This window comes from Vibrio sp. 14G-20 (assembly GCF_026241515.1).
GTDB lineage: Bacteria > Pseudomonadota > Gammaproteobacteria > Enterobacterales > Vibrionaceae > Vibrio.
On the sequence record NZ_JAPHPW010000003.1, the window covers coordinates 230,686 to 283,449 of the forward strand.

The 52,764-nt window shown below is 44.0% G+C and carries 43 protein-coding genes, 1 rRNA gene and 1 other annotated feature (1 of these 45 only partly in view); of the genes, 27 read left to right on the forward strand and 17 right to left on the reverse strand.

Translation table 11 applies throughout. The annotated features are described in order from the left end of the window. From lysS to OQJ75_RS04145, 4 genes are all read left to right on the forward strand, one after another. Positions 1-771, forward strand: partial view of a lysine--tRNA ligase gene (gene lysS, locus OQJ75_RS04130; RefSeq protein WP_017110548.1) — the 3' portion only. It extends 762 nt beyond the left edge of the window; 771 of the gene's 1,533 nt are visible here — the last part of the coding sequence; its start codon lies beyond the left edge, outside the window; the stop codon is at positions 769-771. Between the two features lie 273 nt (positions 772-1,044). Continuing rightward, positions 1,045-2,379, forward strand: coding sequence for a cyclic-di-GMP-binding transcriptional regulator VpsR (vpsR, locus tag OQJ75_RS04135; RefSeq protein ID WP_265971138.1), 1,335 nt, complete (start codon positions 1,045-1,047; stop codon positions 2,377-2,379). A 586-nt stretch (positions 2,380-2,965) separates the two neighbouring features. Next, positions 2,966-3,217, forward strand: coding sequence for a hypothetical protein (locus OQJ75_RS04140; protein ID WP_004735015.1), 252 nt, complete (start codon positions 2,966-2,968; stop codon positions 3,215-3,217). A gap of 192 nt (positions 3,218-3,409) precedes the next feature. Beyond that, positions 3,410-3,721, forward strand: coding sequence for a DUF6482 family protein (locus OQJ75_RS04145; protein ID WP_004735016.1), 312 nt, complete (start codon positions 3,410-3,412; stop codon positions 3,719-3,721). An 88-nt stretch (positions 3,722-3,809) separates the two neighbouring features. Here the strand turns inward: OQJ75_RS04145 and mutH are convergent, their stop codons facing one another. Then, on the reverse strand, positions 3,810-4,475 hold the full coding sequence (mutH, locus tag OQJ75_RS04150) for a DNA mismatch repair endonuclease MutH (protein ID WP_048606845.1): 666 nt from the start codon (positions 4,473-4,475) through the stop codon (positions 3,810-3,812). 616 nt (positions 4,476-5,091) lie between these two features. Between mutH and rppH the strand changes: the two genes are divergently transcribed. Genes rppH through OQJ75_RS04175 form a run of 5 tightly spaced genes read left to right on the forward strand, consistent with a single transcriptional unit; the run spans position 5,092 to position 10,402 of the window. Then, the gene (rppH, locus tag OQJ75_RS04155) at positions 5,092-5,610 is read left to right on the forward strand and encodes an RNA pyrophosphohydrolase (protein ID WP_017059335.1); all 519 of its coding nucleotides are present in this window, start codon (positions 5,092-5,094) and stop codon (positions 5,608-5,610) included. 2 nt (positions 5,611-5,612) lie between these two features. Further along, complete coding sequence (gene ptsP / locus OQJ75_RS04160; protein ID WP_265971146.1) at positions 5,613-7,862, forward strand: phosphoenolpyruvate--protein phosphotransferase; 2,250 nt, start codon at positions 5,613-5,615, stop codon at positions 7,860-7,862. An 8-nt stretch (positions 7,863-7,870) separates the two neighbouring features. Further along, positions 7,871-8,662 carry a sulfite exporter TauE/SafE family protein gene (locus OQJ75_RS04165; RefSeq protein ID WP_265971148.1) on the forward strand — a complete coding sequence of 264 codons (792 nt, stop codon included), beginning with the start codon at positions 7,871-7,873 and terminating at the stop codon, positions 8,660-8,662. 57 nt (positions 8,663-8,719) lie between these two features. Continuing rightward, the gene (gene lgt, locus OQJ75_RS04170) at positions 8,720-9,541 is read left to right on the forward strand and encodes a prolipoprotein diacylglyceryl transferase (RefSeq protein ID WP_010434825.1); all 822 of its coding nucleotides are present in this window, start codon (positions 8,720-8,722) and stop codon (positions 9,539-9,541) included. Between the two features lie 9 nt (positions 9,542-9,550). Next, the gene (locus tag OQJ75_RS04175; RefSeq protein WP_017056122.1) at positions 9,551-10,402 is read left to right on the forward strand and encodes a thymidylate synthase; all 852 of its coding nucleotides are present in this window, start codon (positions 9,551-9,553) and stop codon (positions 10,400-10,402) included. 580 nt (positions 10,403-10,982) lie between these two features. Here the strand turns inward: OQJ75_RS04175 and OQJ75_RS04180 are convergent. Continuing rightward, positions 10,983-12,128, reverse strand: coding sequence for a Na/Pi symporter (locus OQJ75_RS04180; RefSeq protein ID WP_265971153.1), 1,146 nt, complete (start codon positions 12,126-12,128; stop codon positions 10,983-10,985). A 389-nt stretch (positions 12,129-12,517) separates the two neighbouring features. On the opposite strand from OQJ75_RS04180, the gene nhaR reads away from it, so the two are divergent. Then, positions 12,518-13,408, forward strand: coding sequence for a transcriptional activator NhaR (gene nhaR, locus OQJ75_RS04185; protein WP_248374055.1), 891 nt, complete (start codon positions 12,518-12,520; stop codon positions 13,406-13,408). A 100-nt stretch (positions 13,409-13,508) separates the two neighbouring features. Continuing rightward, positions 13,509-13,802 carry an ArsR/SmtB family transcription factor gene (locus tag OQJ75_RS04190; protein WP_004735028.1) on the forward strand — a complete coding sequence of 98 codons (294 nt, stop codon included), beginning with the start codon at positions 13,509-13,511 and terminating at the stop codon, positions 13,800-13,802. Positions 13,803-14,070: 268 nt separating this feature from the next. Here OQJ75_RS04190 and rpsT read toward each other — a convergent pair whose 3' ends face one another. Further along, positions 14,071-14,331, reverse strand: a complete 261-nt coding sequence (gene rpsT, locus OQJ75_RS04195) for a 30S ribosomal protein S20 (RefSeq protein ID WP_004739529.1) — start codon at positions 14,329-14,331, stop codon at positions 14,071-14,073. Positions 14,332-14,582: 251 nt separating this feature from the next. Between rpsT and murJ the strand changes: the two genes are divergently transcribed. The 6 genes from murJ to ispH all read left to right on the forward strand — a co-directional run bounded on the left by murJ (position 14,583) and on the right by ispH (position 22,493). Further along, on the forward strand, positions 14,583-16,145 hold the full coding sequence (murJ, locus tag OQJ75_RS04200; protein ID WP_323054450.1) for a murein biosynthesis integral membrane protein MurJ: 1,563 nt from the start codon (positions 14,583-14,585) through the stop codon (positions 16,143-16,145). Positions 16,146-16,215: 70 nt separating this feature from the next. Next, positions 16,216-17,151, forward strand: coding sequence for a bifunctional riboflavin kinase/FAD synthetase (gene ribF / locus OQJ75_RS04205; protein WP_265971162.1), 936 nt, complete (start codon positions 16,216-16,218; stop codon positions 17,149-17,151). Positions 17,152-17,214: 63 nt separating this feature from the next. Next, entirely contained in the window at positions 17,215-20,073 is a 2,859-nt protein-coding gene (gene ileS, locus OQJ75_RS04210) for an isoleucine--tRNA ligase (protein WP_265971163.1), read from the forward strand. Between the two features lie 161 nt (positions 20,074-20,234). Then, entirely contained in the window at positions 20,235-20,735 is a 501-nt protein-coding gene (gene lspA, locus OQJ75_RS04215; protein WP_004735054.1) for a signal peptidase II, read from the forward strand. Between the two features lie 194 nt (positions 20,736-20,929). Then, positions 20,930-21,361 carry an FKBP-type peptidyl-prolyl cis-trans isomerase gene (gene fkpB, locus OQJ75_RS04220; RefSeq protein ID WP_012603277.1) on the forward strand — a complete coding sequence of 144 codons (432 nt, stop codon included), beginning with the start codon at positions 20,930-20,932 and terminating at the stop codon, positions 21,359-21,361. A 175-nt stretch (positions 21,362-21,536) separates the two neighbouring features. After that, a complete protein-coding gene (gene ispH / locus OQJ75_RS04225; protein WP_265971167.1) occupies positions 21,537-22,493 on the forward strand; it encodes a 4-hydroxy-3-methylbut-2-enyl diphosphate reductase in 957 nt (318 codons plus the stop codon). Positions 22,494-22,650: 157 nt separating this feature from the next. Here ispH and btsR read toward each other — a convergent pair whose 3' ends face one another. The 3 genes from btsR to OQJ75_RS04240 all read right to left on the reverse strand — a co-directional run bounded on the left by btsR (position 22,651) and on the right by OQJ75_RS04240 (position 26,944). Beyond that, the gene (gene btsR / locus OQJ75_RS04230; protein WP_265971169.1) at positions 22,651-23,382 is read right to left on the reverse strand and encodes a two-component system response regulator BtsR; all 732 of its coding nucleotides are present in this window, start codon (positions 23,380-23,382) and stop codon (positions 22,651-22,653) included. 117 nt (positions 23,383-23,499) lie between these two features. Beyond that, the gene (locus OQJ75_RS04235) at positions 23,500-25,170 is read right to left on the reverse strand and encodes a sensor histidine kinase (protein WP_265971170.1); all 1,671 of its coding nucleotides are present in this window, start codon (positions 25,168-25,170) and stop codon (positions 23,500-23,502) included. Positions 25,171-25,450: 280 nt separating this feature from the next. Further along, entirely contained in the window at positions 25,451-26,944 is a 1,494-nt protein-coding gene (locus OQJ75_RS04240; RefSeq protein ID WP_265971171.1) for a carbon starvation protein A, read from the reverse strand. Between the two features lie 332 nt (positions 26,945-27,276). Here OQJ75_RS04240 and OQJ75_RS04245 point away from each other — a divergent pair, with 332 nt between their 5' ends. Further along, positions 27,277-27,627 carry a DUF2799 domain-containing protein gene (locus tag OQJ75_RS04245; protein ID WP_017098352.1) on the forward strand — a complete coding sequence of 117 codons (351 nt, stop codon included), beginning with the start codon at positions 27,277-27,279 and terminating at the stop codon, positions 27,625-27,627. A gap of 102 nt (positions 27,628-27,729) precedes the next feature. Here the strand turns inward: OQJ75_RS04245 and murQ are convergent, their stop codons facing one another. Together murQ and OQJ75_RS04255 are read right to left on the reverse strand one after the other, a co-directional pair. After that, entirely contained in the window at positions 27,730-28,650 is a 921-nt protein-coding gene (gene murQ, locus OQJ75_RS04250) for an N-acetylmuramic acid 6-phosphate etherase (protein WP_265971175.1), read from the reverse strand. 45 nt (positions 28,651-28,695) lie between these two features. Further along, positions 28,696-29,811 carry an anhydro-N-acetylmuramic acid kinase gene (locus tag OQJ75_RS04255; protein WP_265971176.1) on the reverse strand — a complete coding sequence of 372 codons (1,116 nt, stop codon included), beginning with the start codon at positions 29,809-29,811 and terminating at the stop codon, positions 28,696-28,698. Positions 29,812-29,932: 121 nt separating this feature from the next. Here OQJ75_RS04255 and nagZ point away from each other — a divergent pair, with 121 nt between their 5' ends. The 3 genes from nagZ to tyrA all read left to right on the forward strand — a co-directional run bounded on the left by nagZ (position 29,933) and on the right by tyrA (position 33,488). After that, entirely contained in the window at positions 29,933-30,922 is a 990-nt protein-coding gene (gene nagZ / locus OQJ75_RS04260; RefSeq protein ID WP_265971177.1) for a beta-N-acetylhexosaminidase, read from the forward strand. A 246-nt stretch (positions 30,923-31,168) separates the two neighbouring features. Continuing rightward, on the forward strand, positions 31,169-32,242 hold the full coding sequence (locus OQJ75_RS04265) for a 3-deoxy-7-phosphoheptulonate synthase (protein WP_017059354.1): 1,074 nt from the start codon (positions 31,169-31,171) through the stop codon (positions 32,240-32,242). 118 nt (positions 32,243-32,360) lie between these two features. Beyond that, a complete protein-coding gene (gene tyrA, locus OQJ75_RS04270) occupies positions 32,361-33,488 on the forward strand; it encodes a bifunctional chorismate mutase/prephenate dehydrogenase (protein WP_017056144.1) in 1,128 nt (375 codons plus the stop codon). A 143-nt stretch (positions 33,489-33,631) separates the two neighbouring features. Here tyrA and OQJ75_RS04275 read toward each other — a convergent pair whose 3' ends face one another. The 3 genes from OQJ75_RS04275 to ettA form a co-directional block, all read right to left on the reverse strand. After that, positions 33,632-34,642, reverse strand: coding sequence for a M23 family metallopeptidase (locus OQJ75_RS04275; RefSeq protein WP_265971178.1), 1,011 nt, complete (start codon positions 34,640-34,642; stop codon positions 33,632-33,634). A 50-nt stretch (positions 34,643-34,692) separates the two neighbouring features. After that, entirely contained in the window at positions 34,693-35,061 is a 369-nt protein-coding gene (locus tag OQJ75_RS04280; RefSeq protein WP_265971179.1) for a PilZ domain-containing protein, read from the reverse strand. A 90-nt stretch (positions 35,062-35,151) separates the two neighbouring features. Further along, the gene (ettA, locus tag OQJ75_RS04285; RefSeq protein ID WP_009848459.1) at positions 35,152-36,819 is read right to left on the reverse strand and encodes an energy-dependent translational throttle protein EttA; all 1,668 of its coding nucleotides are present in this window, start codon (positions 36,817-36,819) and stop codon (positions 35,152-35,154) included. A 263-nt stretch (positions 36,820-37,082) separates the two neighbouring features. Here ettA and OQJ75_RS04290 point away from each other — a divergent pair, with 263 nt between their 5' ends. Then, on the forward strand, positions 37,083-39,032 hold the full coding sequence (locus OQJ75_RS04290) for a transglycosylase SLT domain-containing protein (RefSeq protein WP_265971184.1): 1,950 nt from the start codon (positions 37,083-37,085) through the stop codon (positions 39,030-39,032). Between the two features lie 172 nt (positions 39,033-39,204). Then, positions 39,205-39,498 carry a trp operon repressor gene (trpR, locus tag OQJ75_RS04295; RefSeq protein WP_048615039.1) on the forward strand — a complete coding sequence of 98 codons (294 nt, stop codon included), beginning with the start codon at positions 39,205-39,207 and terminating at the stop codon, positions 39,496-39,498. A 118-nt stretch (positions 39,499-39,616) separates the two neighbouring features. Here the strand turns inward: trpR and yjjX are convergent, their stop codons facing one another. The 6 genes from yjjX to OQJ75_RS04325 form a co-directional block, all read right to left on the reverse strand. Next, positions 39,617-40,138, reverse strand: coding sequence for an inosine/xanthosine triphosphatase (gene yjjX, locus OQJ75_RS04300; RefSeq protein WP_248395758.1), 522 nt, complete (start codon positions 40,136-40,138; stop codon positions 39,617-39,619). Further along, positions 40,101-42,479: a putative bifunctional diguanylate cyclase/phosphodiesterase gene (locus OQJ75_RS04305; protein ID WP_265971186.1), complete on the reverse strand. Its 2,379-nt coding sequence runs from the start codon at positions 42,477-42,479 to the stop codon at positions 40,101-40,103. The genes yjjX and OQJ75_RS04305 overlap by 38 nt, the downstream gene beginning before the upstream one ends. 342 nt (positions 42,480-42,821) lie before the next feature. Continuing rightward, positions 42,822-43,997: a prephenate dehydratase gene (gene pheA, locus OQJ75_RS04310; RefSeq protein WP_248374068.1), complete on the reverse strand. Its 1,176-nt coding sequence runs from the start codon at positions 43,995-43,997 to the stop codon at positions 42,822-42,824. A gap of 12 nt (positions 43,998-44,009) precedes the next feature. Next, positions 44,010-44,131: a sequence feature (Phe leader region), on the reverse strand. Positions 44,132-44,241: 110 nt separating this feature from the next. Beyond that, positions 44,242-44,577: a ribosome hibernation-promoting factor, HPF/YfiA family gene (gene hpf, locus OQJ75_RS04315; RefSeq protein ID WP_004735034.1), complete on the reverse strand. Its 336-nt coding sequence runs from the start codon at positions 44,575-44,577 to the stop codon at positions 44,242-44,244. A gap of 446 nt (positions 44,578-45,023) precedes the next feature. Beyond that, positions 45,024-46,448, reverse strand: a complete 1,425-nt coding sequence (locus tag OQJ75_RS04320; RefSeq protein ID WP_323054451.1) for a lytic transglycosylase F — start codon at positions 46,446-46,448, stop codon at positions 45,024-45,026. 139 nt (positions 46,449-46,587) lie between these two features. Beyond that, positions 46,588-47,316, reverse strand: coding sequence for an outer membrane protein assembly factor BamD (locus OQJ75_RS04325; RefSeq protein ID WP_248374069.1), 729 nt, complete (start codon positions 47,314-47,316; stop codon positions 46,588-46,590). A 137-nt stretch (positions 47,317-47,453) separates the two neighbouring features. Between OQJ75_RS04325 and rluD the strand changes: the two genes are divergently transcribed. The 4 genes from rluD to OQJ75_RS04345 form a co-directional block, all read left to right on the forward strand. Beyond that, positions 47,454-48,428, forward strand: coding sequence for a 23S rRNA pseudouridine(1911/1915/1917) synthase RluD (rluD, locus tag OQJ75_RS04330; RefSeq protein ID WP_009848467.1), 975 nt, complete (start codon positions 47,454-47,456; stop codon positions 48,426-48,428). A 2-nt stretch (positions 48,429-48,430) separates the two neighbouring features. Next, the gene (gene pgeF / locus OQJ75_RS04335) at positions 48,431-49,171 is read left to right on the forward strand and encodes a peptidoglycan editing factor PgeF (RefSeq protein WP_265971191.1); all 741 of its coding nucleotides are present in this window, start codon (positions 48,431-48,433) and stop codon (positions 49,169-49,171) included. 142 nt (positions 49,172-49,313) lie between these two features. After that, positions 49,314-51,887: an ATP-dependent chaperone ClpB gene (gene clpB / locus OQJ75_RS04340; protein WP_248374070.1), complete on the forward strand. Its 2,574-nt coding sequence runs from the start codon at positions 49,314-49,316 to the stop codon at positions 51,885-51,887. 599 nt (positions 51,888-52,486) lie between these two features. Beyond that, positions 52,487-52,764 (forward strand): 16S ribosomal RNA (locus tag OQJ75_RS04345); the annotation flags it as partial.

Sequence of the window (52,764 nt, forward strand, 5' to 3'; positions counted from 1 at the left end):
TTCGAGATTAACCGTAACTTCCGTAACGAAGGTCTGTCTCCACGTCACAACCCTGAATTCACAATGATGGAATTCTACCAAGCGTACTCTGACTACAAAGATCTAATGGATCTAACGGAAGAGATGCTAAGCACAGCCGCTATGGACGTTCTTGGTTCTACTTCTATGCCTTACGGCGACGAAACGGTTGAGTTCGGTGGCACTTACGCTCGCATGAGCATGTTCGATGCAATCAAACACTACACACCTGAAAATGCAAACATCCAAGCTCTGACTGAAGACGATCTTCAGAACAGAGAATTGATGGTTAAAATTGCAGAAGAAGTGGGTCTGTACGTTGAGAAGTTCTGGACATGTGGTCAGCTTCTTGAAGAGATCTTTGGTGAAACGGCTGAGCCTCAGCTAATTCAACCAACGTTTATCACGGGTTACCCAGCGGACATTTCTCCACTGGCTCGTCGTAGCGACAGCAACCCATTCTTCACAGACCGCTTTGAGTTCTTCATCGGTGGCCGTGAAGTAGCGAACGGTTTCTCTGAGCTTAACGATGCACAAGACCAAGATGAGCGTTTCAAAGCACAAGTTAACGCGAAAGACGCGGGTGATGACGAAGCTATGTACTACGATGCAGACTACATTACTGCACTAGAGCACGGCCTACCGCCAACAGCAGGTCAAGGTATTGGTATCGATCGCCTAGCGATGCTATTTACTAACACGCACACAATTCGTGACGTGATCTTGTTCCCGGCAATGCGTCCTCAAGCGTAATTTTCGCTGACAGGCTGTAATAGCCGATTCAATTTAAAAGCCACCTTCGGGTGGCTTTTTCTGTTTCTAAGTGTCCAAAACCTTGCCTGTACCGCACTCTTGATTCGAAAAATCATTATTTCTGACATAGTCTTACTATTGAGACAAAAAATCTAAGATAGTCTCACTACTATACGTCTCTGCGCTGAATACGATCTCGCGGCATTTTTATCGAACGATGAAGCAGTGACTCGTATTAGCCTGATTTAAATAAAAATAGAATAAGGAAGAAGGATGGGAACTCAATTTAAGATGGATTCCTTACCAGGTTCTCTTATCGTCGTTGGTGGTGCGTACGAACCCTGGTTATCTGTATTAGAACAAGTGGGTTGGCAGTGTACCCAGTGTGCAGATTTACGAAAAGCCGATGCATTGATTGCCGACATAGGCCCATGCATTGGTATTGTGGACCTTAGCCATGATGAGTTCAGCCTCAACGGTATTGCTAACCTTGTGAGCAATAACAAACAGGTGAGATGGCTCGCCTTTATTCGTGAATCGCAATTAAGCTCTGATACGATCTGCCAGTTTATCGTTAACTTCTGTATCGACTTTTTCACGGCACCCATTCCAGATGCACAGCTACTGAGTACCATAGGTCACCAGCTTGGCATGCTTAAGCTTGAGCAGAAAGTATGGCCAAACTACGGCATTAACAACAATATGGGCTTGCTGGGCGACTCGGTGGCAGTAAAGCGCCTAAGAGACCAAGTAAAGCGCATTGGGCCGACTGATGTCAGTATCTTAATTTATGGCGAGAGCGGGGCTGGTAAAGAGACTATCGCACGATCTATTCACCAAAACTCGTCGCGAGCACAGAAACCATTTTTAACGGTCAATTGCCGAGCTTTGTCTGAGATGAGAATTGAGTCTGAAGTGTTTGGCATTTCAGCTCTATCTGATGTTGCCCCCTGTATGTTGGAAGAGGCGGACGGTGGCACGATATTACTCAATGATGTGTTGGCGATGCCCCGCAATCAACAGTTGAATCTGTTGCGCTTCTTGCAAGAAGGGAAGGTCGAGACGGAGGCTGGATCAAAATCGGTGGATGTTCGCATTCTAGCCGCTAACTCTTCTGATATTGAAAAGGCATTGATTGAGGGGGACTTCAATGAAGAGCTTTACCACTATATCAATGTTCTGCGAATCCAGGTTCCGAGCTTAAAAGAGCGGGTTAGTGATATCTCAGTGTTGGCCAATCATTTCTTACGTCAATACTCGAAAGAGTTTAATGCTCAGGCTAAGAGTTTTTCAGACGATGCTATTCGTTCGATGAATCGCTATCACTGGCCAGGCAATGTCCGTGAGCTGATGAATCAGATTAAGCGTGTTGTTCTGATGTCGGATGCGGTGATCATCGAAGATCACCAACTTGATTTACCAAAACAGAATGATGAACGCCGCAGCTTAAAAAGCATTCGTGAACGTTCAGAGCGCGATGCATTGCTGATTGTATTGGAGTCTTATGGTGGACAGGTTTCATTGGCGGCTAAGGAGCTTGGCGTATCACGAGCAACGATGTACCGTTTGCTGAATAAACACAGTCTTATTTCTGAGGGTGTTGTGTAGAACTCTCTTCTAAGTCATTCAATCTGTTAGTGTAAATTTAAGAGCCACGCATCATGCGTGGCTTTTTTGTTGCTCATCGCTGTGTCTATGTTCGAATAATCGAGAGATGAACTCTCAGTCACTAAGAGAGATATGCTGTGATTTTATATAATTATAGTGAATATGTTATATATAAAGTAATATGCAACTGATATTTTAGGTGAATGCATTGTTTTGAAAATGTTAACCAATTATCGGTTGAATAATATACTCACTTGGTTAGACTTTAACCGTGAAAGTAACGATTTAACAAAGACTTGTCTGCTTTTACTACCCTATTTCTTTTTGGATTTTTTAGTTAGCTTGGAGGCGCAAATGAAACATTTCGATTTTATACAGCATATTTGCGCGTCGTTTGATCCGTGTACTGACATTGCGACTGTTATGTCACAAACATCAGCCATGGCCGATCGAAACACCCAAGATAAACCTAACTAATAGATCCGTACCCTTATTTGGCTGCGGAAAAATAGCAGCTAAGTGAGAAGCCCTCATACTATCTAACACGCTATTTTTCCTCAGTTGATTCAACAACTGGAGAGTTATTATGCGTCACTCAGTATATTTAAAATTAGCAACAGTCCTTATCCGTGCCGATCTTCGTCGTGAAGAGCGAGAATGGCAAAGAAAAGTTCGTCGTAGTTCATATGATCTACCATGGAACAATACCCACTTATTAAGAGATATTGGCCTTGAAGCCGATGGTCGACCAATTGGTTTTTCTGAACCTGAAGTCGTCACGATTGAGCGTCGAGTACGTCACCTTCGTCGTGTCTTAAGTGCGCGAATACCGACGTAATCTGCGGGGTTGATAGCACCTTTCAACCCCTAAGATAATTAACAGTGATAGTTATGGCGTCGAAAGTGCAAACTTTTGAACTAGAACTGGCCAAAAAAGAGAAGCGCCTGCTTCTCTTTTTTGCTTTTTTAAGCCGTTATCTAGTAAAGGAAAAGAGTTCTACTAAGCTTTATAGAGCAAGGGAGGCCAGCTATGCAAAAGCATCAATTAGACATGTGGTTACATGGAGAGCACAAAGACTCTTATCAAACACCCAAAGTGTACGTTATTGGCTGTTCTGATATTTCAGAATATCTATTGGCGGTGGAGTACAAACACAAGCTAGAACCGGTAAAGCAAGACGGTGAGCCGCTTCACTTTGGATCCTTGGATCAAGTGAAAGAGGAGTTACTCCGGCTCGGCTTTGAAAAGGCGTATCTTCGCTTACACAACGCCTATGATGAGTTTGGTAATGAGCCAAGCCAAAGCTACTGTGATATTGAACTGGCGCTTAAACCTCATTAAGAGGCGTTTGTAGCGAGAGATTGATTCTAATTACAGACTGTTTTGTAACGCACTGATAGTTTTGGCTATCGAGTCTAGATTAAACGATCTATGCGTAATGTGTTGTCAGTAATTTATGGGTGAATTGAGTTCGCAGATAAAAACCACGTGGTTTAGTTTTGATAGGTTTTCCACTTGCACCGTAAGCTTCAGTTAACACGCGACTGTTGGCTGCTTTTGGACGTAAATGCAGTGCTTCACCGTGTCTTGCTGTTATCTGTTCAACATTGCCTAAAACGATCAACTCCATCAGCTCTTCCCAATCTCTTTTCAAGAGTTCGTCTTCAGCTTGGCTAGGTGTCCATAATAATGGGGATCCTACATGCCTCTCAGCTAGCGGGATCTCTCTTTCTCCCTCGACAGGGATCCACAACACCTTAGACAGCTTGTTTCGAACGTGGCTGGTTTCCCAAGTTATGCCTTGCACGCCCATCAACGGCGCAACACACACAAAGGTGGTCTCAAGTGGCTTGCCAGAATAGCCAATCGGAATGCTTTTTAGCTCGATCCCGAGCTTGGCAAAATCTTGCTCTGGCTTACTGCCTGCAGGTGCACCCAAGTGCCATTCCAATAGCTGCCCAACCCAGCCTTTATCACGCTTAAGGTCGTTTGGCATCACCATCTCGGCTTCGTCGGCGAGCTCTTTAAAGGTCATTCCGGCGATGGCATACGCGCGCTCTAACAGCTCTTGTTGTGTTTGTGGTTCTGGTTTCATAATAAAAGGCATGATCAAAAAAACGATTTTATCAGAAGTTATCACCAAATGACGACTGGTTAAGAAATGATCTCCTTGCGAGAAAAGGGATCAAACTCAGGGTTATCCACAGGACATAAAGGTAATTAATTGAAATATTAATTTAGTGGATAAATAAACAGGGGTTTATGGTGGATAAAATGCTTGCCAAATGGGGTTCAAAATGAATCTTTCACTTGGTCGTGTGGATAAACATCGGAGTGGTTGATCTTTAACCATGTCAGATTTCTGAAAGATCTTTTACATTTCCAATGTTTTTTAAAACCAAAATATTATTTTAATTAACTGATTTATATGAAAATAAAATTAATTTGATTGATTTGTCGTTTTTGGTGTTGATGAATCTATGGATTAAAAAAAACGATTGCGGGTAATTCTTCACATAGTTATTCACAGAAAAGGTGAATAAATGTGGTCTATGTCTCACTATTGTGTGGGTAACTAGAATTTGAGCAAAACTTATCCATATTCCTAGTTATTATTCATAAATATAGCGCTTATCACGTCACTAAGTTTGCTCCGATTGGGGATATGTGGAAAAATCAGAGTAATTAAAAATTTAGATAGAGGTTGGCCAGTGATAGATGGCGATGGTTACCGATTAAATGTTGGTATTGTAATCTGTAACAACCATGGTCAGGTCTTCTGGGCTAAACGATACGGGCAACATTCATGGCAATTCCCTCAAGGGGGAATAGATGAAGGTGAGACTCCGGAACAGGCAATGTACCGCGAGTTGTATGAAGAGGTTGGCCTTACTAAAAAGGATGTAAAGATCGTCGCGACAAGTCGTCATTGGTTACGCTACAAGCTACCCAAACGACTGGTTCGGTGGGATTCTAAACCTGTCTGTATTGGACAAAAACAGAAGTGGTTCCTTTTGCGCTTAGATTGCGATGAATCGCATATCAATATGCAGCGTGGAAGTACACCTGAGTTTGATGGTTGGCGTTGGGTGAGTTACTGGTACCCAGTTCGACAAGTTGTTTCTTTCAAGCGAGATGTTTACCGTCGAGCGATGAAAGAGTTCGCATCTTTAGCAATGCCGTTTAAAGAGCGAAAAATAAAAGGAAAGCGCAAATTGCGTAGAGGTTAAGCATGCTCAGTCAACTAAGGGAAATAGTTGAACACGTATCAAGAGTTGAAGATGTGTCGACGGCTCTTGATATTTTGGTTAAAGAGACATGCAGTGCGATGCAGACGGAATGTTGCACCGTGTATTTGGCAAATAATGATATGCAGCGCCTTGAGTTGATGGCAACTCAAGGCCTGATCTTCAAAGGCAATAGCATTCACATTGGTTTTGACGAAGGTCTGGTTGGCCTTGTTAAAAGAAGTGCTGAACCTATCAACCTTGCACAAGCGTCTGCTCACCCTGCTTATAAGTTTTTTCCAGAGCTTGGAGAAAACGTCTATCACTCTTTTCTCGGTACTCCGATTATCCACCGCAAGCAAGTGCTCGGTGTATTGGTCATTCAACAGAAGACCCCGCGTTTATTCAGTGAGATGGAAGAATCTTTCCTTGTCACGCTCTCAGCGCAACTTGCGGTTATTGTGGCGCACGCCCAAACTCAAGGCCATTGGCTGTTAGAGCAACAGAAGCTACCTGCGACTAAAGGTATTGCAGCTTCATCGGGCGTGGCGATTGGTGACTTATGGTGGGACAACACTCAGCCTGAACTTACCGATGTTTATCCTGCTTCGACGCTCAATGTAGAGAGAGAGCATGAGTTGTTGGCGGTAGCGGTTGAAAACGCCCTCAATGACTTTAAGCGTATGCGAAAGCGCTTAGATAGCGAAATCAATAAAGACGCGTTGGCGATCTTTGACCTGTTTACTCACTTACTCAACGATCCTATGTTGCGTAAGGATCTAAAGAGCCAAATCCAGAAAGGCGATAAAGCCGATTGGGCACTAAGACAGGTTGTAGAGAGCTATTCGAACCGCTTTGCTCGTATGTCGGACGTATACCTTCGTGAGAGAGCACAAGACATCCGAGAGCTCGGACAAAGGCTGCTGTATTTCCTCCACAACTCTGAACATGAACTCCGCACGTTAGATAAGCCGATTATTCTAGTGGTTCGTGAGTTAACCGCTTCGGTATTAGCGTCTATTCCCAAAGAAAAGCTCTTGGCGGTTATTTCTTTGGAAGGGGCAGCAAACTCGCACGCAGCGATTTTATCTCGAGCGCTTGGCATACCTTCCGTCATGGGGGTAAATCTTAACTTAGCTCAAGCTAATGGTAAGCGAGCGATTGTTGATGGGTATAGCGGTGAGATCTTTATTGAGCCGACTAAAAGCCTGCTCAAAGAGTATCGAGGGCTAATTCTAGAAGAGAGTGAGCTCTCCTCTATGGTCAATCGCGAGCTGTACCTTCCGGCAAAAACCCAAGACGACAAGCAAGTCGAGATTCTGCTTAATGCGGGTTTAAGTGCAGACACTAACATCGCTATCAACCAAGGCGTTGATGGAGTAGGGCTGTATCGAACAGAAATCTCTTTCTTGTTACAACAAAGGTTCCCGTCAGAAGACGAACAGTTCAAGCAGTATCGTTCTGTGTTGGCAAGTTACCCTGAGAAACAAGTGGTGATGCGTACGCTGGATATTGGTGGAGATAAGGCGTTACCTTACTTCCCAATAGAAGAAGACAATCCATTCCTTGGTTGGCGTGGCATTCGTTTTACCCTTGATCATCCTGACATCTTTATTATTCAGTTACGCGCTATGCTGCGTGCGAGCTGTGATAGTCAGAATTTAAGTATCCTATTACCGATGATTTCGGGTGCTCAAGAGCTGGATGATGCGGTTCAGCTTATAGAGCAAGCCTACGACGAAGTGCATGAACTCGACAACCGAGTGCGTATGCCACGCATTGGTATCATGATTGAAGTGCCATCAATGCTGTATTTGCTGCCGTTAATCGCAGACAAGGTCGATTTTGTTTCTGTGGGTACCAATGACTTAACCCAATATTTATTGGCGGTTGACCGGAACAATTCCCGCGTATCTGATGTCTATGAATCCATGCACCCTGCGGTGATCATGGCATTAAAACAAATTCATGATACATGTAAGCAATATCAATTACCTGTGTGTATTTGTGGAGAGCTAGCCGGTGATCCTATGGGCGCATTACTGTTGATTGGGCTAGGGTACGAAACGTTAAGTATGAATACCTCGAATGTGGCTAGAACCAAATATTTGATTCGTCAATCTAAGCTTAGTGAACTGCAAGATTTGGCAAATGAGGCGCTATCAAAACCATATGGAAGTGACATCTATAGTATGATGCTCAACTATTTCGAAGAGCGTGAATTTACAGGCTTCATTCGAGCGGGTAAAAAATAGGATTTAACGTGTCATACGAACTCATTGGCTTGTTGGCAGGCCTTGGTGCTGTTGTTGGTGTTTTAGCGGGTTTGCTGGGCATTGGTGGTGGTTTGCTGGTGGTTCCAGCCTTACTTTTTTTGCTCCCTAAAGCGGGTATTCCTCAAGAATTTGCGATGCAGATGGCATTGGCGACTTCGTTATCAACCATTATAGTTACGTCAGGATCGTCTGCGATTAATCACTTAAAATTGGGTAACGTAGAGATATTTGTCGTTAAATGGTTGATGCCAGGTGTAGTGATCGGTGGCTTCCTCGGTTCTTTCGTGGCCGATGTGATCCCAGCTCAATATCTACCAAAAGTCTTCGGTGTGATTGTCTTGGTATTGGCGTTGCAAATGCTGTTGTCGATTCGTTCTAAGAGCCAAAAATCGATGCCGGGTTCAGCTAAAACCGTGTTGTGTGGTGGCGGTATTGGTTTGGTATCAAGCTTAGCGGGTATTGGTGGTGGGTCATTATCGGTGCCTTTCCTTAACCATCACGGTGTGGAAATGCGCAAAGCGGTTGGCTCATCATCGGTGTGTGGTTGTGTTATTGCGATCTCGGGAATGCTCGGTTTCATCTGGCATGGTTCTTCTGTCGATGATCTGCCTGCATTTAGCTTGGGCTATGTTTATCTTCCTGCTTTGATTGCAATATCTTGTACTTCAGTCCTAACTACTCGAGTGGGGGCGAAACTGGCCACTCAACTGCCTACCTCTGTGCTGAAGAAATTTTTTGCGGTATTTTTAATGTTTATAGCAGCGACAATGCTGCTGTAGTGTCTTGTCTGTCAGCTGCTGAGCTGACCGTTATTCAATTTAGATAGAGAGCCAAGTATGTCTCAGGGTTTTATCGAATTCCCAAATATCGATCCTGTTCTTATTGAACTAGGACCAATTTCAGTTCGCTGGTACGGCTTAATGTATCTTGTTGGCTTTATGTTTGCTCTTTGGCTAGCAAATCGCCGAGCAGATCAACCCGATAGTGGTTGGACCCGAGAGCAAGTATCAGACTTGCTGTTTGCAGGCTTTCTAGGTGTGGTGCTGGGTGGTCGTATTGGCTACGTACTGTTCTATAACTTTGACCTTTTCCTAGCCGACCCTCTTTACCTCTTTAAGGTATGGACGGGTGGTATGTCTTTCCACGGTGGTTTGCTTGGTGTTATTACTGCCATGTTTTGGTATGCGAAAAAGAACGGTCGAACCTTCTTTGGTGTCGCAGACATGATCGCACCATTGGTTCCATTTGGTTTGGGCATGGGTCGTTTAGGTAACTTCATGAACAGCGAGCTTTGGGGCCGTGTGACTGACGTGCCATGGGCTATCGTGTTCCCTAATGGTGGTCCACTTCCTCGTCACCCATCTCAACTTTATGAAATGGCGCTTGAGGGGATTGTACTGTTCTTCATCTTGAACTGGTTTATTAAAAAGCCGCGTCCTCTTGGTTCTGTGTCAGGGTTATTCCTAGCAGGATATGGTACATTCCGCTTCTTAGTAGAATACGTACGTGAACCAGATGCTCACCTTGGTTTGTTCGGTGGATTTATCTCGATGGGACAAATCCTGTCACTGCCAATGGTTATCATCGGTGTGCTGATGATGGTTTGGGCATACAAACGCGGTCACTACAAAGACGAATTACCACAACAAACGAAGTAAGGAATTGGTGTGAAACAGTATTTAGATCTCTGTCAGCGTATCGTTGATGACGGTACTTGGATTGAAAATGAACGTACGGGCAAGCGCTGCCTAACTGTGATCAATGCTGACCTGGAATATGATGTTGGTAATAACCAGTTCCCTCTAGTAACAACACGCAAGAGCTTCTGGAAAGCGGCGGTTGCTGAACTGCTTGGCTATATCCGTGGTTACGATAATGCTGAAGACTTCCGCAAACTAGGCACTAAAACTTGGGATGCAAACTCTAACCTGAACGAAGCATGGCTGAATAACCCTTACCGCAAGGGTGAAGACGACATGGGACGTGTTTACGGCGTTCAAGGACGTGCATGGGCGAAACCTGATGGCGGTCATATCGACCAACTGAAGAAGATTGTTGATGATCTAACGAACGGTATTGATGACCGTGGCGAGATCTTAAACTTCTATAACCCAGGTGAGTTCCACATGGGTTGTTTACGTCCGTGTATGTACAGCCACCACTTCTCTCTACTTGGTGACACTTTGTACCTAAACAGTACTCAGCGCTCTTGTGATGTTCCATTAGGTCTGAACTTCAACATGGTTCAAGTGTATGTGTTCCTAGCAATCATGGCGCAAATCACTGGTAAGAAAGCGGGTGTGGCTTACCACAAGCTGGTTAATGCTCATATCTACGAAGATCAACTCGCACCTATGCGAGATATCCAGTTGAAGCGTGAGCCTTTAGCAGGGCCAACATTCCATATCAATCCTGAGATTAAGTCTTTAGAAGATTTGGAAACGTGGGTGACGATGGATGACTTCTGGGTTGAAGGCTACGAATGCCACGAAGCGATTAAGTACCCATTCTCGGTGTAATCTAATTTGCTTTGTTTGATTGAAAGGCTGCCTCTGTGCAGCCTTTTTTGTATCTAAATTGCAGTGATTAGTAATCGAGATTCGAGATGCGAAGAGCAAAAATTATATGCTGTGTGGTGCTTTATGTTGCTCGTTTACTCTCAACCCGCATCTGCATTTATCTTCGCTACTCGCTTACACGCACCTCGAATCTGCCCTTTAGGTCGTCATTCCCTAGACTGACGGAGGAAGGAGTAGGAATCTCATTCGTGGTGTGTTTGTGAGATTCCCGATCACGATCATACCTCGCTGTAGGAAATGACAGAGGTATATAGATTCGAGGAAACAAGGTTCGAGGTGCAAATAGGTTGTTTAGATACGAGTATATGAGATGCGGTTTACGAAGAGCGTGTTTAGATTTGAGTATATGAGGTAATTAGATATCAAATACAAATAATCAGATAACGGGATTTTCGTTACTCGTTTACCCGTATCTCGCATCTTCTTTTTGATACTCGCATCCCGTATCTGCAGTACAGAAAAGAAAAAGCCCGCAACCTAGGAGGCTGCGGGCTTTGCTATAAGCGATGTTTGTTTTCTGTTAAGCAGTAAGAGCTAACACGCTACCAGGCAGTACAAGGAATACCGCAACAAGGTAACCAGCTACTACAGCTTTGTTCTTCACAGCCATGTCAGAAATGATGTCAGAAGCTTTAACTGGTAGTTCACGTAGGAACGGGATACCGAAGATGAATACCGTTGCCATGATGTTGAACACCAAGTGTACTAGAGCAATCTGTAGTGCGAATACTGCGAACTCACCAGATACTGCGGTTGCTGCAAGTAGAGCGGTAATACATGTACCGATGTTTGCGCCCAGAGTGAATGGGTAAACGTCACGTACTTTAAGAACACCTGAACCTACTAGCGGAACCATTAAGCTTGTTGTCGTTGAAGAAGACTGAACAAGGATAGTAACGATAGAGCCAGAAGCGATACCGTGGATTGGACCACGACCGATTGCGTTCTTTAGAATCTCACGAGCACGGCCAACCATTAGGCTCTTCATTAGCTTACCCATTACTGTGATAGCTACAAAGATAGTCGCGATACCAAGAACGATAAGCATGATGCCGCCAACAGTGTCGCCAAATGTTGATAGTGGCTCTTTAATCGCACTGACTACAGGTTTAGTGATTGGCTTGATGAAGTTAAGACCACCCATGCTCATATCACCTGTTGCTAGCATTGGAGATACTAACCAGTGAGAAATCTTCTCTAGAATACCAAACGCCATCTCTAGTGGTAGGAAGATAGCAACGGCTAATAGGTTAAAGAAGTCGTGAATGGTCGCACTTGCGAATGCACGCTTGAACTCTTCTTTACAACGAACATGACCAAGACTAACTAGCGTATTGGTTACCGTAGTACCAATGTTTGCACCCATGATCATAGGGATTGCTAGCTCAACAGGTAAACCACCTGCCACAAGGCCAACGATAATTGAAGTAACTGTACTTGATGATTGAATAAGCGCTGTTGCTACTAAACCAATCATTAAGCCTGCAACTGGGTGTGAAGCAAATTCGAAAAGAACCTTTGCTTGCTCGCCTGTTGCCCATTTGAAGCCTGTACCAACCATTGAAACTGAAAGTAATAGTAGGTAAAGCATGAATGCCAAGTTAGCCCAGCGTAGCCAACGAGTTGTGCTCGAGATAGGCGCTGCTGCAGTAGTAGCTTGGTTCATAATGTTTTCTCCATTGGACCGTTTAAGTCTGTGTTTGGTCTGTTTGTTTAATCTGAGCGTGATGTTAGAGAACAAATATTTCAGTAATATTACATTTTGGTTGAGGTGAGACTTTTTTGTGATGATTTGCTCTTTAAATATTAACCCTTGAAACGAGGTGTTATTAACTGTCTGTTTTTATTGATTTTAAACTTGGTTTGGGAACGGTGATATAGATCTTAAAAGTTAGAAAAAAATTGAAAATAATCGCTGAAATATTACATTATGAAATCAGACACTTCGAAAAAACAAGTTGTAAGGATGGTCTTTGTTAGGTTTTTCCGAGTTTGTTGAGTGGAGGTGTCATATTTGATATAAAAGGGTATCTACTCTTTTATTACGGCACATCTATGTCGCACCTCAACTACAACCATCTGTATTACTTCTGGATGGTTTGCAAGCAAGGCTCTGTTACTAAAGCTGCAGAAGCCCTATTTCTAACACCGCAAACAGTAACTGGTCAGATAAAAGCTTTAGAAGAGCGCATGGATGGCAAGTTGACCAAGCGTAATGGCCGCAGTGTTGAGCCTACAGAACTTGGGCAGCTGGTATTTAAATATGCCGATCGTATGTTTGGCCTGAGTTACGAGATGTTGGATATCGTGAATTACAGCCAGCACTCCAATATTCTGTTTGATGTTGGTGTCGCGGATGCGTTGTCTAAAAGGCTTGTCAGTAAGATACTGATGTCGACGATCCCTGAAGATAACAGTATCCACCTTCGCTGTTTTGAATCGACTCACGAAATGTTACTTGAGCAACTATCTCAACATAAGCTCGATATGATCTTGTCTGACTGTCCGGTGGACTCTAGTCAAAGCCCTGGCTTGTTTAGTAAGAAGCTGGGTGAGAGTGGCATGAGCTTTTTCAGTTCAGGCAAGGTTGAGGGCGTTAACTTTCCTGCAGTATTAGAACAAAGAAAGCTTTTGATTCCTGGTAGCCGAACCTCAATGGGGCGTAAAGTACTGCAGTGGTTTGATAGACAAGGACTTAAGACAGATATTTTAGGTGAGTTTGATGATGCCGCATTGATGAAGGCTTTTGCTCGTTATCATCATGACGCAATATTCTTAGCACCGACGCTTTATATGTCTGAAGTTGAAGAAGATACATCACTGCAACTATTAGGTGGTATTGAGGAGTTAAAAGAGGAGTACTACGTCATATTTGCTGAGAGGATGATCCAACATCCAGCAGTAAAAAACGTATGTGACGCAGATTTTAGCAAATTGTTCGAATGAGTTAGTTTGTTAATGAATTGATATCGATTATCATAGCTCCACCGTATGCCGAAAATATTGATAGCCCGTAGTTGGCGTGAAGGTTGTAGGGAGCCAAACTATGAACTTAAAAGAGATGGAGAAGAACTCAGCACAAGCTGTGATTCTACTCAAAGCTATGGCTAACGAGCGTCGCTTACAAATTTTGTGCCTATTACATGGTACTGAACTGTCGGTTGGGGAGTTGTGTGGCAAGTTGGAACTGAGTCAGTCTGCTTTATCTCAACATCTTGCTTGGTTGAGAAGAGATGGTTTGGTCGAAACTCGCAAAGAAGCTCAAACTGTGTATTACACATTGAGTAGTGAAGAAGTAAAAGCGATGATTAACCTACTACATGGTATTTACTGCAAGTAGCTTATTGCTGGTGGGAGGGGAATTTCTTATCAGCGATAGAATGACACAAGGAAGTGTTAGTATTTCACGTTGAACGTTAATGTTTATCTACCTATCTACGTACCAATTTTCTTCTCTACTTGTTTTCCTGATTTATTTATCTGCTTAACTGTTTATCGGTAAGAGAAATAGGCTGTTAGCACGTAAAATAAAGCGTTACTCAAAATTTAGATATAAAAAAACCGGCCAAGGCCGGTTTTTTTCGTTTTACGTTGTAATCAAATTTCTATTAAAGAGCTTTGATTGCAGCAGCGAAACGAGACTTATGACGTGCAGCTTTATTCTTATGAATAAGGCCTTTAGTCGCCATACGGTCTAGAAGTGGTGTAACTTCTACAAGAGCAGCAGTTGCAGCTTCTTTATCACCAGCTGCGATAGCTGCGATAGTCTTTTTCATGTAAGTGCGCATCATAGAACGACGGCTAGCATTGTGCTGGCGACGTTTCTCAGCTTGGATAGCGCGCTTCTTAGCAGATTTACTGTTTGCCAAGGGTCTAACTCCCAAAAACTTAGTTCGGTGACAATTTAAGGGCGAGGACTATCCCTCATTAGCGCTTAATTGTCAAATGATTTGTGCAAAAACCAATCGTAGCCAAACAAACTTTGGTATGGAAAGGTCATCGCGGTTAAGATGGCGGGGATTCTAACAGCATTTTTAGACCAATGCTAATAAATATGCTTCTTAGGACAGGATAGTATTTATCCTCGCTTGAAAGTAATCAACCAGTGTCAGAGGTTTCTGTGAGTAAAAGACTATTAAAGTCAGGCCTGATTGTCAGTGCAATGACTTTTGTTTCCCGTGTATTGGGGCTAGTACGTGATGTAGTAGTAGCAAATTTGATGGGGGCAGGAGCGAGTGCCGACGTATTTTTCTTCGCTAATAAAATCCCTAATTTCTTACGTCGACTTTTTGCAGAAGGTGCTTTTTCTCAAGCGTTTGTACCGGTACTAACAGAATATCACGCTGCAGGTGACAAAGATAAGACACGAGATTTAATTGCTAAGGTGTCGGGTACGCTCGGGGTTTTAGTGTCTATAGTGACCGTTATTGGGGTATTGGGCTCCGGTGTGATCACTGCGATGTTTGGTGCCGGTTGGTTTATCGACTGGCTGAATGACGGACCAGCAGCTCCAAAATTTGAACTTGCGAGCTTTATGCTCAAGATTACCTTCCCTTATTTATGGTTTATCACCTTTGTTGCTTTATCTGGTGCGATTCTCAATACATTAGGTAAGTTTGCCGTCTCTTCTTTTACACCTGTGTTCTTGAATGTGATGATCATTGGCGCAGCATGGTTTATCTCTCCTAATTTAGAGCAACCGGAAATTGGATTAGCTATCGGTGTGTTTCTCGGTGGATTAGTCCAATTCCTTTTCCAAATGCCGTTCTTAATAAAAGCGGGTGTGTTGGTTAAACCTAAGTGGGGCTGGAGAGATCCGGGTGTGGTTAAGATCCGCACACTAATGATCCCTGCTCTTTTTGGTGTATCGGTCAGCCAAATCAACTTACTGTTTGATACCTTCATTGCTAGTTTCCTCGCGACAGGCTCTATCAGTTGGTTGTACTACTCAGATCGATTGCTTGAATTTCCACTAGGGTTATTCGGTATCGCGATTGCGACGGTTATTCTTCCTGCTTTATCTCGTAAACACGTTGATTCTGAAGGTGAAGGGTTTGCTCACACCATGGATTGGGGAGTGCGCATGGTACTGCTGTTAGGTATTCCTGCGATGTTCGGTCTTATTGTGTTAGCAAAACCGATGCTGATGGTGCTGTTTATGCGTGGTGAGTTTTCTCCCCATGATGTTAATCAGGCTTCCATGTCTTTAGTGGCGTACGCTTCAGGCTTGCTGAATTTCATGCTTATTAAAGTATTGGCTCCCGGCTATTACTCTCGTCAAGACACCAAAACACCGGTGAAGTACGGCATCATTGCGATGGTGACTAACATGGTGTTCAACGCAATCTTCGCTTATTTCTATGGTTATGTTGGTTTGGCAATCGCAACGGCCTTGTCTGCCTTTGTGAATATGGCCTTGCTGTATCGGGGTTTACATCTTGCGGGTGTCTATCAATTAACTAAGACAACCTTGTTGTTTAGTGCCAAGTTGCTTGCCTCTGGTGTAGTGATGGTCGCAGCCATTTTATGGCAGTTGGATAATATGCAACAGTGGCTGGAATGGGGTTTCAGTCAGAGAGCACTGACACTAACAGGCTTGATCGCACTTGGCGCCTTTGCTTATATTGTGTCGATACTGGTTTTAGGTATCCGAGTAAAACATTTAAAAGCAGCGACAGATTAATATTGATTAGTATATAATCCGTCGGTTTCACACAATAAATGATGCAAATAACAGGTTTTAGCTGATCACAATGGAACTGATCCGAGGTATACACAATATTAAAGCACAGCATTATGGCTGTGTATTAACCATAGGTAACTTCGATGGTGTTCATTTAGGGCATCAAGAGGTTCTGAGTCAGGTTTCTAAACAAGCTGCAGCATTAGGGCTTCCTTCTGTTGTCATGACGTTTGAACCGCAACCTATGGAGTTGTTTGCCAAAGGTAAAGCGCCAGCACGTTTAACTCGCTTACGAGATAAATATGTGCAGCTGAGCAAGCTAGATATCAGTCGTTTATTGTGTGTTAATTTTAATCAGTATTTTGCTAGTTTATCCGCGGAAGCATTCATTAAGGATCTTTTGGTTGATAAGCTTGGCGTGAAGTTTTTGGTTGTTGGTGACGATTTTTGCTTTGGCAAAGGCCGTACAGGCAATTTCGCTATGCTTAAAGACGCGGGCGAAAAATATGGTTTTGAGGTGGTAAGCACCCAAAGCTATTGCTTAAACCAATTACGAGTAAGCAGTACTGAAATAAGAAACGCATTAGCGGTCGATGACCTGGCTGCAAGTGCTACCATGTTAGGACGTGATTACAGTATTAGTGGTCGAGTGTCCCATGGTCGAAAACTAGGGAGAACTATCGGTTTCCCTACCGCTAATATTCCATTAAAGCGTTGTGTTTCTCCTGTATCGGGAGTGTATGTTGTTGAAGCATTGGATATCGACGGTGTTCCTGTCGGTGGCGTTGCTAATATTGGACAACGACCAACAGTTAATGGGGTAAGGCAGCAATTAGAAGTGCATTTTTTTGACTTTAAAGCCAATTTATATGGTAAACAGTTAGAAGTACGACTTTTGCACAAACTGCGCGACGAGATAAAATTTGAATCGTTCGACGCTTTAAAGAATCAAATAGAATTGGATGCTGAAGCCGCAAGGGTGTGGCTGCTTCAGCTAAAGAATTAGTCGGATGATTCCACCGATTAACATAATGTCTAACTTCGCCCAATATAACGGAATTAAGAATCGATGAGTGATTATAAAGATACCCTGAACTTACCAGAAACAGGGTTCCCAATGCGCGGCAATCTGGCAAATCGTGAACCAGAAATGCTTAAGCGTTGGTACAAAGAAGACCTTTACGGTGAAATCCGTAAGGCAAAGAAAGGCAAAAAATCTTTCGTGCTGCATGACGGCCCTCCATACGCGAACGGCGACATTCACATTGGCCACGCGCTGAACAAGATTCTTAAAGACATTATTATTAAATCTAAGACCCTTTCTGGTTTTGATGCACCGTACATCCCTGGTTGGGACTGTCACGGTCTTCCAATCGAGTTGATGGTTGAGAAAAAGAAAGGTAAGCCTGGTCAGAAGATTTCGGCTGCTGAATTCCGCGAAGAGTGTCGTAAGTACGCTGCGGGCCAAGTTGAAGGTCAGAAAGAGAGCTTCAAACGTCTTGGTATCATGGGCGAGTGGGACAAACCTTACCGCACTATGGATTTCGGCACAGAAGCGAACATCATTCGTTCTCTAGGCAAGATCGCAGACAAAGGTCACCTTCTTAAAGGTTTCAAACCAGTTCACTGGTGTACTGACTGTGGTTCTGCTCTGGCTGAAGCTGAAGTTGAATACAAAGATAAAGTTTCTCCATCTATCGATGTGAAATTTACAGCAGCTGACGAAGCGGCTCTACTAGAGAAATTTACTCTAGCGGAAGGCCACGCTGGTCAAGGCGAAATCTCTATCGTTATCTGGACAACAACACCATGGACTCTGCCTGCTAACCGCGCAGTATGTCTACGTGATGATCTTGAATACGTATTGATCCAAGTTGAAGCGAATGGCGAACAGCCTGCTCAACGTATTATTGTTGCTTCTGAACTAGCAAAAGACGTAATGGATCGTGCGGGTATCGAGCGTTTCCACAACCTTGGTTTTGCGACTGGTGCTGATCTTGAGCTTTCTCAGTTCAACCACCCGTTCTACGACTTTACTGTTCCAGCTGTTCTTGGTGACCACGTTACAACGGATTCAGGTACTGGTGTGGTTCACACTGCACCTGGTCACGGTCAAGAGGATTTCGTGGTTGGTAAGAAGTACAACCTAGAAATCGCTAACCCAGTAGGCTCAAACGGCGTTTACCTGCCAGATACTGAGCTATTTGCTGGTCAGCACGTATTCAAAGCGAACGATTCTGTTTTAGAAGTTCTAAAAGAGAAAGGTGCACTTCTGCATCACCACGCTTACGAGCACAGCTACCCACATTGTTGGAGACATAAAACTCCAATCATCTTCCGTGCAACACCACAATGGTTCATTTCTATGGATCAAGCTGGCCTACGTGCAAAAGCACTAGAGTCAACGAAGAATGTTGAGTGGATGCCGGAGTGGGGTCAAAGCCGTATCGAAGGTATGATCGAAGGTCGCCCTGAGTGGTGTATCTCTCGTCAACGTACTTGGGGTGTGCCAATTGCTCTGTTCGTTCATAAAGAAACATCAGAACTTCACCCAGATAGCCCAGCTCTTATTGAAAAAGTAGCGAAGCTTGTGGAAGAAAAAGGCATTCAAGCTTGGTGGGATGTAGATGCTGCTGAACTGATGGGTGCTGAAGACGCTGACAAGTACGAGAAAGTACTTGATACGCTAGACGTATGGTTCGACTCAGGTGTAACGCACTTCTCTGTTGTGGATTCTCGTGAAGAGTACAACTTCCCTAATGAAGAAAGAACGCACAGTGCAGATCTTTACCTTGAAGGTTCTGACCAACACCGTGGCTGGTTCCAGTCATCTTTGATTTCATCTATCGCGATGAAAGACGAAGCACCATACAAGCAAGTGCTAACGCACGGTTTCGTGGTTGATGGCAACGGCCGTAAGATGTCTAAATCTATCGGTAACGTTGTTGCTCCTAAAGATGTAACCAACAAGCTAGGCGCAGATATTCTACGTCTATGGGTTGCTTCTACGGATTACACTAACGAAGTTGCGGTTTCTGACGAGATCCTTAAGCGTTCAGCTGATGCATACCGTCGTATTCGTAACACGGCTCGTTTCTTCCTAGCTAACTTGAACGGTTTCAATCCTGAAACTGACCTAGTACCTGCTGAAGAAATGGTAGCACTTGATCGCTGGGCTGTTGGCCGTGCTCAAGCTGCACAAGAAGAGATTGTTAAAGCATACGGTGAGTACAACACTCACGGTGTGACTCAACGTCTAATGCAGTTCTGTTCTATCGAAATGGGTTCTTTCTACCTAGACGTAATTAAAGACCGTCAGTACACAGCGAAACAGGGCAGCCATGCTCAACGTAGCTGTCAAACGGCGCTTTACTACATTGTAGAAGCTCTAGTTCGTTGGATGGCGCCTATCATGTCGTTCACTGCAGATGAAATCTGGAACGAGATGCCTGGCGAACGCGACACGTTTGTATTCACTGGCGAGTGGTTCGAAGGCCTATTTGGTCTTGCTGATGACGAAGAGCTAAGCAACGAATTCTGGACTGAAATCCAGTCAGTTCGTGGCGCAGTGAACAAGCTTCTTGAAGATGCTCGTAAAGAGAAAACGATCGGTGGTGCATTGCAGGCTGAAGTGACTCTATACGCTGACGACGCACTGGCTGCTAAAATCAACAAGCTAGAAGATGAGCTACGTTTCGTACTTATCACCTCTGCTGCTGTTGTTAAGCCGCTTAGCGATAAGTCTGATACAGCTCAAGCGACAGACGTTGCAGGCCTATACGTTGAAGTTGCAGCAACTGAAGCTGAGAAGTGTGACCGTTGCTGGCACCACACTCCAGATGTAGGCACAATCGAAGGTCACGAGAAAATTTGTGGTCGTTGTGTGTCGAACATCGACGGTGAAGGCGAAGTGCGTAAGTTCGCATAACGACTCAGAGAAAGACTGAACTTTTTGTAAAAATCATAGCCCCAGTATCAACTGGGGTTATTTTTAATTATAGGAAATGTGTTTAACCAAGCTGACTTCTCGTGTTCATTCTTGAGAGTGGATAATGAGATGATTTGACTGAGTAGATACTAGGAATAGAAATGAGTGAAGTTTCGTTAAAACAATCTGGTGTGCGTTGGTTATGGCTGGCTCTGTTGGTCTTCCTTGCAGATATTGGCATCAAACTATTCGTTATGGACAATATGGGTTATGGCTGGGCAAACCGTATTGAGGTGTTACCATTCTTTAACTTTTTGTATGTCCATAACTATGGTGCAGCATTTAGCTTTCTGAGCGATCAGAGTGGCTGGCAACGTTGGTTGTTTACTGGTATCGCCTTTGCGGTAACTGGCATGCTGACATACTGGATGAGTAAACTACCTGCGGCAGAGAAGTGGAATAACATTGCTTATGCGATCATCATTGGTGGCGCTGTTGGTAACGTATTTGACCGAGTAGTACACGGCTTTGTTGTCGATTACTTAGATTTCTACTGGGGTACTTACCATTGGCCTGCGTTTAACTTAGCGGATATGGGGATCTGTATCGGTGCTGCGATGATCATCTTAGATGGCTTTCGCAAGAAAGATGAAAGCAAATAGGCTACTCAGGCATTAATGAGTATTAAGTAAATCGCTTTTAAATAGATTGCCCTAAAGTCAGTCTATGACTCACAGAATAGAATAGCCCTAAGCGCTGTCGGTTGATTCCGACGGCGCTTTTTTTTATGCTTCAGTCAACAAGGAAGCAAAGCACAGCGCATCCTCAAATAATAAAGAAATCTAAGGAAAGTAACGTGGCAGCAATTAAAAATGATTCAGCAGTAACTCTACATTTTACGATTAAAATGAAGGATGGTTCAGTTGCCGATAGCACCGAAAATATGGGTAAACCCGCTAAGTTCGTTATGGGTGATGGTAGCCTAAGCGAAAACTTTGAACAGTGCCTGATTGGTCTTGAAACAGGGACTGAAAAGTCTATCGAATTGAAGGCGCAAGACGCCTTTGGTATGCCAAATCCAGATCATATCCATCATATGGATCGTGCTAAGTTTGTTGGCGATTCTGAAGTCGAAGTTGGCACTATTATGGCTTTCTCAGGTCCTGATGGTATGGAAATTCCAGGTATTATCACTGAGATCGCGGGTGATTCAGTGACGGTTGATTTTAATCATCCATTAGCAGGCCAAGACGTTACGTTTGACGTCAACATCTTAGCAGTGGACTAACTATTTTAGCGGTGGATTAACTATCTTAGCTGTTAATCACTATCTTAACAGTAGAATAACATCGCCTTACAGCTGTGATGTCACCCAGAGCTTCACTGTCTAGGCGCTTCACTGTAGAATGCGAACCTCGCTGACGGCGAACTCTATAGAAACAACCTTAGTACCGCGGTAAATGATGAGCAATGAAATGAAAATAATGTTAGCTAACCCTCGTGGCTTTTGTGCCGGTGTCGACCGTGCGATCAGCATCGTAGAACGCGCACTGGAAATGTATCAGCCACCGATCTATGTTCGCCATGAAGTGGTGCACAACCGCTTTGTTGTTGAGGGGCTCAAGCAGCGTGGTGCTATTTTTGTCGAAGAACTGAGTGAAGTGCCAGACGACAACATTGTGATCTTCTCTGCTCACGGTGTCTCTCAAGCGGTTCGTAAAGAAGCGAAAGAGCGTGAACTCACGGTATTTGATGCAACATGCCCATTGGTAACCAAAGTACATATGGAAGTTGCTCGTGCGAGCCGCAAACATATGGAAGTGGTACTGATTGGTCACGCAGGTCACCCTGAAGTTGAAGGCACTATGGGTCAGTACGCTAGCCAAACTGGTGGTATGTACTTGGTTGAGAGACCTGAGGACGTGCAAAACCTAGTGGTGAATGATCCGAGTAACCTGCACTACGTTAGCCAAACTACTCTATCAGTTGATGAAACAGCTGATGTGATTGAAGAGCTACGTCGAGTGTTCCCTGAGATTCAAGGCCCACGCAAAGACGACATCTGTTACGCAACTCAAAACCGTCAAGACGCAGTGCGTGAGATGGCGAATGACGTTGATGTAGTGATTGTTGTTGGTTCTAAGAACTCATCTAACTCGAATCGTCTAAAAGAGCTTGCTGAGAAGCTAGGCACGCCAGGCTACCTAACGGACTGTCCTGAAGACATTCAAACAGAGTGGGTTGAAGGTAAAAAGAAAATCGGTGTAACAGCCGGTGCTTCTGCTCCTGAAGAGTTGGTAAACCAAATCTTAGATCGTATTCGTGAGCTGGGTGCTACCGAGGTTGAAGAGATTCAAGGTCGTGAAGAGAACATGTTCTTCGAAGTACCGAAAGAGCTGCAGATTAAGCAAGTCGACTAATCACTATTGATGTGTGACAAGATCGATTCGTAACTCTATCGATTCGCAAACACTATCGATTTGTAAACACTATTGATTTGTAAACAGCAGGAAGCCAACGTTGATGCGTTGGCTTTTTTGATCGTGCATTGGAGCCGGTTGTCGAGTTTCGAACGGGTTACTGGAGACCGAATAGCTCTTTCAGTGTCTTGAGGTAGCGGCGGCTGACAGGCACTTCAAAACCAGTCAGTGTGATGATCTCCGCTAATCCATTCTCTAGCAGTTTGATCTCTTGGATCGATTTTATGTTGATCAAATATTGTCGATGACAGCGGATCAAATCGGTTTTTTCTTCCAAAATCTTTAGCGTTAACTGTGAGGTCGCGGTTTGCGATGAGCTACGAACATGCACACCACTGATATCGGAATAAGCGCACTCGACCGTTTGGCTCGCCATGATCACAATGCGGTTATGACCAATACACGGGATTTGCTCTAAGTGACAAGGAGCAATCGCTGAGATGTTCTGTTCTGGCGCTTTCTGATTTTGTTTGATGACTTTATTCAGGCGACAAACACTCTTGTTTAATCGACAAGGCTCGACTGGCTTAAGTAGGTAATCAAAAGCGTTATCTTCAAATGCTTGAATCGCATATTGGTCGTAGGCAGTGACGAATACCACGTAAGGCATGGTGTCTGGGTCAAGCATGCTTAACAGTTCAATCCCGGTAACCTGCGGCATTTGGATATCCAAATACACCACATCAGGCTTGAGCAGATTGATCTGTTTCAGTCCTTCGATCGCGTTACTCGCTTGGCCAATGATTTCTACTTCACCGGTTTCAGTCAGTAGCTCAATCAGCTCTTCGCGAGCAAAAAGTTCATCATCGACAACTAATGCCTTTAACATCCTACAATCTTCATCTTGGTTCTATCCCTGCTTGATTCACGTTTATCTTCTAAATCTGTCTTTTAAATATGGCTTTTAAATGTAGCTACCCAGAAGCTATCACCTACGAAAAACCCATTATTTTAGTATAGGTATGATAAAGCTCATTCGAGTAAATTGCTGTGGTTGAGATTCTATTTTTAGTGCTGAATCTTTTCCAAAGAAATTAGTGAGTCGTTTATCAACAATTTCCATACCTAATCCAACGTGATCTTGAGATGGCTTCTGATAATTGCCCGCGTTGTCTTCAACAGTTAACTTGAATCCACCCTCGAAAGCCTCGCTAAAGATCTTCACTTTGCCGCCTTCCAGCATGTTTGAAATACCATGCTTGATAGCGTTTTCGACCAGTGGTTGCAGGGTAAAGCTCGGAAGTTGCGACTCATACAGTTGTGGGTCGATATCCCATTCCACTTCCAATCGGTCAGTAAAACGTGCCTTTTCAATGGTTAGATAAGCGTTAACGTGTGCCAGTTCGTCTTTGAGTTTCACAGTATTGATGTTCTGTTTCAGGTTACTTCTAAAGAAGTGAGACAGATGCTGAATAAGCTCTCGTGCTTTATCTGGGTCACGACGAGTTATTGCGCTGATGGTGTTGAGCGCATTGAACAAGAAGTGCGGATTCACTTGAGCGTGCAGCAGTTTGATTTCTGCTTGTGTCAGTAGCGTTTGCTGTTGCTGATAGTTGCTAAATAGGATCTGGCTCGATAATAGCTGAGCGATACCTTCCCCCATCGACATGTTGATGGTCGAGAATAGTTTCAGTTTTGGCTCATAGAGTTTGATGGTACCGACCACTTCGTTACCCGCGCGCAGTGGGATAATTAGAGCAGAGCCCAATTTACAATCCTGCGACAAGGAGCATTGGTATGGGTTCTCTTTGCCATCAAGGTAGATGATGTCGTTTTGTTCCATCGAAGTAAGGGTGCTTTGCGATGAAATCGGAGTATTTGGAATATGGTGTTCATCACCAATGCCAACGAACGCGAGGATTTTTTCTCGGTCGGTAATCGCTACCGCACCGACGTTAGTTTCCTCGTAAACGATACGCACGATTTTTTGTGCATTATCTGAATTGAATCCACCATGCAAAATACCCACTGAACGCTCGGCGATGGTTAATGCGCGACGTGAGAAGGTCGCTGAGTATTTTTCGAAGATGGTTTTACGGTCTTGGATGATGCTCATAAACAGCGCAGCACCGACTGAGTTAGCAATGATCATTGGCGCCGCAATATCGGAAACCAGAGCATAGGATTGCTCAAATGGTTTCGCGACAGCAAGCAGAATCAGCATCTGAATAATCTCTGCAAACAGGGTTATCGAGAAAACCACCATCGGATTAAACAGCTGGCTGGCTTTGTTTTTTCTGACTAAGTAAACGTGTAATAGGCCACCAATTAAGCCTTCTGCCGTAGTGGAGATAGCACAAGCTAGATCGGTGAATCCACCCAAAGAGTAACGATGGATACCGCCAGTAAAGCCGACCGCAAAACCAACCACAGGGCCGCCAAACAGGCCGCCCATTACCGCACCCATTGCACGCGTGTTGGCTATCGCGTCATTAATCTGCAAGCCGAAATAGGTGCCCATAATACAGAATAGAGAAAACAGAACATAACAGCTGACTTTATGGCTTAAGCGTGAAGAGATGCTCAACAAAGGCAGAATCAGTGGTGTTTTACTTAGCATGTAAGCAATCACTAAGTAGACACAGGTTTGTTGCAGCAGAGAGAGAATGAGTTCCATATTTTCACCTATTGAGACGCATGTTAAGTGTAAAGCTCATTGCGCAGTAACGGTAGCTTTGCTTGCGTTTTCGTTGGCTATATTGCTTGGTTATTGCTTCAGAAAGCTGGAGTATCAAAATTGATGTGCGAATGTTGATGTAACTAGGTTGAGATACAGTAAAGCCCATCACGGTGGATGGGCTTTAGTCTTATTTTCCACGAATCACCGAGTGATTACGGGAGCAAGCGAAGTGTGTTTGGCTTGTTCTTTTGTCTCTTCTTAAAAAAGTTTTCAAGAACTAGGCGGTTTTAGTCACGCCCTTTGCTTCTTTCTCTTCTTGTTCATTAGCTAGGTCGATATCGCCTTTGCCTTTCGAAATTTTGATAACGTAAGCCGCAACACCGAATGCACTCACCACACCGATGATGGTTGAAAGCTGCATTGGTAGACCAAAACCTAGTTGGCTGTTGTTCAGGATGAATGTGATACATACAGACGTCATGAAGATAGCTGGAACCGTTGTTACCCAGTGCAGTTTGTTGTGACGAAGTAGGTAAGCTGAAGCTGTCCACAACATCATTACTGCCGTTGATTGGTTAGCAAAACCGAAGTAGCGCCAGATGATACCGAAATCTACTTGAGTCAGGATGCCACCAAGAACGAACAATGGTAGAGCCATTAGTAGGCGGTTACGCAGAGTTTTCTGTTCCATGTTGAAGTATTCAGCAAGGATAAGACGGCTTGAACGGAACGCAGTGTCACCAGAAGTGATAGGTAGGATAACCACGCCAAGGAAAGCAAGGATACCGCCAAATACACCCAGTAGACCAAATGAAGCGCTGTATACCACGTTACCTGGGCCGCCGTTTGCAATCGCGTCAGACAAAGACTCAACTGAACCGAAGAATGATAGAGCAAGTGCACACCAGATTAGAGCGATGATGCCTTCACCAATCATTGCTCCGTAGAATACGAAGCGACCGTTCTTCTCGTTTTCCATACAACGCGCCATCAAAGGAGACTGAGTTGCGTGGAAGCCAGAAATCGCACCACAAGCGATAGTGATGAATAGAGCTGGCCAAAGTGGTAGGTCATTCGGGTTCATGTTGGTGAACATGTCTTTGATCTCGAAGCCACCCATAATTTGGTGCTCGTCAGATAGACCAATCGCAGTGATTAGGCCAACAGACATAAAGATAAGCAGTGCACCGAACAGTGGGTAGAAGCGCCCAATGATTTTATCGACAGGGACAATCGTTGCGATGATGTAGTAAGCAAAGATGATAACAACCATAGTGCTTGTAGACATTGCAAAATCAGTTTGGTCGTTTACTAGGTTGGTGATCATGCCTGCTGGAGCAGAAACGAATACCACACCAACAAGAAGCAGTAGAACAATGGCAAAGATGTTCATAAAGTGTTTTGCGCCATTGCCTAGGTAACGTCCAGTGATGGTTGGAACCGAAGCACCGCCATTACGGATAGATAACATACCTGAGAAGTAGTCGTGTACTGCACCTGCGAAGATACAACCTAGTACAATCCAAAGCATTGCTGATGGGCCGTAAAGGGCGCCCATGATAGGGCCGAAGATTGGACCGACACCTGCAATGTTAAGCAGCTGAACTAGGTAAACCTTTGGGGTCGACATTGGAACGTAGTCCACGCCGTCTTGCTTGGTATGAGCTGGTGTTTGACGCTTTTCATTGATACCGAAGATCTTCTCGATAAAGGCACCGTAAATAAAGTAGCCACCAATGAGTGCTGCAACACAGGTAAGAAACCACATCATAATTTGTTATCCCTGAATGTATTAATTAAGTCAGGGTGTATATTAAAGAAGAGTATGAGAAGAAACTTCCGCTATGAGAGTGAGTGGTCGAATAGTCAATTAAGTGGTGTTATAACTGATTGAGTGGTTTGCTACGTTTGTAGAGCGGTTGGTTATTCGTGTTGAGAAGTACCTTACTTCTGACAAGTGGTGACTTATCAGCTTTAAGCGGTCACCGATAGATATCAGTGGCAGATAGCAGACATCAGTGGACATCAGCCAGTGTTCAGCGGAGAATTACCACAAAGGCAGCGCTTCGTAAGGAAGTGGCTAGGTAAATATAAAGGATTGAAATGAAAAAGATAATAGCACTATTCGCCGTGGCATTTAGCCTTGCAGGATGCAGCGCCAATGTTCAAGATTTAGCAGCTGAAGGCAATTGGCAAGAGATTGGCTATCGTGATGGTATCAAAGGCCACACTCAGCGTTCGTATTCAGAGATGACTGAGCTTGGCGCTGTCGATCAAGCGAGTTACACAGAAGGTTATCACCTAGGTGTGACTGAATATTGTAATCCGAACCATGCTTATCAGATTGGTTTATCTGGTCAGGTGTATGAAGGCGTGTGTTCTGGTACGGAAGACGCTCAACGTTTCCGCATGGAATGGCAACGCGGCTGGGACGAGTTCTCAAACGACTATTAAGCCCAAGCTAGCGATGAAAAATTAAAACTAAAAAAGACCAGTACCGCGTGTGTACTGGTCTTTTTGTATGCAGCGAGAGTAACGCTCACAACAGAATCTAGATTACTGATTATTCTCGACTGCTTTTCTCAAGAAGCCATTTTGCTTATCAAGCTGAGCCTTGGCCAGTTCTAAATCTAGCCCTGTTAGAATCATCAAAATCGATAGCTTCACATCGTAATCAGTCGCTTTAAGTGTCGACACCGCCAGTGCTTTATCGCACTCCGTTGCTTGGATAACGATACGAGCAGCGCGGGCAACCAACTTCTCATTGGTCGCTTTTACGTCGACCATCAAGTTCTGATAGCTCTTACCAATACGAATCATGCTCGCAGTGGTGAGCATGTTAAGTACCAGCTTTTGTGCTGTCCCTGATTTTAAACGGGTTGATCCCGTTAAGGCTTCTGGGCCAACCACCGGGCTAATTGCGATTTGAGCGGTTTCAGCAATTGGAGAGTCAGGGTTACAAGACAATGCAACGGTCACCGCGCCAAGCTGATTGGCATAGTTGAGTGCACCAATCACGTAAGGTGTGCGACCACTGGCAGCTATACCCACCACGACATCATTTTCTGAAAATTGAATCGCTTTCAGATCTTCAATACCGAGAGTTAGCGAGTCTTCTGCGCCTTCTTTAGCTTTTAAAATCGCCTCTGGTCCGCCAGCGATTAGGCCGATAACCATCTTGTCTGAGACGCCGAAAGTCGGCGGGCATTCTGATGCGTCTAACACACCTAATCGACCACTGGTGCCTGCGCCCATATAAATCAGTCGACCACCGTTTTGAAAGGCATGAGCAATTTTATCTACCGCTTTCGCGATCTGCGGCAGTTCCGCTTCAATCGCCAGTGGGACTTGTTTGTCTTGTTGGTTAATCTTTTCAACCACTTCGAGAGAGGTGAGCAGATCAATATCCATAGTATCAGGGTTTCTCCCCTCCGAAACGAGGTGCGAGAGCGCTGATATGAGAGCGTCGTTACTCATAATGATCCTTAAATGGTGATTCTAAAATGATGGTTCTAAAATGGTTTAGTCAGCACGATAGAGAACGCCTAGAGAGGCCGCTCTGCTTGCGCCAGTCACTTCTGGCAAATTGCTTGGCAGTTGATGAACATGACGTTGAGCAAGCCACGCAAAAGCCATCGCTTCCATGTAATCGGCATCAACGCCTTTACTGGTCGTTGAGTCAACATCCCAACTTGGAAGCAGTTCGGACAATCTCTTCATCAACAATGGGTTTCTTGTACCACCGCCACACACATACAGTGCAGGTTGGTTACCCAAGCGATAAGCTTTCACTTCATTGGCTATCGTCAATGCGGTGTATTCACAAAGCGTGCACTGAACATCTTCTGCCGTAAGATCTTTAAATTCTGTAAGCTGTTGCTCTAGCCAGGGTAGGTTGAACAGCTCTCTGCCGGTACTTTTCGGTGGCATTTGAGATAGATAAGATTCATTTAACAGCTGTTCGAGCAAGGCTTGATTGAGTTGACCTTTAAGTGCGAATTGCGCATCACGGTCAAACTTCTCGCCCGTGTGTTTATCAACCCAAGCGTCCATCAACATATTGCCTGGGCCTGTATCATAACCAAGTGTTGGCTGATTCGGGCGCAGCACTGAAATATTCGAGATACCACCAATATTCAACACCACAACCGAGCTGTCTTGCGGGTGGAAAATTGTATGGTGGAAGGCGGGGACTAACGGTGCACCTTGTCCGCCAAGCGCCATGTCTTTGCGTCTGAAATCGGCGACGGTTTGTATATCTGTTTTCGCGGCAATGATATTGGCGTCACCCAACTGCATGGTAAATGGCGAATCACCGGTTGGCTGGTGGAATACCGTTTGGCCATGATTCCCAATAGCCGTAACTGAAGATGCTGGGGTGCCTGACTTTTCGAGAAGTTGCAGAACCGCATCAGCAAATAGATGACCAAGCTGGTGGTCGAGTTCACCAATAGCAATCAAATCCGTTTTTTGACCAATACACACCTCAAGCAGGCGTGCCTTAAGGTTATCAGGCATAGGGAACTCATCATGAGCGAGTAATGTGATACCAGTGTCTTCTATCGAAACTAAGGCCGTATCAACGCCGTCCATACTCGTTCCCGACATCACACCGATATACAGTTCTTTATGATCCATTCCTAAGCTCTTGCCCTGCATTCTTAAAGTCTTCCACAGATTGTTTTAAAAACATTGTAAAGCAAATTTAAAGAGAATAATCTCGGGAAGTTTATGAAATTAGGTTTAATAAGGAATAAATATGGGACCGTTGTGGGTTGATGTTGCAGGCTACGAGCTGACAGCTGAAGACAGAGAAATTTTAGAGCACCCAACTGTTGGTGGTCTCATCTTATTTGCTCGAAACTACCACGATAGCAAACAGCTATCGGCGTTAAACAAAGAGATCCGCAAGGTAGCGAAACGTCCTATTTTGATTGGTGTTGATCAAGAAGGTGGCCGAGTTCAGCGCTTCCGCGATGGCTTTTCAATTATCCCAGCTGCTCAAGAATTCGCGACCAAGAATAATGGCGAACAGTTAGCAGAACAAGCGGGTTGGCTGATGGCGGCAGAATTGATTGCCCATGATATCGATCTGAGCTTTGCGCCAGTATTAGATAAAGGCCACGACTGTAAAGCGATTGGTAGCCGAGCGTTTGGTGAAGATGTTGATACCATTGTTCGTCATAGCAGCGCGTTCATCAAAGGCATGAAGTCGGTTGGCATGGCGACAACAGGAAAGCACTTCCCTGGACACGGTGGCGTGATTGCTGACTCTCACTTAGAGACGCCATATGACCCTAGAGATGATATCTTTGAAACCGACATGGCAATCTTCAAGGCGCAAATTGAAGCTGGAATATTGGATGCCATGATGCCAGCTCACGTGGTTTTCTCTCACTATGATGATCAACCTGCGAGCGGTTCACAGTATTGGCTACAAAAAGTATTGAAGCAGCAGCTTGGATTCAAAGGCTTGGTGTTCTCCGACGATTTAACCATGGAAGGTGCTGCTATTATGGGCGGACCAGCCGACAGAGCAAAAGCGGCCTTGAATGCGGGTTGTGACATGATATTGATGTGTAATAAACGAGATGCACAAATTGAAGCTCTTGATCACTTAGCGATTCAAGAGGTGCCTTTAGCCAGCTCATTGCTTAAAAAACACAGTTTTGATTTGTCGACGCTTCACTCGGATGCTAGGTGGAAAGCGACCTCAGAGACGATTAAACGAATGCTAGGCAGTGAGTGATAAATAAACACATAATAATTTTAGATAAGGCGATATGATAAATATCGCCTTTTTTGTATGTGTGATCCGTGGTTTAAACCTATTTATCTCTCAGAGTGAGTTAAAGTTAGTGTGTAAATTTTAATTTACACGAAATGTTTTTTATTGTTTACACTTGCAATCGTTTTTTTAGCTGTTATTGTGTTTTTAAAGATTGTTAGCCCAAATGGAAATGTTGGGTGTAAAGTTAAATATACAGGTTGAGTTATGCAGAAAAGTGAATTAAGCAATGTCAATATCATCGACGAACAGGTACTGATTACTCCTGAGGAGTTAAAAGCAAAACTGCCTTTGAGTGATAATGCTCGTCGTTTCATTCAAGAGTCTCGTCAAACTATCGCAAACATCATTCATAAGAAAGATCATCGCATGCTTGTTGTATGTGGCCCATGTTCTATCCATGACATTGAAGCTGCGAAAGAGTACGCGAAACGCCTAAAAGCCTTATCTGAGCAACTTAGCGATCAACTGTATATTGTTATGCGTGTTTACTTTGAGAAGCCTCGAACCACTGTGGGTTGGAAAGGTTTGATCAATGACCCGCATCTAGACGGCACTTTCGATATTGAGCATGGTCTGCATGTTGGCCGTGAGCTACTTGTTGAACTCGCTGAGATGGAAATCCCACTAGCGACTGAAGCATTAGATCCAATCAGCCCTCAATACCTAGCAGATACATTCAGCTGGGCGGCAATCGGAGCTCGTACGACCGAATCGCAAACTCACCGTGAGATGGCAAGTGGTCTTTCAATGCCAATCGGTTTTAAAAACGGTACCGATGGCAACCTAGGCACTGCAATCAATGCAATGCAGGCTGCTTCTTCTAGCCACCGTTTCATGGGTATCAGCCGCGAAGGTCAAGTTGCACTACTAACAACGCAAGGTAACCCAAATGGTCACGTGATTTTACGTGGCGGCAAGCAGACGAACTACGATTCAGTATCGGTACACGAATGTGAGCAAGAGTTGGGTAAATCTGGCTTAGAGGCTGCGCTAATGGTCGACTGTAGCCACGCTAACTCTCGTAAAGATTTCCGTCGCCAACCTTTAGTTGCAGAAGATGTGATTCACCAAATTCGTGAAGGCAACAAGTCGATTATCGGCCTTATGATTGAAAGCCATATTAACGAAGGAAACCAATCTTCGGATATACCTCTCAATGAGATGAAATACGGCGTTTCTATTACCGACGCGTGTATCAATTGGGATTCAACTGAGGCACTATTGAAACATGCACATACGGAATTAGTCCCGTTCTTAGAGAACCGCTTGAAAGGTTAGTCAGAGTTTTAGATTTAAGTGCCTCATCTAATGGGGCATTTTAAGATCTGTTGCTAACGAACCTGCGTGATTGTGGGCTTATAGATTGGCACGGGCTTATAGATTAGTAAGGAATAAAATGGCCGTTGAACTGAACGAATTACGCGACCAAATCGATGCTGTCGATAAACAAATGTTGGATTTACTGGCTCAACGCCTTGCTCTGGTAGAGAAAGTGGGCGAAGTAAAAAGTGAACATGGTTTACCTATTTATGTACCAGAGCGTGAAGCTGCGATGCTGGCATCTCGTCGTCAAGAAGCCGAGAAAATAGGGGTTCCGCCACAGTTAATCGAAGATATTTTGCGTCGTACTATGCGTGAGTCTTATGCCAGTGAAAAAGATTCTGGTTTTAAGTGTCTTAACCCAGAGTTGCGTTCAGTGGTTATCGTTGGTGGTAATGGTCAACTTGGCGGTTTGTTTGGCCGTATGTTCAAGCTTTCTGGCTACGAAGTGAAAATTCTTGGCAGCCAAGATTGGGATAAAGCCGATGAGATCTTAGATAATGCAGGCCTTGTGGTTGTGACGGTTCCAATTCACCTAACTGAAGGTGTGATTGCGAAGCTGGGTAACCTACCAAGCGATTGTATTCTTTGTGATTTGACGTCGATTAAATCAAAGCCTCTACAAGCCATGATGAACATGCACCAAGGCCCAGTGGTTGGATTGCACCCAATGTTTGGTCCTGATGTTCCAAGCCTTGCGAAACAAGTGATTGTTTACAGTGATGGACGTGGTTCTGAAAGCTACCAATGGTTGCTGAATCAATTTGGTATTTGGGGCGCGAGCCTGTGCCAAATGGATGCTGCTGAACACGACCATGGCATGACCTTGATTCAAGCACTTCGCCACTTCACCTCGTTTGCTTACGGCTTACACTTAAGTAAAGAGAACCCGAACATTGATCAGCTTCTGAAGCTAAGCTCGCCTATCTACCGACTTGAGATTGCGATGGTTGGTCGTCTGTTTGCTCAAGACCCGAACTTGTACGGTGATATCATTCTTTCTTCGGATGAGAATATTGAGATGATTCGACGCTTCCATAGCTGTTTCGGAGAAGCGTTAGAAATCCTAGATGGCAAAGATAAGGCTAAATTTGTTGAGAGCTTCAACCAAGTGAGTGATTGGTTTGGTGACTACTCACAACAATTCTTGCAAGAGAGCCAAAGTCTTCTAAAACAAGCACATGACTCGATTCATCGTGGTTAATACTGATTTGAAATCATAAAAAAGAGCGACCATCTGGTCGCTCTTTTTGTTTGCGCTGAACGCTATGAAAGTATTTGGCCTACAGTAGGCTAAAAGCAATTAGATCATCATAGGCTAAACCAACAGGTCTTAGCTATTAACAACTAGTTAGTCGTGATAGGTTTCTTACTCTCTTCACTCGATACGGTGTCGATGGTTGAGCTAATGTAAGGCACGTTAGTCAGGTTGATCTGCAAGCGAACCACATTATCAATCAGTTGAACCAGTGGGCCCCACTTAACCTTTTTCTCTTTCTCGAACACGTAGTTGAAGTTTTCCGGTGTCCAATCCATCAAGTATTGAGGGTTCAGTGAACGACCAAGGAAGCGTACTTCATAATGCAAGTGTGGGCCGGTTGAGTTACCTGAGTTACCACAGCTCGCAATCACATCACCTTTACTCACAAACTGACCGCTACGTACTTTAAACTTCTGTAGGTGCGCATAAGAACTCATGAAACCAAACGAGTGGCGCATAGTAATAAAGTTGCCGAAGCCTTTTTTACTTGGGCGTACTGTTTCAATGACTCCATCTGCGGGCGCGACAATATCTTCACCACGCTTACACGTTAAATCGATACCAGTATGTACATGGCGTTTCCCTGAAATAGGGTTAGTGCGGCTACCATAAGAAGAAGAGATACGTTGATAAGCCATCGGACTGTCGTTTGGGATCAAACGGAACATCGTGGCTCTTACTGCTGAATCGACTGCAGCCGCATCAATGCGATCTTCCAAAGAAATATCATCGGTAAGCAGTTCTTCATCAGCAAGGCCAAGTACTGATTCCACATCGAATACACGCTTACCAAGCAGCTGAATCGTGCCTTCTTTCTCTGTCAGTGTTTGCGATAGCGAATGGTTGGTTTCTACTTGCTCAGCATAAAGAAACTCAGTTTGTTCTTTTTCAACAATCAGCGTTTCGATCAACTGCTGTGCATCACCAGCTTGTGATGCCAGCTCTTGCTGACTTTCAAAGTGCATGTAGGTTGCTCCGCCGATCAAGGCTGGAACAGAGAAAAGAGCAGTGGTGCATAAGAGCACGGCTTTTCGGCCGAAGTAAAATGTTTGTTCCCCTTGGCTTGAGGGAATCGTAATGGCAATTTTTTTAGACATGGTTCTGTATTAAGTAAATGTTTCTAATAGAAAAAAGGGTCATGGAGATATTATTCGTTACCTAAATCGGTAAGGTGCTCAATCTCTCTAAAAAGCAGTTCATCGTCGCCAACGTTAAGTTCTATAAGACGCTTAAGGTGGCTGATACTATCAATATCTAAATGCTCTATGCGTAAACGCATTGAGGTATTGATGGTAGAGACTATCGTTGCTTCTAACTGAATGTTGATATCGCTGTTTGCGAGCGTAAAGCTGACTTGAACAGGAATATCATGGCTGAGTTGCTGAAATCCATCGCACTGAATGAGTAAACCATGAAGAGATAAGTCTTGTACCGAGCCGGACACATTTACTGGTCCTTGTGATAATTCAGTTGGTACTTGATAAACAACTCGTGAAAATTGACGTCTTTCAATCATAATTTATCTCTCTATATCGATGCGTAACGTGTAAGCCAGATATATCAAAGGCCGCTATTATTGCGGCCTTTGTTCAAAATGCAAGCGAATTTACTTAGCGATACGCTTGTACTTGATACGGTGCGGTTCTGCTGCCTGTGCGCCCAGAGTTTTCTTCAGCCACTCAGTGTACTCAGTATAGTTACCTTCGTAGAAGTTAACTTGACCTTCATCACGGTAGTCTAAGATATGGGTCGCAATACGGTCAAGGAACCAACGGTCATGCGAGATAACCATCGCACAGCCAGGGAACTCAAGCAGTGCTTCTTCAAGTGCACGTAGAGTTTCAACGTCAAGGTCATTGGTCGGTTCATCGAGTAACAATACGTTACCGCCCGCTTTTAGCAGTTTAGCTAGGTGAACACGGTTGCGTTCACCACCAGAAAGCTGACCGATGATTTTCTGTTGGTCGTTGCCTTTGAAGTTGAAGCGAGAGCAGTATGCGCGAGCAGGGATTTCGAAGTTGTTGATCTTAATGATATCAGCGCCTTCAGAGATCTCTTGGAATACTGTTTTGGTGTCATCCATGCTGTCACGGAACTGATCAACAGAAGCAAGCTTAACAGTTTCGCCAAGTTCAACTGTGCCTGAGTCTGGCTGTTCTGCGCCGCTTAGCATCTTGAATAGTGTTGATTTACCTGCACCATTGGCACCAACGATACCAACGATAGCGCCTTTAGGCATGCTGAACGATAGGTCGTCGATAAGAACACGATCACCAAATGACTTAGTTAGGTTCTTAACTTCAAGTACCTTATCACCTAAACGCTCACCTGGTGGGATGAACAGTTCGTTGGTTTCGTTACGCTTCTGGTATTGGCCAGTCGTCATTTCTTCAAAACGAGCCATACGAGCTTTAGATTTAGCCTGACGGCCTTTAGGGTTTTGACGAACCCATTCAAGTTCTTTCTCGATTGTCTTTTGACGTGCGCTTTCGCCTGCTTTTTCTTGCTTAAGACGCTCGTCTTTTTGCTCTAGCCAAGACGTGTAGTTACCTTCCCATGGGATACCTTCACCACGGTCAAGTTCTAGAATCCAGCCAGCAGCGTTGTCTAGGAAGTAACGGTCGTGGGTAATTGCCACAACTGTACCGCTGTAATCAACAAGGAAGTGCTCAAGCCAAGCCACTGATTCTGCATCCAAGTGGTTGGTTGGTTCATCAAGAAGCAGCATGTCTGGCTTCTCTAGAAGTAGACGACAGATCGCAACACGACGACGCTCACCACCTGATAGGAATTCTATTTTCGCATCCCACTCAGGAAGACGAAGTGCGTCAGCAGCACGCTCTAGAGCTGTTTCTAGGTTGTGGCCGTCTTTTGCTTGAATCAGTGCTTCTAGTTCGCCTTGCTCTTTAGCAAGAGCATCAAAATCTGCATCTGGTTCTGCGTAAGCTGCGTAAACTGCATCGATACGCTTAAGTGCGTCAGCAACGTCAGAAACCGCTTCTTCTACGATCTCACGAACCGTTTTTGATTCGTCTAGTACAGGTTCTTGCGGTAGGTAACCGACTTTAAGGCCTTGCTGTGCACGAGCTTCACCATCAATATCAGTATCAATACCAGCCATGATACGTAGTAGGGTAGATTTACCTGAACCATTTAGACCCAAAACACCGATTTTAGCGCCAGGAAAAAAGCTAAGAGAAATGTCTTTAAGAATTTGACGCTTAGGTGGAACAGTTTTGCTCACCCGAGACATGGTATATACGTATTCAGCCATTGCCGATCGATCCTAATTATTGTTCAAAATTGTCTGCTATTTTATACCAATATCCCTAAAGATGTTACTCCTAGGTCAGAAAAGCCATTCTTGAACTAATCCTTACCTATTATTGTCACATTGGTCATTAAAACTATATTTAATGAGCTTCTGAGGCGAAGTGTTAAATATTAATAATATTTACACTCAAACTCTTTACATTTGATGTGATGTCGGGCGTAAATAGATTTCACGTATTCATACACGCACTAAGGAAAGAGCGAATGTTTTTCCGCATTGGTAATACGAAAATTGCTGTTGCTGCATCAGCAATTTTGTCTTCATTTTCACTGGCTCCGATGGCTATGGCTAACAACACCTCCGAGCTTGAAATGCAGCGTGATGTTTATGACAGAGCGCAAGAGGTTTTAGACAACCGAGACCTAAAAGCTTACTCGGCGCTACGTAATAAAATTCAAACATACTCTTTAACTCCATACACAGATTATCGCGCCTTTCTGATTGGCTTAGGTGATCGCACTCCTGCTGAGGTCGATGCTTTTATTGAAAAGAACAAGGCACTGCCATTTTCTAATCGAATGCGCGCGCCTTATTTGGATTCATTGGCTTCTCAGAAGCAGTGGAAGACCATCCTTGAATTTCAAACCAAAGAGCCTGTCGGTGAAAAATACCAATGTATCTATTATCGAGCACATTACGAGCAAGGTAATCAAGAACTCGCGTTTAAAGGGGCGAAACAGCTTTGGTTGAGTGGCAGTGGTGTTGATGATGCCTGTGACCCTCTGTTTAAAAGCTGGGATCAAGCAGGGTTAAGAACCGATGAGCTGATTCTGGATAGAATGCTGCTAGCGTTCGAGGGCCGTAACGGTAAGTTAATGAGCTATCTGATTAAGCAATTGGATCATGATGAGTCAATTGCTCAAGCTAAGCAGATGAAGGCGTTGTACAACAAGCCTGAAAACGTACTCGCGTTTGCAAAGAAACACCCTGTGAATGAATTCTATCAAGCTCAAACCGAGTTTGGTTTCGAGAAGTTGGCAAGGAAGTCATCAAGCAGTGCACAAGAGGTGTTTGATGATGTCATCAAAGCTCAGAAATTTTCGAAAGAGAAATCTCAAGAACTTGCTGATTATTTGACGTTCCGTTTGATTAACACCGATTCTGAAGAGTTGATGGCGTGGCGAGACAAAATGCTCGCGAGTTCATCAAAGCAAGTTCTGCTGGAACGACGCGCTCGTTTAGCGATTCAACATGCCGATTGGACGGGGCTGAAAGAGTGGATAGCGCGCTTGGATGACAAACATCAGGCTTCACTACGTTGGCAATATTGGCAGGGCAGAGCTGAAATCGCGACGGGCGATACTGACAAAGGCAATAAGCGACTATCAGATATCTTGGGTCAGCGTAATTTCTACAGTGTGGCTGCAGCTAAACAGTTAGATGAGCCGGTTCAATACCCAACGTCGACACTTAAATACAATGCTGAAATAGTGAAGCCATTCGATACCTCTTTGGTGCGTATTAGCGAGTTGATTGACCGAGATAAAATTGCGGCAGCAAAGAGTGAATGGCGTTGGTTGTTAACCAATGCTGATAAAGATCAGAAATCAATGCTTGCCGCTCATGCTGCGACACAACGATGGAATCACTTTACCGTAACAGCGAGCATCTCGGCGAAGATGTGGGATAACATAGCCTTACGCTTCCCTGTTGCACATAAATGGTGGTTCAACTTCTATGCCGAGAAGCACGATATCGATCCTATCACCTTGATATCTTTAGCAAGACAAGAGAGTGCGATGGATTCAGAGGCTCGCTCTCCAGTTGGCGCTCGTGGCATCATGCAAATTATGCCAAAGACGGCGCAATACACGGCGAACAAACATAAGATTAAGTATCAGGGTAGCGATGATCTTTATGATGTCGGCAAGAACATTGAGATTGGTAGCCACTATTTAGATGGTTTGCTTGCTCAATATGACAACAACCGTATTTTTGCTTTTGCCGCTTACAACGCAGGGCCTAGCAGAGTAAAACAGTGGCGTTCACGCAGTGATGAAAAGCTCGATGCCTTTGCATTTATCGAAATGATCCCATTCAAAGAGACTCGCGGTTACGTTCAGAATATCTTGATGTTTGAGACCTACTATCGAGATATCTTGGGTGAGAAAGGGACGTTTTTAGCGCCCCATGAGGCAAAAGCGAAATACTAAGCCTTCGGCATTTGATCCGAAACTAAGTAAGAATAAAGGCAGTGAGTGCGAACCATTTCCACTTACGGCCTTTTTACATTGGATCGCATCAAGTGTTTCGGTATAAAGTGTTAAACGCTTTCAATCGTTAAGCGACTCTTTAAAGTCAGAATTTAAAAGTAAGTGTAGAGATATGGCATCACAACCTGAATATGATAATTGGCAACAACTGATGGACTTGGTAAAGACGGCTGTCGAGAAAGATCAGCACGAGCTGTTGTTGACCATGATGATGACACCAGACGAGCGAGATGCTCTGGTTGCTAGAATTAATATCTTCTGTGAGCTAATGAAAGGCGATATGTCTCAACGACAGGTGAGTCAAATGCTGGGAGTAGGTGTCGCGACGATAACCAGAGGCTCAAATGAGCTAAAGGCCAAATCTGAACAAGAGAAAGCCGTGATCGCCGACCTATTGCTAAAGTAATAACGGAATTCAGCTATCCTTGGATAGTGAGAATACGAATTCGAAAAACGCTAACTGAATGTTAGCGTTTTTTATTTCTGAAGATTGTTCTCTGAACCTTTCTAAGTTTAACGAAGCACTAAATAGGAAAGTGTTCAGGATTCACAAATGGAATCAGCGCTAAGATTAATGCTTGGTGATAGACCGAACTGCGTGACAGTTGGTTATGCGTCAGTAGGCTAATCGCGCCACCTTTCTGCTTGATATTATCGGTACCAAACACTTCGTCCATTACATCCCCTAACTCGTTTGCATGCTCTAACTTTTCAAGCACAGCTGGTGGCAGCATCAGGCTTGCTGAACGAGACTCTCCACGTTGACCATTGGCTTCGATCACCATCCAAGCAAAAGTGACGTTTGTTTCTATTCCCGCTTCTAGACCAACATAGAAGTCGGCATCAGGCTGAGCTTGAGTTGCGTTGTGAACTCGATTCACGGCACCTTGATAGGTTTCATCATTGCTCATCGGTTGATCGGCGACACCGCTAGGGACGCTGATGCCTTTGAAATCAAATTCAGTATCAGGAAAAGCAGATAAGAACGCACTTTTAACGGCGTTAATTTTAGCTGGGTTCAGCGATGCGATGATTACAGATTTCATGTGTCGGATTCTTTTTGTTGTCGATTAGATTGAGTTGATGTTGTCGGTACCATTCACTCAACTCTTCTAGTGGCATAGGTTTACCAAAGTAATAGCCTTGCAGCATATCGCACTGTGCATCCTGTAACCACTGGTGCATGCCTTGAGTTTCAATCCCTTCGGCGGTGACTTTTTTCCCCTGAGCATGACACAACCCGATAACCGGTTTTACGATGTTCTGGTTATCGGTTTCAATTAAGGTATCCAAAAACGCTTTATCCAATTTAATTTTCTGAGTTGGATACTGCACCAGTTGAGTGATAGAGGTGTAACCGGAGCCAAAGTCATCAATCGCCAGTCGATAACCCATGCATGACAGTTCGTTCAGCAATGGAAAGCCTTCTGAGTTTGAGTAAAAGGTTTCAGTGATTTCAAAATCGATCAGGCTTGGTGGGATTCGATTTAACTCCTCGTGTTCTTTAATGAAAACCGCAAGGTGAGTAGTTTCAATACCAGCCGAAGATAAGTTGATCGACAATTGAATTGAGTGATCAAATTGAGCCTGAAGTCGATGGAATGAAGCAAACGCATTCTGTATTACCCAGCGGTCGACATGTTCGAATAGCCCGGTTTGTTCGGCAATTGGGATGAACTCATCGGGTGGAACCAAACCAAGTTGCTTCGAATTCCAACGTAATAAAACCTCAACGCCAATTACATCAGTCCCGGTTGAATCCATATAGGGCATGTAAACGAGCCTGAATTCATCATCAAAATTCTTACCTCTAAGCGCCCGTTCAATGTCTGCTTGGCGTTGAATGGCTTTGTCTAAATCCCGTGAATAGTCAGCAAATTGGTTTTTACCTGCACGCTTGGCTTGGTACATCGCGGTATCCGCGTTCGACAGTAGCTTCTCGATTGAGTCACCATCATTAGGGTAGGTCGCAATACCAATACTGACCGTAATCGGAAAGCTTCCTGATTCGGTGACAAAGCCTTTTTGTAGGGGAGTGAGTAAATCATTCGAGAATCGATGCGCGACATTGCCTCGCTGGCTAGGAGCGTTAATGTAGACAACGAACTCGTCACCAGAAAGTCGGGCTGGCATGCAGTGAGCGTCGAACTCCGCTTTATAGTGGCGACAAATATCTGAAATACGCTGAGCAAAAGAGACCAGAATCGAGTCGCCGATTTGATGCCCGTATTTGTCATTCACAAACTTGAAGTTGTCCAAGTCAAAATAGAGAACCCAGGTTTCGGTATTGGAACTCGGTTTTGGCAACGATTGCTGAACGAAGGTTTGAAACTGATGCCTATTGGCTATTTGGGTTAACTGATCATTTTCGGCCAAGAGTTTGGTTTGTTGGTAAGTGTTGTCTAGTTCCTGGTACATGTCATAGAAGCGCTGTGATAGGCGGCCAAGTTCATCACGAGAGCCTAAGCGTTCAATGTTCTTTCGTTGTTTTTTTTCGACTTGCTGTAGCTGTCGATCGAGCCGTGTTATTGGACTAATCACGGTGCGAGACAGAAGCATGAGTAACAGAGCGACAGTCACAAACGCAGACAGTGCAAACGACAAACTCAGCTTGTTCCAAATCGAATCGAGCTTGTTTTCCAATAAGAACTGCGCAGGATCGACCGTGGCGTACAGTTCTGGTGCAAGCTTGACTGAGTGAGTAACATCATTTTCCAAAGAAACCGCTTTGGATGTGAAGAACAAACTGGTTTGGTAGTCGAACTCTATTTGCTTTCTCAGTGCATTAAACTTGTCGAGAGAGACAGATACAACAACAAAGAACACATCATCGAGTTGATTGCGTGCGGTTGGGAAAATCGCTTTTCTATCTACCTTGTCGTAGTGAACCAACATCCCTTCGCCTTGGGAGTTTTGAATATAGTTGGTACTCGATGTTGCTAGGGTGTCTTGATAGTGCTGGTCAACGTACTCCAATATCTTACTGTCAATCTGAGTGCGTGAGTTGTTGGTATTATCCGCGTAGTAACGCAGTTTTCGATCACCATTAAGAAGTGCTAAACCTGTATAGCTTTCATCGTCATCTTGCAGGAAATGTATGGCTTCTTGAAGGTTACTGACCAGTTCAAGATCGCGAGAAAGATTTTGAACAGTGAGAAAATAACGCTTCACCATATCACTCTGGGTCAAGGTGTAAGAGTAGCTATTGAGAAACGAACGAGATTGGCGAAAGTATCCGGCTAGTTTTTCCATGTTCAGCTGCAGTGCATTAGCTTCGCGTTTGATGAAGCTGCTTTTTTGCGTCGAATAAATAATATAGCTAGAAGCCGCGGTACTGATCAGTATCACAGGGGCTATCAGTAGTAAGATTTTAGTACTTAGCTTCATAGTTAATGACAACACTATTTATAAATTAAGCGCATAATTTTATGTTACTTAATGCTTACTCGCTATTAATTACACGTAGTTCGATGATTTCCTGTGAAGGGGGTAAGGTTTTGTCTTTATTGATAAAAAAAGCCACTAATGAGTTTTTGTTAGAAAGGATCAAGCAGTGGAGAGAGTAAGCGTGCAGAATGTGCGAAACAAGTGAGTTGTGTTTCAGGCATGCTAGGGTGAGTTTTCTTAGCGAGAGTAGTACTCGACTAGAGGGTGATTTAAGTATTTGGCCTACGGTAGACCAAATACTTATGTTAGCTAAAAGCTGATACTTGAGCTCTTAGCTATTAGCTATGATAACTTAACTTGAGTCGCTTTGATGTTCTCACTTGGGTAGCAACCCAACACTTTAAGGTGGCGAGTAATAGAGGTTAGTTCCGTTATCGCTTGCTGCATATTATCTGAATCCAGATGCGCCTCTAAATCGACATAGAACATCTCTTCCCAAGGGTTACCCATGATAGGACGAGATTCCAGCTTGGTCATGTTGATGCCTAAGCGTTGCAGGATTAGTAGTGTCTCTACCAAAGAACCCGCCTCTTGAGATGTCGACATGATGAGCGTCGTTTTCGCTGGTATTTGAGTCGATACTTCAACAGGCTTACGAGCCACAACGATGAAACGAGTGTGGTTCTCTGTTTGGTTTGCAATGTTGCCTTGGATTGGCTGAAGCCCATAAAGCTTGCCGCTCGAAGCATTACCAATAGCCGCTACGTCATTGCCACCCAACTCTTTAACCTTTTTCATTGCATCAGCGGTGCTTGCGCAAGACTCAAGGCTGACACCTTTAAGGCGGCTCAAGAACTCACTGCATTGTTGATGAGGTTGTGGGTGTGAATAGAGTGTTTTGATGTCTTCTAAACGGATATCACTCTTAGCAACGAGGCAGTGCTCAATCGGTTGAGAAAGTTCGCCAACAATGTATAGAGTCGTATGCTGTAGCAGGTCGTAGACCTCGTTAATTGACCCTGAACTTGTGTTCTCAATAGGTAGGACACCGTAGTCGGCATGGCCAGACTCTACTGTTGATGCGACTTCTTTGAAGTGATTACAGTTCAGCTCAATCAATTCCATATTCTTGCGGCTGAAGTATTCGCGGCTCGCAAGGTGAGAATACGATCCCTTAGAACCTAAGAATGCAACGCGAGCCAATGGTTTACGGCTTTGCGGGTTCGCTAGGTTTTGTAAGTATGACTGCTGTAGTAAAACGGAATCTTCGATGATGGTGTGGAACAGCTTGGTAATGTACTGCGCATCAAGTTCGTATTTATCTTTGCCGTTGTTGATCAGCTTAACTAATAGTTGTTGCTCTCGTACTGCATCACGAACTGGTTTTGATGTCTCTACTTTGCTTTTAGCGACTTCGATACTTAGCTTGCGACGCTCTGAAAGTAACTTCAGGAGTTCGTCGTCTAAATCATTAAGACGAAGGCGGATATCATCCAGTGAAATTGAGCGGTCAGTCATAAATGTGTCCTTATAAAAAAGCCTCCCTAGTGTGGGAGGCTTCTTGTTCGTTTTTGACTTGTTTTTCTAAAACGACTTAGCCTCCGATTTACGGAAGAAAAAAGAAGTCAAAAATAAACAAAGATTGAGTGTGCATAAAAAGTGATTGTTTTATGAATGTTTAAACACAATAAGCAAGCGAGCTACGAGCGTCAAGCAAAAAAATAGCGCCCTGAGGCGCTATTTTTTAATCTGTTCTCTTTCCTTATTCTACTTCAGCTTCTAGCTCTTCGATTTCAGGCTTTTCAGCGCGGCGCGCTTCTGGTTTATGGCGTAGCTTGTTGAGTTGACGCTCTAGTTTTTGTTCTACTTCGTTGATCGCTACGTAGAGGTCGTCATGGATTGATGAAGCAACAAGTTGGCCTTTTGGTACTGTTAGAACCGCTTCAAACTTCTTCTTTTTGTTTGGTTCTTCGCTAAAGCTCGCTTGGCAGCCTATGATGTCTACTTGCCATTTATCCAGCTTTTTAAATTTGCTTTCTATGTGATCACGGATTGCAGAGGTAATGTCGATGTTTTTACCAGTGATGTTCATTTTCATAGAAGTTTTCCTCTGTTGTATCCCTCATGGGTTAACTTCAGATTACGACTTTTAGGAATGAATAATGTGATCTGGATCTTATTTTGGTCGGGTGGGGTAAGCATTAAAATCAAATGTGATCTTACGCAAGTCTTGATATGTTTTTGGCGGAAAATGCTTGTTATCCTTATGAAAAACGATAACTTGTAGGCAAGGCTTCGCTAAAAATTAAACCAGTTTTTAGGGGCGTCTTACAGCTTATAGAAAGTACTTGATTGAAATACACTCAATAGTGTTTTGTGATAAAGGTCTCGTGATATAGATCACTACGTAAGCTTCTTCAGAATTAGATAAACAAAAGCCGCATAAGTTTGTTATGCGGCTTTTGTGTTTTTAGCCTTACCTAATACCTTTAGCTCTACAGCTCTACAGCTCTACAGCTCTACAGCTCTGGAGCTGAGGCGATCCTAATCGTTAGTGTTAAGTAATCTCGTGGTACCGTCCTCTCGGGTGGCATTGATAGTTTGTAATTGTTTATAGATTACGAAGTAACGATTAATGTTGGCAACATAGGTTACGGGTTCTTTACTCACGTATTTGCGAGTGATGATTTCTACGTTTTTAAACCAGATGTTTGGGTTGTAGCCTTTTTGCTTGGCAAGGTGTCTCATCTTTCTGATTTTAGCGGGGCCCGCGTTGTAAGAAGCCAAAGTGAAGTAGATTTTATTGTCCGGTGATATTGCTGGGTCGTCAAAATATCGGTCTTTGATAAAGCGCATATATTTCACACCTGCATGGATGTTGTTATCCACTTTATGGATGTTCTTGATGTTGACGTTTTTATCTTTTGCAGTACTCGGTAGTATCTGCATCACACCAATAGCCCCTCGATGAGAAACTCGGCTCTGATCCAGCCCTGATTCTTGGAAACCTTGAGCTGACATCATCAAAGGATCAAATTCATACTTGCTCGAATACTTTTCAAAGACATCTGAGAGTTTAGCCACTCGGTCTACTTTATTCGGGTCGAGTGCTCGGCCCAACCAGCGAGTATTGTCGATGTATTTCTGGTAGATGACGTTTCCAAGCAGGGTGCCTGTTCGTGCGGTTTTGACGTATTTGTTTATCTCTTTCTTCAGTTGAGGGCTGTCTTTTCTTAAAGCCCAAGCAATACGACCATTTTCTCGCAAAGGTAAGTCGTTATGGACTTGAATATTTTCCATTACATCGGTCCACAGTTTCGCTTTATGGTTATCTAGAATTGTGCCTTGTATGTAGCCTTGGTTAACCAGCTCTATCAGCTCATAGTCCTGTAATGATTCCTCGATAAAGTGAACATGCACTGGTGGTAAACCTAGTTCGTTAAGTTCTTTATTGACTCTTTGTACACTCTCGAAGTAACTCGAACTTGCTCGGATCCACACCTCTTTACCGCTCAATTGCTTGATCTCGGTGAGAGGTTTGGCCTTTTTCCCTGTGATAATGAGTTCTTTACCATCTTTAATCATCGGATCTGAAAAATCGATGGTTCGTAATCGTTTGTCGGTGATCGTTAGGTTAGCGACAGCGACATCACCATAGCCAGATTCCAAAGAGGGAATTAGATCATCTCGTTGCACGGGGATGATTTGAACGTTGAGGTAGGGATGTTTCTTACGAAGACTTTTTTCAAAGTGGTAGAGCATTTCTGCCACAATGCCTTTTGGCTTGCCATCCTCGATGTAATAGAAACCAAGATCGGCAGACACGAGCACTCTAACTGTCCCTTTGGTTTTGAGCGCATCCAAGTCGCCCATGTAAGGCTTATTGCTTAATGGGGACAGTTCTAATGCGTAGGATAATTGGTTAAATAGCGATATCCAGATAAATAATAACAACCTACTCACATCCACACTCCATGTTGATGTTTTGTTAAAAGTTATCTTTTGAAGATACCGTGTATTGTGCGATTCATCAAGTTTGCGATATGTGGATAAAAAAACGCGCTAGTAAATTAGCGCGCTTTTTGGATTGAGATGACAAGAAGTTTAATTAAGGTAGTGGGTTTAACTCAATCAACTTTTCTGTTCTTAACACTGCATCTTCTAGTCCGAGCTGCTCGTAGGCTTCTAACTGTATTTTCAGAGATTTACGCGCAGCAATGGTGTCTGGGTAAGTTTTTTGTAGCTCTTGCGTTCTGTTGATCGCAGCAATCCAAGCTTCACGACGCAGATAGAAATCAGCGGTTGCTAGATCGTAATCAGCCAAACGGTTTTTAAGTGCGAACATGCGTTTTTGTGCATCTTCAGCATATGGGCTTGCAGGGAAACGTTCTAAAAGTCGTTTGAAATCAGCAAACGCTAGTTTCACTGGTTCTGGATCTCGGTCGCTGCGATCGATATTAAAAATATCGTGCATGAAGTTTCGATCTTGAGCCATGTGTGTCAGGCCACGCATGTAAAGAACCCAATCCTGTTTTTCATGAGTTGGGTTTAAGCGTAGGAATCGTGAAATGGTGGCAAGGCCTAACGCCAAGTCATCATTTTTGTAGTACGCGTAAATCAGATCCAGTTGTACTTGTTCAGAATAGGCGCCGAATGGGTAACGAGAGTCTAAGGCTTCTAGCTTTTCGATTGCAGAAAGCCAGCTACCACTCTGCAGTGATTCTTGGGCGTCAGAGTAAAGAACCGATGGCGGTACATCCGGTACTATTTCTTCACTACTTGAACAACCAACTAAGAGTGATACGGCTAATAGACCCGATAAAGTAAGGTGTTTCATGTCAGGCGTCGATTCCTTGAATTAAATATTTCGTAAGCTTCCGTTACTTTCTAACCAGTAACAGATACAATGATGCAATTATTCTATTTTATCCATACTAATGGGTATTAGTCTCACGGTTTTTAAAAAAGTTCGATATGGCTCAGCAGATAACATTAACAGACACAGTAAAAAGCAGCCAGTTAGGTCAACGTTTAGACCAAGCTGTCGCTGAACTATTTACCGATTTTTCTCGCTCTCGTATTAAAGAGTGGCTTCTTGACGGCAAAATCCAAGTGGATGGCGAAGTTATCACTAAACCGCGCACCATAGTTTTGGGCGGTGAAGCGATCATCTTACAAGCGGAGCTTGCGGATGAAGAGCGCTGGGAAGCACAAGATATTCCGTTAGACATTGTCTATGAAGATGATGATTTATTGGTTATCAATAAACCTCGCGATCTGGTTGTACACCCAGGCGCAGGTACGCCGGATGGAACCATACTAAACGCATTGCTTTTCCATTACCCTCAGATTGCTGAAGTACCTCGTGCGGGTATTGTGCACCGTCTTGATAAAGACACAACAGGTCTTATGGTTGTGGCTAAAACGGTTCCAGCTCAAACTCGTCTTGTGCGTGCTCTTGCTAAACGTCGTATTACTCGTGAATATGAAGCAATTGCAATTGGCAAAATGACTGCGGGTGGTGTTGTTGAGAAAGGCATTAGCCGTCATGCAACGAAGCGTACGTTAATGGACGTTAATGAATTGGGTAAGCCTGCGGTAACTCACTACCGTGTTGCGGAGCACTTCCGCGAACATACTCGTATTCGTTTGCGCCTAGAAACGGGTCGTACTCACCAAATCCGTGTTCACATGTCATATCTTCAGCATCCGCTGTTAGGTGATATTGCGTACGGTGGTCGTGCACGTATTCCTAAAGGTGCATCTGAAGAGCTGACGACAATGATTCGTTCTTTTGATCGCCAAGCGCTACACGCTGTAATGCTGAAATTTGTTCACCCGATTACTGGTGAAGAAGTTGAGTTCCACGCACCTGTGCCGAATGACATGGTTGTGATGGCTGAAGCGTTGCGTGTTGATGCTCGCGAAAACATAGAAGACGACATTTAATCATGTCAATGATCATCCCTGACTGGAATGCTCCTCAAAACGTGAAGGCATTTGCTTCGACTCGTTTTGATGGCTTTTCTACAGGAGCTTATCAAGGGTTAAACCTCGGTATGCACGTTGGGGATGATGCTTCGCTTGTTGAAAGCAATCGAGCGTGGCTAAAGCAACAATCTAAGATGCCCACCGCTCCGGTATGGCTAAATCAGACTCACTCAACAGATGTCGTTACGGTTTTAGAACCTGTGGCGAATGTGCTTGATGCGGATGGTGCATTTACCACTGCAACGGGTGTTGTTTGTTCTGCGATGACAGCCGATTGCTTACCGGTCATCCTTACCGATACCAAAGGTACTCAAGTTGCTGCAGTTCATGCCGGTTGGCGTGGTCTTGCTGGTGGTATTCTTGAAAATGCCGTCGCAAAGTTCTCAAACCTAGATTCAGATAACTCGATCATTGCTTGGCTTGGCCCTGCAATTGGTAAAGATGCATTTGAAGTTGGCGACGATGTATTGGACGCTTTTGTTCGTTTTGACCCTCAGGCGAAATTAGCATTTCAAGCCAAAGCTGAACCGGGCAAGTGGCTAGCAAACATGTCTCAACTTGCGATTCAACGATTAATGAAAGTTGGCGTGACTTCGGTGACAGATTCAAATCTATGTACATACGCAGATTCAGATGCTTTCTATTCCTATCGTCGTGATGGTATTACTGGGCGTCAGGCGACATTTATTTGGCTAGAGTAATCTCTGACTAGCGCAACCACTCATCCAGCTCATTTATATTTTCATATAAGCTCTATTCTTCATTCTTATCCCTTGAAAATCCGCGTTACCGTATCCATCTTCTAACCATAAGATAAACATATCTAAGAGTAGGAAGGTTGGCATGCGTCTCGATCGATTCACTAGTAAATTCCAAATTGCGATATCTGATGCTCAGTCGCTCGCATTAGGTCGTGATCACCAATATATAGAACCTGTACACCTAATGGTGTCTTTGCTAAATCAAGATGGCAGTGCGATTCGTCCATTGCTCACCATGCTGAATATTGACGTGGTTCAATTGCGTTCTAAATTAAGCGAAATATTAGACCGAGTGCCAAAAGTTAGTGGTATCGGTGGTGATGTTCAGCTCTCTAACGCAATGGGAACGCTATTCAATCTATGTGACAAGGTCGCGCAAAAGCGTCAAGACAGTTACATATCTTCAGAAGTATTTCTACTCGCTGCAATTGAAGACAAAGGTCCTTTAGGAAACTTACTTAAAGAGCTAGGTCTCAGTGAGCAAAAACTATCTCAAGCTATCGAGCAAGTTCGCGGTGGTCAAAAAGTTGATGACCCGAATGCGGAAGATAGACGCCAAGCATTAGAGAAGTTCACCATTGATCTGACTGAAAGAGCAGAGCAAGGCAAACTCGATCCTGTGATCGGTCGTGATGATGAAATTCGTCGCACGATTCAAGTCCTTCAACGTCGAACTAAGAACAACCCTGTCATTATCGGTCAACCCGGCGTGGGTAAAACCGCGATTGTCGAAGGTTTGGCTCAGCGCATTATCAATAATGAAGTTCCTGAAGGCTTAAGAGGCCGACGAGTGCTTTCATTAGATATGGGTTCATTGGTAGCGGGTGCTAAGTATCGTGGTGAATTCGAAGAGCGTCTAAAATCGGTGCTTAATGAATTATCGAAAGAAGAAGGCAATGTCATTCTCTTTATCGATGAAATTCATACGATGGTCGGTGCAGGTAAAGGCGAAGGCTCTATGGATGCGGGCAACATGCTGAAACCAGCATTAGCTCGTGGTGAACTGCATTGTGTCGGCGCAACAACGCTCGATGAATACCGACAATATATAGAGAAAGACCCTGCTTTAGAGCGTCGATTCCAAAAAGTGATCGTGGACGAACCAACCGTTGAAGACACAGTTGCGATTCTTCGAGGTTTGAAAGAGCGTTATGAACTTCACCATCATGTAGAAATTACCGACCCTGCTATCGTAGCGGCGGCAACGTTATCTCACCGATACGTTTCAGACCGTCAGTTACCAGATAAGGCGATTGATCTGATTGATGAAGCGGCTTCGAGTATTCGAATGCAGATCGACTCAAAACCAGAGTCACTGGATAAGCTCGAGCGAAAAATCATTCAATTGAAGATCGAGCAGCAAGCTCTTACTAATGAAAATGACGAAGCCAGTGAAAAGAGGCTTCGCACGCTGCAAAGTGAACTTTCTGAGAAAGAACGCGATTTTGCTGAACTTGAAGAAGTTTGGAACGCTGAAAAAGCGGCGTTGTCTGGCACACAACATATCAAGTCAGAGCTAGAACAAGCTCGGATGGATATGGATTTTGCACGACGTGCTGGTGACCTTAACCGTATGTCTGAATTGCAATATGGCCGAATCCCAGAATTGGAGAAGCAGTTAGATCTCGCGACTCAAGCTGAAATGCAAGAAATGACCCTGTTACGTAACAAGGTGACTGACGCTGAGATTGCCGATGTCCTTTCTAAGCAAACCGGCATCCCGGTTTCTAAAATGCTAGAAGCAGAGAAAGAGAAGCTTCTGAAAATGGAAGGTGTTCTGCATAAGCGGGTTATCGGTCAAGCGGAAGCGGTTGAAGTTGTGTCGAATGCAATTCGTCGTAGCCGTGCTGGTTTGTCTGATCCGAATAAGCCAATTGGTTCGTTCTTATTTTTAGGGCCAACTGGTGTCGGTAAAACGGAACTGTGTAAAACATTGGCGAACTTTATGTTCGATAGTGAAGATGCCATGGTGCGTATCGATATGTCTGAGTTTATGGAGAAACACTCTGTTGCTCGTTTAGTTGGTGCTCCTCCGGGTTATGTGGGTTATGAAGAAGGTGGGTACTTAACCGAAGCCGTTCGTCGAAAACCTTATTCTGTGATTCTGCTTGATGAGGTAGAGAAAGCTCACCCAGATGTTTTCAATATTCTATTGCAAGTTTTAGATGATGGACGATTAACTGACGGACAAGGTCGCACGGTCGATTTTAGAAATACCGTGGTAATCATGACATCGAATCTAGGTTCAACCCGTATTCAAGAGAACTTCAATACATTGGATTACCAAGGGATTAAAAATGAGGTTATGGAAGTGGTGGGTAAACATTTCCGACCTGAGTTTTTGAACCGTGTTGATGAAAGTGTCGTGTTCCATCCATTAGGCCAAGAGCACATCGAATCAATTGCTGCTATTCAGCTTGAGCACTTGAAAAAGCGAATGGAAGACAATGGGTATGAACTCGAAGTTTCAGAAAAAGCGCTCAAGCTAATCTCTCAAGTTGGTTTTGACCCTGTATATGGTGCAAGGCCTCTTAAAAGAGCAATTCAACAAACTGTAGAAAACCCATTAGCGAAAGCGATACTGGCTGGAAAAATAAATCCAGATAAGAAAGTGCAGCTATTAGTGAATAACGACCGAATTATTGCTCACCAATAATCAGACTATTAACAATAGGTACGATTAGCCGAAATTAAGGCTTAATCGTACCTATTTTGAACGCTTTGTGTGAATAGTGTCCGAACGATCGCCTGCGGCGGTTTTTTTTCGTTTTTGGTCTTGTGCAAAGGGAGATTCTCTCTATAATGCGCCTCCATTGCCAGGGATAACCAAGCGGTTTGAACTAAGTAATGAGACGACATTAAGCATTTAAGATGCTTTGAAAAATTAGCTGGAAAAAGTGTTTGACACTGGAACCCAATTCGCTAGAATGGCCGTCCACTTAGAGAGGCTCCTTACTAAAAGGAACGCTCAATAAGTAAAGCTCTTTAACAATTTAAACCTATCAATCTGTGTGGGCACTCGTTGATGAATATCAAAACGTTTTATCTTCCCTTTTTATTAAGAGAAGTAAAACAGATTCCTCGGAATCAACTTTGGTTTCAATGAACTGAGTGACCAATACGAATAACTACTTTCTCTTGTAGAAAGAAGATATTTGGCACAGTCAATTCATTATCTTTCTGTTGGAAAGATAATAGCTTTAGAATTACTTTTTGTAGTTTTGAAGTCAGTATTCATTGAGCCGACAAAATCTTAAATTGAAGAGTTTGATCATGGCTCAGATTGAACGCTGGCGGCAGGCCTAACACATGCAAGTCGAGCGGAAACGACATTATTGATTCTTCGGAGGATTTAATGGGCGTCGAGCGGCGGACGGGTGAGTAATGCCTAGGAAATTGCCTTGATGTGGGGGATAACCATTGGAAACGATGGCTAATACCGCATAATGCCTACGGGCCAAAGAGGGGGATCTTCGGACCTCTCGCGTCAAGATATGCCTAGGTGGGATTAGCTAGTTGGTGAGGTAATGGCT

Coding starts and splice junctions, on each gene's coding strand:
- mutH (WP_048606845.1), bottom strand. CDS start 4,475: ATGAAACCAGAACCACAAACACAACAAGAGCTGTTAGAGCGCGCGTAT.
- ptsP (WP_265971146.1), top strand. CDS start 5,613: ATGCTCAGTCAACTAAGGGAAATAGTTGAACACGTATCAAGAGTTGAA.
- OQJ75_RS04280 (WP_265971179.1), bottom strand. CDS start 35,061: ATGATTGAAAGACGTCAATTTTCACGAGTTGTTTATCAAGTACCAACT.
- ribF (WP_265971162.1), top strand. CDS start 16,216: ATGGAACTGATCCGAGGTATACACAATATTAAAGCACAGCATTATGGC.
- tyrA (WP_017056144.1), top strand. CDS start 32,361: ATGGCCGTTGAACTGAACGAATTACGCGACCAAATCGATGCTGTCGAT.
- pgeF (WP_265971191.1), top strand. CDS start 48,431: ATGTCAATGATCATCCCTGACTGGAATGCTCCTCAAAACGTGAAGGCA.
- OQJ75_RS04140 (WP_004735015.1), top strand. CDS start 2,966: ATGCGTCACTCAGTATATTTAAAATTAGCAACAGTCCTTATCCGTGCC.
- ettA (WP_009848459.1), bottom strand. CDS start 36,819: ATGGCTGAATACGTATATACCATGTCTCGGGTGAGCAAAACTGTTCCA.
- OQJ75_RS04325 (WP_248374069.1), bottom strand. CDS start 47,316: ATGAAACACCTTACTTTATCGGGTCTATTAGCCGTATCACTCTTAGTT.
- OQJ75_RS04245 (WP_017098352.1), top strand. CDS start 27,277: ATGAAAAAGATAATAGCACTATTCGCCGTGGCATTTAGCCTTGCAGGA.
- OQJ75_RS04255 (WP_265971176.1), bottom strand. CDS start 29,811: ATGGATCATAAAGAACTGTATATCGGTGTGATGTCGGGAACGAGTATG.
- OQJ75_RS04275 (WP_265971178.1), bottom strand. CDS start 34,642: ATGTCTAAAAAAATTGCCATTACGATTCCCTCAAGCCAAGGGGAACAA.
- murQ (WP_265971175.1), bottom strand. CDS start 28,650: ATGAGTAACGACGCTCTCATATCAGCGCTCTCGCACCTCGTTTCGGAG.
- OQJ75_RS04305 (WP_265971186.1), bottom strand. CDS start 42,479: ATGAAGCTAAGTACTAAAATCTTACTACTGATAGCCCCTGTGATACTG.
- pheA (WP_248374068.1), bottom strand. CDS start 43,997: ATGACTGACCGCTCAATTTCACTGGATGATATCCGCCTTCGTCTTAAT.
- nagZ (WP_265971177.1), top strand. CDS start 29,933: ATGGGACCGTTGTGGGTTGATGTTGCAGGCTACGAGCTGACAGCTGAA.
- btsR (WP_265971169.1), bottom strand. CDS start 23,382: ATGTTAAAGGCATTAGTTGTCGATGATGAACTTTTTGCTCGCGAAGAG.
- OQJ75_RS04145 (WP_004735016.1), top strand. CDS start 3,410: ATGCAAAAGCATCAATTAGACATGTGGTTACATGGAGAGCACAAAGAC.
- OQJ75_RS04265 (WP_017059354.1), top strand. CDS start 31,169: ATGCAGAAAAGTGAATTAAGCAATGTCAATATCATCGACGAACAGGTA.
- OQJ75_RS04190 (WP_004735028.1), top strand. CDS start 13,509: ATGAACTTAAAAGAGATGGAGAAGAACTCAGCACAAGCTGTGATTCTA.
- clpB (WP_248374070.1), top strand. CDS start 49,314: ATGCGTCTCGATCGATTCACTAGTAAATTCCAAATTGCGATATCTGAT.
- rluD (WP_009848467.1), top strand. CDS start 47,454: ATGGCTCAGCAGATAACATTAACAGACACAGTAAAAAGCAGCCAGTTA.
- lgt (WP_010434825.1), top strand. CDS start 8,720: ATGTCTCAGGGTTTTATCGAATTCCCAAATATCGATCCTGTTCTTATT.
- OQJ75_RS04240 (WP_265971171.1), bottom strand. CDS start 26,944: ATGATGTGGTTTCTTACCTGTGTTGCAGCACTCATTGGTGGCTACTTT.
- OQJ75_RS04180 (WP_265971153.1), bottom strand. CDS start 12,128: ATGAACCAAGCTACTACTGCAGCAGCGCCTATCTCGAGCACAACTCGT.
- hpf (WP_004735034.1), bottom strand. CDS start 44,577: ATGAAAATGAACATCACTGGTAAAAACATCGACATTACCTCTGCAATC.
- OQJ75_RS04235 (WP_265971170.1), bottom strand. CDS start 25,170: ATGGAACTCATTCTCTCTCTGCTGCAACAAACCTGTGTCTACTTAGTG.
- trpR (WP_048615039.1), top strand. CDS start 39,205: ATGGCATCACAACCTGAATATGATAATTGGCAACAACTGATGGACTTG.
- lspA (WP_004735054.1), top strand. CDS start 20,235: ATGAGTGAAGTTTCGTTAAAACAATCTGGTGTGCGTTGGTTATGGCTG.
- ileS (WP_265971163.1), top strand. CDS start 17,215: ATGAGTGATTATAAAGATACCCTGAACTTACCAGAAACAGGGTTCCCA.
- OQJ75_RS04290 (WP_265971184.1), top strand. CDS start 37,083: ATGTTTTTCCGCATTGGTAATACGAAAATTGCTGTTGCTGCATCAGCA.
- vpsR (WP_265971138.1), top strand. CDS start 1,045: ATGGGAACTCAATTTAAGATGGATTCCTTACCAGGTTCTCTTATCGTC.
- ispH (WP_265971167.1), top strand. CDS start 21,537: ATGAGCAATGAAATGAAAATAATGTTAGCTAACCCTCGTGGCTTTTGT.
- nhaR (WP_248374055.1), top strand. CDS start 12,518: ATGTCGCACCTCAACTACAACCATCTGTATTACTTCTGGATGGTTTGC.
- yjjX (WP_248395758.1), bottom strand. CDS start 40,138: ATGAAATCTGTAATCATCGCATCGCTGAACCCAGCTAAAATTAACGCC.